The organism is Spirosoma rhododendri, from assembly GCF_012849055.1.
In the GTDB taxonomy this organism is placed as follows: Bacteria; Bacteroidota; Bacteroidia; order Cytophagales; family Spirosomataceae; genus Spirosoma; species Spirosoma rhododendri.
In genome coordinates this window covers 5,685,225-5,742,895 of the sequence record NZ_CP051677.1, presented here as the reverse complement: position 1 = coordinate 5,742,895, position 57,671 = coordinate 5,685,225, and the positions used below count along the sequence as shown (strand labels likewise).

Below are 57,671 nucleotides of genomic sequence, written 5' to 3'. Positions count from 1 at the left end.
GACGGAAAAACCTCGTCGGTGGGGCGGGTTTCAACCGTAAACTCAAAACCGGCGTCGGTCATCAGTTGTCGCCGACGCGGGGAGCCGGACGCCAGTAGCAGTGGGTAACGAAGTGCGTGCATAAGAGTAAGCCGTGAATCGACAAAAATAGAACACTACCCCTGTTTTCAGCGTATCTTACTGTAAACCTCACCGTTTCCATGACTATCAGCGACGCTATTATACCAACTGGCACTGAAGCAGGCCAGCCGACACAACCGGCCAAACGGGTGTTTATTGGCTTGATTTACAGGGCTGACGTACCGGCGGATAGACAAACGGTTACTTCGATTTGCGAACAACAAAACGTATCTGCTATCATTGCCGATTGATACAGGCGCATGACTAAAGCCAGCCAGTCGCCTGCCCACGTATATACCGAGTGAGCCCGGATAAGCCCGGCGTACTGGTTCGGTGTTTGCAGGGCACATTGCTACCGACCAGAACGTAAATTCGTTTGTTATACACTAAACCGGTTCGCCTGATTTGACTCTAACCACCGTTGCTGGTTTGCCATGACTAATTTGTATCCGACTGGAGCTACACGACTCTACCATTGGCTGGTGGGGGTGCTTCTGTTGTGCCTGGTCGGAACGGGAGCATGGGCGCAGGTGACACCCGATACAACGAACCTGCCACCTGTGGGGGTTGATCGGCGCACGGACTCGCTGTCGACCAAACACTCACGCGTTATCGCCGATAGTGTACTCAAACAGCGCGACAGCGTGTTTTACTCCGGTCTGAAACGACGCATGTACAAGCACCGCCTGACGCGCCAGTTGTACGACGCCGTTTTTCACGATGTGTATAACAGTCAGCAGAGCACCGGTGAAGTCAACAAGATCGAAGTAAACCCGTTCAAGGATTTTGAAGGGCGCGTAATCGGCGACATTTATATCCGGCGGCTTGGCGTGTTCGGGAATTCCGTCTACGATACGCTGCGCCAGTCGAACAACTGGCTGGAACGCACGGCCAACCGGCTGCATGTCAACACGCGTGAGAAAGTAATCCGGCGGTATCTGCTGTTTCGGGAAGGCGACGCGCTGAACTCGACTACCCTGCGCGACAACGAACGGCTATTGCGAACGACCTCAATCTTTCACGACGCCCGAATCCTGGTGGTGCCGCGAACGGGAAGCCGTCAGTTTGTCGATGTCTACGTAATTACGCAGGATGTCTGGTCGCTGGAGCCCAACGGGGGCGTTGGCTCGCTGACGCAGTTTAACATTGGTTTCGATCAGCGCAACGTGCGGGGGCTGGGCCATCAGTTGTTCGCCCAGTTTGCCTACACCGGTACCGACCCGCGCCAGCAGGCCGAGTACCAGAGCCGATACACGGTTCCGTTCATCGGTAAAACGTTTCTGACTGCACAGGCCGAATTCCTGTATCTGCGCGATCTGAAGCAGGGGGCGCTGCGGCTTTATCGCCCATTTCTGACGCCCGATACCAAGTACGCCGGGTCGATCGAATTAACGCACACGCAGATCAACAGCCGGGTTGTCATGCGCGACGACAGCGTGGAGTATATTCCGCTGCGGTACAATTTCTCCGATGTGTGGTTTGGGCGATCGTTTCGCTTGTTTTTCCGCGAAGGCGATACCAGTGCCCGTGGCCGCGCCCGGCTGATTCTGGCCGTGCGTAACACCAACTATCAGTACATCTGGCGACCGCCGGTTTCGAGCGACTCTAATCAGCTCTACCAGAACAGCCGGACGACGCTGTTCAGCGTCGGATTCTCCCGGCGCAAATACGTCCGCGACGTGCTGATCTACGGCTTTGGCCGGACAGAGGACGTTCCGGTCGGCCGCACAGTATCGGTTATCTACGGATTTGACAATGCTGAGCTGGGTCGGCGCACGTATGTTGGTATGAACTACTCGCAGGGGGGGTACGTCAAGAATCTGGGGTACCTGTATGGGCTGGCCAGTATCGGCGGCTACGTCAGAGCCTCGACTATTCAGCAGGGGGTGTTCTCGATGGAGTCCAACTATTTCAGTCCACTGCTACCAACCCGCTGGGGCAATACCCGCCAGTTTATCAATGCGCGCTACACCACGGGAATCAACCGGTTCAACAACGAATACCTGTCGCTGAGCAGTTCGGGCAGCGGGATCGGTACCGACGGAATCGGCATTACCAACGATGCCTTGCGTGGTACGCAGCGGCTGGTGCTCAACATAGAAAACATACTGTTTTCCAAACTCAACGTCGTCGGCTTTCGGATAGCCTTCATCACGTTTGCCAATCTTGGAATGGCTAGTTTTCCCGACAGACCCTTACTGCGCAGTACGTTGTATCAGGGCTACGGAATCGGCTTCCGGCTGCGGAACGAAAACCTGACGTTCAACAGCTTTCAGATTCGCCTGTCGTACTACCCCAACATTCCCAACAACGGTGCCCCGTTCCGGCAGGCATTCGAAGGCATACCGGCTCTGCGCTTCCGCGACTTCGATCAGTCGGCACCACAGATCATTCCGTTCCAATAATTTGTTTAGCGCAAGAGACTGACTGGCAGCTGTATACAGTCTATTTTGAGTAGACATGAACGTTTTTCTGTATATGTTGTTGGTACATTATATCCATATGTAGTATCTTTGCAACATGACGATAGAAGAGGATATCAAGCAGACCGTACCGTTTCGAACACCCTATCATCGGGTGATGGTCAATTTGATGTACACCAGCAACTGGGTAAGTGATAGCCAGGCCCGGCTGCTGAAACCGTTCGGTCTGACACTCCAACAGTACAACGTGCTGCGTATTCTTCGTGGTCACTACCCAAGCCCGGCCAAAGTAACCGACATCACCGAGCGGATGCTTGATAAGATGTCTAACGCATCGCGGCTGGTCGACAAGCTGGTGCTGAAGAAACTGGTCGTTCGCACGGAATGCCCCAGCGACCGGCGGGCCGTCGACGTTGTGATTACTGAGAGTGGGCTTGCGCTGCTGAAACGGCTCGACACGTACCAGATCAAATGGGATGAGAGTCAGGAGAAGAAACTGACCGAAGAGGAAGCGATTCTGTTGAGCAAGCTGCTCGACCGGCTGCGCACCGAATAAACTGCATTACCAACCAATTCATATACATATCTATTTTTTGTTCAAACCAATGAAAACACGTCAATTTCTGACTGGCCTGACGGCCGTTGTTCTGCTGGCTGGTGCGTCGGCATTCGTTGCTCCCGGTAAAAAAGCGACCACCTACAAAGTCGATGCACAGAAAAGCATCATGGGCTGGAACGGTAAAAAAGTAACGGGTGAGCACTCGGGTAACGTGAAAGTGAGCGAGGGTACGCTGATGACCGACGGTGGCAAACTGACCGGTGGTACGTTCTCGTTCGACATGAACAGCATCACCTGCACCGACCTGACCGACGCTGGCTACAACGCTAAGTTCATCGGCCACATCAAGTCGGAAGATTTCTTCAACACGGCGAAATTCCCAACGTCGACGTTCAAGATCACGAAAGTGACCCCAAAAGGTGGCAACGCGTACGACATCACCGGCAACATGACCATCAAGGGCATCACCAACGCCGTAACGTTCCCCGCAACGGTAAAAATGAACGGTAACACGATCGAAGCCGACGGTAAAGCAACCCTCGACCGCACGAAGTATGACATCCGGTACGGTTCGAAGTCGTTCTTCGAGAACATCGGTGACAAAGCCATCTACGATGACTTCACTGTCGACATGAAGATCGTCGCGTCGAAGTAAGTTTAAGGTTTAGTGTTTAACGTCTAAGGTTAGCTTATGCGTTAACATAAAACGGCCCCGGTATCGTCTGATACCGGGGCCGTTTCTGTTATCATCCCACCCCGTAAGGCTACTCATAGGGGTGTAAGCCGACTAGCTTTTAAAGAGCGCTGTTTTACCCCTAAATCCCCTGAAGGGGACTTTTCTCACGCCTAGACAAAGTCCCCTTCAGGGGATTTAGGGGTAACAGCCTGGTTGTAAAACCAACCGATATACATCGCTCAAAACTAGCCCATAAGGGCTGAACCAAACCTTAAACATTGAACCGTAAACTCTAAACCAACCAAATTACATCGGCTGATTCAGGAACTGCACGGTAGTTAGCGCGAACAGGGGTTTCTGCCCGGCCGACGGATTGACGAAGAGCAGGTAGAGTTGGTGCGTTCCGGTGACTGGTCCGCTAAACGGCACACTGACGGGGCCGTTCGTACCTGTTTTTACGTTGACACTCCCCAGCAGTGCGCCGGTGGGCGAGTCAAGGCGTGCTTCGAGCGTACCGCCAGCTACCCGGTCGTCAGAGGCAAAGGCAGTTGCTGAAAGCCCCTGAATACCCGTCATGTCCAGGCTATCGAACCTAATGTAGCTGCCGGTTGCGGTTCCGATTGCAGCCATGCCCAGTTTGGGCATGTCGTATTCGAAGATAGACTGCTTTCTGTCGGCGGCTACCGCGCTAAGCATCGGCGACCGCAGAGCGACTGTCTGGCTTTGGGTCAGCGGGCCGATGACGCCATTGCCCCGATCGGTATACGACGCCGTCAGGACGTAGGCGCCGGGCTTCTGCTGCGGAGCCGGTTTGTAATCGCCTGCCAGCGGTTGGCTGTTGGCGGGTTTATCGTTGGCCAACGACAGGATGTAGCGTACCATTTCCGAGGCTTCCCGGTTGGTCAGCTGCGGGTGGGCGCTCATGGGCTGTTCGCCCCAGACACCGGCACCGCCCTTGATAACCTTATCCGCCAGTCGGCCTTCGGCCTGCGACGAACCTTTGTACTTCTTCGCTACGTCGATGTAAGCGGGACCGATTGATTTCTGGTTCAGCGCGTGGCACGATTTGCAGTCACTCAGTTCGATCAGCCGCCGACCGGTTGCGTAGCCCGTGTTGGCCTGATGCCCCTGCGCCAGCATCGTCTTGTCGAAGCCTTCGAGGTAGTTGATCGTCATCGTCACCTCGTCGGGGTTGATGCCTTTCGCCAGCGTACCGTCTTCCTTGTCCGACACCTTCACCGCGTACTTAACCGGCTGATTGGGGAAGTAAAACGTTTTGTTACCAGCTACGGCCAGGTCGACAATCGGCTCGGCATTGCCTACCCGAATCGGCATGGTCTGCGTCGCGACGTTGCCTTTGGCGTCGGTCACGCGTACGGTGGCGTTGTACATACCCGGCTTAGTGAACGTAACGGTGGGCGTTGCGGTCGCCTGCTTCGGCATTCCCGGCCCGAACGACCATTCGTAGCGTAGCGCGTCGCCGTCGTAATCCATTGATTTGGTCGCGTTGAATTTCACCGTCATCGGCGCAGCACCCGTGTTCTTGCTGGCGCTGGCAACGACTACCGGGCGACGGTTGCCGGCGTTGTACGTAATGCGCGACAGGCGGGCGTCGTCGTTGGCGGCAAACCACCGTTGCCCGTATTCGAGCGTGTACAGCGAGCCATCGTTGGCAAACTGCATGTCGATCACGTGCGAGAACTTGGTGCCGGGCATAAACGTCTCCATCTTCACGAAGTCACCGTTTTCCTTCATCGTCACCGGATGAATCCAGTCGCGCATCCAGTCGTAGGCGAAGAATTTGCCATCGTAATAGCGGGGGAACTTCACGTTCGACTCCGCGTAGTCGTCGTAGTAATACACCGGGCCACCCATTGCGTTCCGTCCGCCCTTACCCACGATGTCGCCAAACTCCGGCGACTCGGCGTAGGGGTAGTAGATAAACGCTTTCTGAGCCGGGGGCAACGCTTGCAGACCCGTGTTGTGGGGCGAATCGTTGATGGGTTTCATGGCGTCGGCGAGCGGACCGGAGGTGCTGTCGGTAAAGTTGAAGACGCGGTACGCCCGGTTGTCGGCGACGAACAGCGGCCAGCCATAATAACCAGCCTGCCGGGCCTGGTTCATCTCGTCGTGGCCACGCGGTCCCCGTTTGTCGTCGTTTTTGGCCGCGTCGGGGCCTACTTCACCCCAGTATAGGTAGCCTGTCCGCTGATCGACCGAAATCCGGTACGGGTTACGATTCCCCATTACGTAGATTTCGGGGCGTGCCTTTTCGGTGCCTTTCGGAAACAGGTTGCCGTCGGGGATGGTGTAGGTGCCGTTAGCTTCCGGGTGGATACGCAGAATCTTACCCCGCAAATCGTTGGTATTGCTCGATGTCGAACGGGCGTCCCAACCCTGCCGCTCGGGTCGGCCGTCGGCCGGAGCGAATCCGTTGGAGTTGAACGGGTTGGTATCGTCACCAGTCGACAGGTACAGATTCCCCTTGCGATCCCAGGCGATGGAGCCGCCGGTATGGCAGCAGCCCGTACGCTTGACAGGCACCGTCAGCAGTACTTTTTCGGTGCTCAGCAAAAGCGTATCTTTCACGTCGTCGTAAACGAAGCGCGACAGATGCTGGGCGGTATCAGCGGGGGCGTCGGCCCGCATCACCGGCGAGTAGTACAGATAGACGAATTTGTTCTGCTTGAAATTGGGGTCAACGTTGAGCCCCATCAGCCCATACTCGAACTTCGTGTACACCGGAATGCGGGCCGCGGTCTTTACTGCTTTCGTTTTAGGGTCGTAGAGTTTCAGGTCTCCCTTGCGCTCGGCGAACAGCACTTTCCCGTTGTCCAGCACGGCCAGTTCGGTTGGCTCATCCAGCCCAGCCGTCAGTACCTGCTGATCGAAGCGATTTTCTTCGGGGTAAGGCATCGTCTTGGCCTGGCCAAACTTCAGGTTGCTCGCCATCACCGATTTGATACCGCCCAGCAGATGCTCCAGAAACAACGGTTCCACGTACGACTCGTCGGTATGGCCTCCGCCCGTGTAAAACGATTTGCCACCGTCGAAATCGCGGTACCACATAAACGGGTGATTGTCGCCGTTCTTGCCGCCTTCGTAGCTTTTCTCGTCCAGCTTGCCCAGTACCTTGATTTCCGGGACAATGCTTTTGTAGTTGTACAGTTCGTCGAAGCGTTTCCAGACGTCGGGCAGCATCTTGGTCGACGGGTGGTTTTTATCCACAACCATGATGTCGACGTTCTGCTGTTTGGGGTGGCTCAGGAAGTAAGCGCCGACCAGTTGGTTGTACCACGGCCAATCGTATTCAGTATCGGTGGCTGCGTGGATACCCACAAAACCACCCCCTGCCTGAATGTACCGCTCGAAAGCCGCCTGCTGCGCTTCATCGAGCACGTTGCCGGTGGTACTGAGCCAGATAACGGCACCGTATTTTTTCAGGTTATCTTCCGAGAATTTGCTGGCGTCTTCGGTCGTATCAACGGCAAAGCCGTTTTCCTGCCCTAGTTTCATCAGGGCCCGCTTTCCCGCCGGAATTGATGCATGGCGGAATCCTTTCGTTTTTGAGAAAACCAGTACGCGATTCAGCGCGACCGGCTCGTTGGCGCGCGTCGACCGCACGGAAGCCGTCGCTCGTTTCGACGCCGTCTGCGCCAGGGCGTCATGCCCGGCAACGGTCATTGATAGTAGGCCCGCTGCCAGCAATATATGGGCAGGGAGCATCGAGTTTTTCATAAAATAAGTAATTACAGATTGTAGAAAAAAGGCGATCACAAGCTTGTGTTCAACGCTGGTGAGTGGGTAGCTACTAAACTGAAAGATACGTATTTTCTACTATATGTGTATGCTTGTTTCTGAGTGTCGACAGCGGCCCAGCCTAGAAAAATAGCTATATAAAGTTGGACTGTGTAAAGCTAAAAAGTATACCCAGTTACACGTAAGCAGGTTAAAAAGGATGTAGCGACAAACATTTTGGCCGGTCAAATCTTTGTAGATTAAAATAGCATTAATCAACCTGATGAAAATAGGCTATCACTCGTCGCATGAGCAGTTTAAACCCAGCGATTTACTAACGCTCGTTCAGCGCGCAGAAAAGGCAGGGTTTACCGCCGGAACCTGCTCCGACCACTTCCATCCGTGGAGCGATAATCAGGGCGAAAGCGGCTTTGCCTGGAGCTGGCTGGGTGCTGCTCTGCAAGCTACGTCGCTGTCATTCGGGGTGGTCAACGCGCCCGGTCAGCGTTACAATCCGGCCATTATTGCCCAGGCTGCGGCCACGCTGGCCGATATGTTTCCCGACCGGTTCTGGATCGCCGTCGGGACGGGGCAGTACCTCAACGAGCACATTACCGGTGAACGATGGCCCTCGAAAGCCGACCGCAACACCCGGCTGAAAGAAAGCGTCGACATTATCCGGGCGCTCTGGAACGGCGAAACCGTCACGCACGAAGGGCTGGTTACGGTCGACGAAGCCCGGCTCTACACACGACCTACGATTAAACCGCTGATCGTGGGCGCGGCTGTGACGGCTAAAACGGCCGAATGGGTCGGTAGCTGGGCCGACGCGTTGATAACGACGTCGCGCCCGGCCGAAGAGCTACAGGAAGTCATCGACGCCTTCCGGGCCGGGGGCGGGTCGGGCAAGCCCATGTTCCTGAAAGTGCAGCTGTCCTATTCGCCCGACAAGGAGAAAGCCCGGACCGGGGCGCTTGAACAGTGGCGCGGCAACGTGTACCCTAACAGCGTGATGACTGAACTGCGGATGCCCAGCCACTTTGATGATGCCGGGTCGATGGTCAACGAAAAAGCCTTTGAAGAGCAGGTCCGCATCTCCGCCGACCTGAATCAGCACCTCGACTGGCTATTGGAATACAAGGCAATGGGCTTTGAGCAGATGTCTTTGCACAACGTCAACCGCGAGCAGGAGCAGTTCATCGATGCTTTCGGCGAAAACATACTCCCAAAACTAGTGTAAGACAGTTGTGTAACGTGGCTGATGTTGTGTAGCCTAGACGATGAGTAGCCTGGACGTCTACATCCGGGTGGGCGCGATAGCGACCGGGAAGCTGCCGCTGTAACCAGTTGCCCTGACGGGCACCCGGACCTGGAGGTCCAGGCTACTTTACCCACGCTACATCCCCACACACCGTAAACTGTAAACCGAATACCGTATACCGTTAAACAACCTATGAACGAAAATAAAACCATTGAGCAGCAGCGCCTGCAAAAGCAGTGGAGCGACGAAGAAAACTGGTACAGATGGGGGCCGTATTTGAGCGAGCGGCAGTGGGGTACTGTGCGCGAAGATTACACGGCTGAGGGTGAAGCCTGGGACGCGTTTCCGCACAAACACGCCCGTATGCGCGCGTACCGGTGGGGTGAAGACGGGCTGGGCGGTATTTCCGACGACAAACAGACGTTGTGCTTCGCGCTGGCTCTCTGGAACGGCAAGGATGCCTTTCTGAAAGAGCGGATGTTTGGCCTGTCCAACGAGCAGGGCAACCACGGCGAAGATGTAAAGGAGTTGTATTACTACCTTGACAATACGCCGACGCACTCGTACATGAAAATGCTGTACAAGTACGCGCAGGCGGCTTTCCCCTACGACGAGCTTAAAAAACAGAACGATGAACGTGGCTTGACCGAACTGGAATTTGAACTGCTCGACACCGGCCTGTTCAACGAAAACAAATACTTCGACGTGTCGATCGAATACGCCAAACAGGGGATCGATGATCTGCTGATTCGGCTGACGATCCACAACCGTGCCGACCGGGCGGCTCCGCTGCACCTGCTGCCAACGCTTTGGTTTCGCAACCGCTGGTCGTGGCAGGAGGAGGACGGAAAGCCCTGGATTGAACGAATCGAGTCGACTATCGACGGGGTGCAGCAGGTGCGGGCGCACCACGATAAGCTGGGCGATTACATGCTGAGTTTCCAACTGCCTGACGCGGTGCTGATGACCGAAAACGAAACTAACCGGCAGCGCGTGTTTGGCGAAACCAACGATTCACCGTTTGTGAAAGACGCCTTTCACGACGCGATTACGTCGGGCAACCTATCCCCGTTCGATACGCAGCCCACCGGTACAAAATGTGCGCCGGTGTACGCACTCAATCTGGACGCTGGTCAATCGGTCGAGATTCGGTTGCGGCTCAGTAAGGCGGATGTAGCGGACCCGCTGGGTACGGAATTCGACGCTACTTTTGACGCCCGAAAGCGGGAAGCCAATGAATTCTACAACCACCTGACGGACGGTAACACGCCCGAAGATGCCCAGATCAAACGACAGGCGTGGGCCGGGCTGATGTGGTCGAAGCAGTACTACAAATACAACGTCCGGCGGTGGCTCGAAGGCGACCCCGGTGCGCCACCACCGCCCCCCGAACGCTGGCACGGACGCAATGCCGACTGGCAGCATCTCAACGCCGAGCACATCATGATTATGCCCGACAAATGGGAGTATCCGTGGTTTGCGGCCTGGGATCAGGCGTTTCAGGCCATCGCCGTCGAACCCATCGATCTGGAGTTTGCCAAAGCGCAGCTGTACCTTCACGCCGATCCGCAGTATCAGGCGTCGGACGGGCGACTACCGGCTTACGAATGGGATTTTTCGGCCAACAACCCACCGCTTCGGGCGGCTATCAGCTGGCTCTTCTACGTGCAGGAGCAGGAACTGACCGGTAACCGGGATTACACGTTTCTGTCGACCATGTTCGAGCGGCTACGCCCCAACTACGAGTGGTGGACGACGCAGGTGGGCGGTAAAAACGAAGGCTTGTTTAAAGGCGGTTTTCTGGGACTTGACAACATCAGCCTGTTCGACCGGCAGGAGGAAATACCGGCCGGTGGCGAACTCGATCAGGCCGACGCTACGGCCTGGATGGCCACCTACACGCTGTATATGATGCGGATTGCCGTCGAACTGGCGCAGAACGATGCCGCTATGTTTGAGCCGTTGGCCTGTTATTACCTCGATCATTATTTCCGTATCAGCAGTGCGCTGGAGCGGGTCGCCCACCTGTGGATCGACGAAAACAACCCCGACAGCGACAACGGATTTACGTACGATATTCTGCATATGCCCGATGGCAAACAGATCCCCATCCCGCTGCGGTCGATGGTGGGGCTGGCCAACATTTTCGCGGTGATGACGCTGGATCGGGAGGTGGCGAAAACGCTACCCGAGTTCTACAAAAAAGTAACGGAGTTTGCCAACCATCCGCCCGATGGCGATCTCTGCTATTGCGTCATCAACGACAACCCCGAGCGCGACGATATTCTTTTTGCGTTACTGAATGCCGATCAGCTACGACGCCTGAACACGTTTCTGTTCTGTGAAGCCGAACTGCTGGCACCGGGCGGCATCCGGTCGCTCTCGAAAGTGTACGAAAAGCCGTACGAGATGGAGCTGGCTGGTGAAGTGCACGAGATTCATTACACGCCGGGCGAATCAGACTCAAACATGTACGGGGGGAATTCCAACTGGCGCGGTCCGATCTGGTTTCCGATGAACTTCTTTATCTACAAGGCGTTGCAGGCATTTGGCAACTACTACGGCTCGAAAGTGGAAGTCGCGCTGCCGTTCGGCAGTGACAACACCGGCGACATGGCCGATGCTGCGGGTTATCTCGCTGAGCGGATGTGGTCGATCTTCCGCAAAGGAGAAAACGGCCTGCGCCCGCTGAACGGTCCCGACATGATCTACGCCGACGATCCGAACTTTAAAGACCTGATCCTGTACTACGAGCACTTCGACGGCGACACCTCGCGCGGCCTCGGAGCCAGCCACCAAACCGGCTGGACCGCGCTGATTACGTGTGTGTAGGTTGGTGACCTCACCCCCAGCCCCTCTCCTAAAACAGGAGAGGGGTGACTAACGGTAAATCAGCTTACGGTGACTTGCCATTCTACTAAACCTTATTTCACTAAATAGCGACTGAATGCACCCCTTTCCTGTTTTAGGAGAGGGGCCGGGGGTGAGGTGACTGCTGCCGTGAGGTCAACTAAAATAAACTACCGCGCTACGACCAGCCGCTCATTCACCACGCCCTGCTGGGTGCCGACGTGGACGATGTATTGACCCGTGGGGAGATTGCCTACATTGAACCGTAACGCGCCCGGCGTTGCTGATGCGCTCAGAATTAGAAGCCGCCCCTGCATGTCGGTCATTTGCACCGTCGACAGGGCCTGCGGTAAGGAGTCGGACTGGAGCACTACATCGCCTGACGCCGGGTTGGGGTACAGACGCACGGCGTTCGACGCAACGGGTTCCGTAGCCGTAACGATGCTCTGGAAGATGGGAGCGGCCGTAAAATCGCGGAAAATGGTCGACGTTTCCGCGCCGGTACTCGTACCAAACCAATCTTTCAGGATCGCTGCGTATACCTGCCGGAAGTCGGTCTGCATCTTCAGGTTGTTGCTGCTATCGAGGTCGCTGAGGTTCGGATTCTTGCCGACCATCGTTGTTTTCACCGCCGAGCCGAACACAAACATCGGGGCCGACGTGCCGTGGTCGGTACCGTAGCTGCCGTTGGAAATTGCCCGGCGGCCAAACTCCGAGAATGTCATTCCCACCACCCGGTCATCGACTTTCAGCTGAGTGAGGTCGTTCTGGAAAGCAGCAACGGCGTCTGACAGGTTTTTGAGCAGGTTGGCGTGTGTACCCGTCGTGGTATCAGTTGCGACGACCTGACTGGCGTGGTTGTCGAAGCCGCCCATCGTGACATAGTATACCTTCGTCTGCATGCCCCCGCTGATGAGCCGGGCGATGATTTTCAGCTGATCGGCCAGGGCGTTCGACGTGGGGTAGGTCGCCAGATTCTTGCCTTTCGTAGCCGCCGATTTGATCTGACCCGCGTAACTCACTGAACTGGCCTGCTGCTGCCGGATGAAGTCGATTTGCTGACCTACGTAGCCCGTCAGGCCCGTGCTGGGTGCGTTGGGCTTGTCGCCGACGAGCCGGGCGAAGGTATCGGGGTCCTGCAAGACAATCGCCATCGAATCGGTAGGCCCCAGCAACGAGGTTGAGGTGATGTAGCCAATCTGAATCGCCGGTGGGTCGGGCATGGCCGTTGTGGGGTAAGCCGCCGGGTAGCCGGGAAACCGGTTATCGAGGTACCGACCTGCCCAGCCGGATGTTGCTGTCTGATTGGAGTCAACGGCGGTCATCCAGATATCACTGGCCCGGAAGTGTGAAAAATTGGGCGTCGGGTACGAAACCCCCTGGATAATGCTCATCCGCCCGTCGTTGAACAGTTGCTGCATACCGGTCATGGATGGGTGCAGCCCCGTAGCCTCGTAGTTCTTAAGTTTCAGCGCTTTGGCCGCCGGGATAGCGATGTTCTGCCGGAACGTGGGCGAGGTGTATACACCCATCTGATCGAGCGGAATCACGGTGTTTAGCCCGTCGTTGCCGCCCTGCAACTGAATGATAACCAGCACCCGGTCGGTTTGTGCCGCCAGATCAACCAGCGACTGCACCAGCGACGAGGGCCGTGCATAAGCCCGCGCCCCGAAGCCATCAATCAGCACCGGCAACACCAGCGACGATGCCGCATATTGTAAAAAGTTACGACGTTTCATGGGTTTCAATGGTGAAGGATTGAATGATAGAGTGATAGAATGATTGAACAGGTTGACGCATAACATTCAATCATTCTATCACTCCATCATTCAACATTAAATTACCTGATACTCGGCCATGCGGAAGATGTACTGGAGAAGCGCGGTCAGTTTGAGCTGAACAGCCTGTTTCTTGGCTGAGTCGTTGGGGCTGGCGGTGTAGGCAAGCCATTCGTCGGCCCATTCGTAGCGCGGAATCGAGTTGAGCAGTACCGTGTCGGTCAAAAAATCAGTCTGTGCCTGATTGACCGGAATGCCGATCACCTGTGCGGTCAGATCGCTGACCAGCCTGGCGGGGTCGCTTGGTGCCGACAGGTTTTTGGCGTAAGTCAGCACGTCGACAGCTGGTTTGTTGTTCAGCTTCAGCGCGTTGGTTGTCAGCGCGTCGGCGAAGAAACCGCGCAGGCCGAGCGTCGTGGAGTTGATCCACTGCTGATAGTAGCCCGTCTGGTAATAGGGTGTCCAGCCGAAGACGGTGGGTGGGTTGAGAATGTCCTGTTGCTGCTCTTTGATGCGGGCGTAGACGTACGAGCCAACCTGATAAAAACCGGCCAGATTCTGCATTGGGTCGGGAGCCTGTAACCCCCAGAAACGGAAGGTGCCAACGACGAGGTCGGTGGGCGATTTGATGACCGCACCACGCAGCTTTTCGTCGAAGAAATGCTGGCTTTGCAGCATCGCCGACACAACGGGTTTTATCTCGAATTTACTCTTCTGAAACAGCACCGCCAGCGGCTGAATGAAGTTGGTTTCAACGTCGGTTGTAATGTCGGAGTTGATGAACCAGCGGTAGAGTTTGCGGCAGATATAGCGGGGCGTTTCGGGGTTAGCCAGCAGCATATCGACCAGATCATTCAGTTCGGCCAAACCGCCGGTATCACCCGTACGGCCCTGAATAACGGTTTTCCCGTAAGCCGCCGAAAACGTTTTGCTGGTCGTGTCGTGTTTGTTGGCCCGGTACACTGTGCTGATCGTGGCGTTGTTCACATCGCGGTAGCCAACGTCGGTCCAGCCGGTCAGGGCTTTGGCAACTGCCCGGACATCGTCTTCGGTATAGCCGCCATTACGTCCGGTCGTGAACAATTCCTGCAACTCGCGGGCATAGTTTTCGTTGGCCGTCCCCGCTACGTTCTGGTTGCCGTTGAGGAACCGCAGCATAGCCGGATCCTGCGTGATGGCAACGACAAACGCCTTGAAATTACCCAGCGCATACTCCCGGAGCAGCGCATTGTAGCGGTACATATACCGGTAATCACCAACTGTTGAATCATTAGTAACGAAATGGTTCGACCAGAACAGGGTCATTTTCTCCGGCAGCGACAACGCCTGATTGAGCATCTGATTGGCCCACCAGGCTTTGTTATATGTCTGGAACTTGCCCGCATTAACCATGTCGAACGGTTGATCGACGTAGGTTTTGTTTGTGGCCGGATCAAGCGGTGGGGTGGGGGTGGCGCGATCGGTAAGCATTGCCGACACGATCTGAGCGGCTGTCTGTCCCGTCAGCGTTTTGAGCTGATCGGGCGTAGGACCGAACGTAGCGCGTCGGAGCAGATAGCCGACCTGCGCCGACGTGAGCGGCTGGGTAAACGGATCGAGCAAAGCCATGACGTTTTGGGTTAGTAGCGTGCGTTGGAGCGCATCGTTTCGCAAAAGACACTAAAAAGAGCGTACAGTTTAACAGATTTTAGGTTGGTAATCAGCTATTTAATAGACTTTTAACGGAAAATGTACGGTAGCCGCCGGTGGGAAAAATACGCATAAACAAAAAGCCCCGCTATCGTCTGATAGCGGGGCTTCGAGGAAAGAGAAACGACGTTACAACTGCGGCTGACTAGCGGCAACCATATCGTTGGCGTGGTCGGGCTTGCGGTTGCGCATTACGAAGAACAGTACGCCAAACGCGACGATCAGAATCAGCGGGAAGATGACCATGTGCCCCAGCGTAGCCTGACCGGTAGCCAGGTCAGCCGTTTCGGCCGTCAGGCCCCGCTTGGCCGCTTCCTGATCGAGCCAGCCACCGATAACGGGCTGGAAAATCGACGTGGCAAACATACCCATACCGCCCATGATCGACAGGCCGAACGCGCCCGACTTTGGGATGTATTCAGCGACAAAGCCCAGCATGGTTGGCCAGAAATAACAGACACCAATGGCGAAGACAATGGCCGACAGATAGACCATGCCACCCGTTGCGTTGCCCATCAGGTAGATACCCAGAGCCGCCATCACCGACGATCCCCAGATAACACCCGTCGGGTTCAGGCGGTGAACGATCGGGCCGGCGAAGAACCGACCAACGGCCATCAGACCCGTTACCAGCGCCAGAATAATCATCGGGTCAGCACCGGCGTTTTTCATGATTGGGTCGATCCATTGCTCAGGGCCAAATTCCGAAATGGCCGTCAGGGCCATGCAAACCAGCATAAACAGGTACAGCGGAGACGCCATTGCCTTGAGGTTACCACCTGTCGACGAAGCACCTTCTGCCTTGCTGGCCGGGAACTGCTGACCCAGGAACAGGAACGCGTAAATAACCGCCGGGATCAGGATAGCCCCGATCTGTAATTGCCAGCCGAGGTTAGCCCCGGTCATGAACTTCGACAGCAGGCTACCGATTACGATACCGCCGGGAAACCACATGTGCAGCCGGTTGAGCATCTTGGTGGTTTGGTTGCCGCTGTACATATCAGTTACCATTGGGTTACAGGCCGCTTCGACGGTACCGTTGCCGAAGCCAACGAAGAACGTCGAGATGAGCAGGCTCCAGAAGCCAGTGGCGGTAATCGTCAGCACCAGACCCAGTACGTGTGCGAAAAACGCTACCCAGGCAATGCGCTTTGGCCCAATGACATTGTAGAGCGGCCCGCCGAAAATCATCGCGATGGGGAAGCCCAGGAATGCCATCTGATTCACGTAGCCCAGTTCCTTCGCGGACAGGTTGAACTCTGCACCCAGTTGAGTCAGTACGCCCGCCCGGATAGCGAACGCCATGGCTGTAGTGATGATCGCAAAGCAGCTCGCAATGAACAGCCGTGAGCGATTGATGGATAGATCCATATGAGTGAGGTAAGGGGTTAAATTGTGACGAAAGGGTTTGTCAGACAAAAGAAAAAACGGCCGCTAAACTCATCGGTTCAGGCAGTATTTGTCTAAAATTTCCGAAAAATAAGCTAAAACCGCTAATTTCCGGCCCTCGAAAGGGGTATGTTTTCGTCTCTTTCGGTTTTACTTACCGGCGGCATTCTACCTCGTCTGCTGGTATTTATCAGGCTCTTTTACCGGGGGTAGTACCTAATTCTCTTACAGTCAACGCTACATGGAAATGCACAGGAAATTGCGGATGGGGCAGATCGGGGGTAGCCTCGACGCGTTTATTGGCGCGGTTCACCGCCGGGCCGCTACGCTGGACAACGAAATCGAACTGGTTTGTGGTGTCTTCAGTCAGTCGCCCGAAAAGTCAAAGGCGACCGGCAAGGCCCTCTACCTGCCCGACGATCGGGTGTATACGAGCTTCGAGGAAATGATTCAGCGCGAGAAGGAGCTGCCAGAAGACGTGCGGATGGATTTCGTCAGTATCGTGACGCCGAACCACATGCACTTCCCGCCCGCCAAAATGGCCCTCGAAAACGGCTTTCACGTGATCTGCGACAAGCCGATGACGCTGAATCTGCAACAGGCCAAAGACCTCGCCGAGATTGTCGAAAAAAGCGGACTCGTCTTCGGCCTGACGCACAACTATACGGGCTACCCGATGGTGAAGCAGGCCCGCGCCATGGTGCAGGACGGCGTGTTAGGCAAGCTCCGCAAAGTGGTTGTCGAGTACCCGCAGGGCTGGCTCTCAAAAGACGAAGAACACAACGACTACAAACAGGCGATCTGGCGCACCGACCCGGCGCGTTCGGGGGCGGCCGGTGCCATCGGCGACATCGGTACCCACGCTGAAAACCTGGCCGAATACATTACCGGCATGCACATCAGCGAACTCTGCGCCGACCTGACCGCTTTCGTGCCTGGCCGCCAGCTCGACGACGATGCCAACGTGCTGCTCCGCTTCGACGCGGGGGCGAAGGGTATGTTGCAGGTTAGTCAGGTGGCGAACGGCGAAGAAAACTCGCTCAAGATTTACGTCTGGGGTGAACTGGGCGGTTTGGAATGGCATCAGATGGAACCCAACACGCTGCATCACAAAACCCAGACGAGCCACAATATTATCCGGCCCAACGTCGGCGACCTGTCAGCGTCGGCGAAGGCGCACTGGCGTTTACCGGCGGGTCACCCCGAAGGCTTTTTTGAAGCGTTTGCCAACATCTATCGCAACTTCGCTTTCGCCGTGAAAGCGCACATGGAAGGCCGCCCCGCCGATCCGCTCTACGACTTCCCCGGCGTCCACGATGGCGTTCGCGGCCTCGCTTTCATCGACACCGTCATTGCCTCAAGCAAGGACGAGGAGACGAAGTGGACGAAGTTTGTACAATAATTGAATGATTGAGTGATGGAATGATTGAATAAGCTGACGCATGAACCCATTCAATCATTTCATCACTCAATCATTCAACTACTTAATCATTCACCATTTATTCCCCCACCACACTTGAAAGATGGAAAAAGTTGAGTTTGTGCAGCAGATGCAGAGACGGACTAAAGAATTGGCGTTGCGGGTTATCCGATTATTTCGTTCGTTACCCAAGACCGACGAAGCACGTATAATAGGACGTCAACTTTTACGATCAGCTACTTCTGTAGCGGCTAATTACCGGGCCGTTTGCCGTGCCCGAAGCCAGGCGGAATATTTTGCAAAACTCAGTATCGTCGTTGAAGAAACCGATGAGACTCTGTTCTGGATGGAACTGCTAACCGAGGCAGAGATTGTTCCTGTAGTTAAACTCCAAAATCTGATTACAGAAGCGACGGAGTTACTGTCAGTCTTTTCAACAGCCCGTAAAAATACGTCTACCGACAAACGCAGCTAGTTACAAACATTCAATCACTCAATCACTCAATCATTCGATAATTCAATTCCCCCCATGTCAAAAATAAACATTGCCGTTGTCGGCACTGGATTCATCGGACCTGCGCACATCGAAGCACTGCGTCGACTACCGAATACGAATGTGCTTGCGCTTTGCGAGGTGACTCCCGAGCTGGCTCGGCAGAAGGCCGATCAACTGGGTATTGAGCGGTCGGCTACGTTCGACGAGATGCTCAAGATGGACGACATTCAGGTCGTGCATATCTGTACGCCCAACTTCCTGCACTACGCGCAGTCGAAGGCGGCTCTGCTGGCGGGGAAGCACGTCGTCTGTGAAAAGCCGCTGGCTAAAGACCTGCACGAAGCGGAAGAACTCGTACAGATTGCAAAGGAAACCGGACTGGTCAATGCCGTGCATTTCAACCTGCGCTATTATCCGCTGGTGCGGCAGATGAAAGTGATGCGTGAGCAGGACGACCTCGGTGAAGTCTACTCGGTCATCGGCTCGTATTTGCAGGACTGGCTGTTCTACAACACAGACTACAACTGGCGGCTCGAACCCGACAAATCGGGCGACTCGCGGGCCATTGCCGATATTGGATCGCACCTAATGGACAGTCTGGAGTACATCACCGGACTGAAAACCGTCGCCGTCATGGCCGACTTCAACACCGTACACAAGGTGCGGAAGAAGCCGCTGAAACCCGTCGAAACGTATTCGGGCAAGATGCTGCAACCCGAAGATTACGCCGACGTACCCATCAATACCGAAGACCACGCCAACGTGCTGCTCCGCTTCGACAACGGCAACCGGGGCGTTATCACGGTATCGCAGGTGTCGGCCGGACGCAAAAACCAGATGAAGCTGGAGATTGCCGGCTCGAAGAAAACGTTTGCCTGGAATTCGGAGGCTCCCAACGAAATGTGGATCGGTAACCGCGACGGCTACAACGAGAGCCTGATGCGCGACCCAGCCCTGTTCCACGCTGACGCGCGTTCGCTTATTTCGTTCCCCGGCGGCCACAATGAAGGCTTCCCCGACACCTCGAAGCAGTTGTTCAAGGAAGTGTACGCGGCTGTAGAGGCTGGCAAGATGCCCGAAAACCCGACCTTCCCAACCTTCGCCGACGGCTACCGCGAACTGCTCATATGCGAAAAGATTCTGGAAAGTAATCGCAAGCAGGCATGGGTGGAGGTGTAAATTAGCATTGACTAAATCGTAGCGTATCATGCAATACCAGGCGAAGTATCAACACATTATTACCATCGAACCCGGCAAGCGCGGAGGGAAACCGTGCATCAGGGGAATGCGGATTACAGTCGGCGATATTCTGGGCTGGCTGGGTAGAGGTATGACTACCGAAGAAATTATCGACGACTTCCCGGAGTTGACGCAGGACGATATTCAGGCGGCTTTACTCTTCGCTGCGGATCGTGATAATGGTATAATGCTGATGGCTGCATGATGCGGTTTTTGTTCGACCAGAATATTTCCTACAGGGTAGTAAAGCAGTTAAAAGTTACGCTGCCCGATAGTGTTGGCGTTCGCGAAGTAGGATTGCTTGACGCCGATGATTTTGCTATCTGGGAATATGCTAAACGCGAGGATTATGTGGTCGTGACATTCGATAAAGACATTCCGATGATTGGGGCTGTCAAAGGATTTCCACCCAAGATCATTTGGTTGCGTACCGGCAATATGAGTAATCAGGCATTAATCAGCCTGTTTACAGCCCGACTTAGCGAATTCGTTGATTTCAATACCCGACAAAACAAAGGCTGCCTGCTGGTGTACCTGCGAACAGAAGAACCCTGAAACACATGAAAACAATGAAAGGCCCGGCCATTTTTCTGGCCCAGTTCTTAGGCGATACCGAGCCGTTTAATTCGCTCGAGTCCATCGCAAAATACATGGCCGACCTCGGCTACAAAGGTGTGCAGATCCCGACCTGGGACCCGCGCATGATCGACCTCAAACAGGCGTCAGAAAGTCAGACGTACTGCGACGAGTACAAAGGTAAGCTGGCCGAAATCGGTGTCGAAGTGACCGAACTGGCGACGCACCTGCAAGGGCAGTTGGTAGCCGTTCACCCGGCTTACGGTGCCATGTTCGATGGCTTTGGTCCGGCTGAGCTGGCGGGTAAGCCCAAAGACCAGCAGGCGTGGGCCACCGACCAGTTGCTGATGGTGGCCAAAGCGTCGAAAAACCTTGGTCTGAAAGCTAGTCCGACGTTTTCGGGAGCGCTGCTGTGGCCATTCGTCTATCCGTGGCCGCAGCGCCCGGCCGGTCTGGTCGAGACGGGCTTTACCGAACTCGCCAACCGCTGGACGCCCATTTTGAACGCGTACGAAGATGCCGGCATCGACGTGGCGTATGAGCTGCACCCCGGTGAAGACCTGCACGACGGCATCACGTTCGAGATGTTCCTCGAAAAAGTGGGTAACCACCCCCGCGCCGGGATCAACTACGACCCCAGCCACTTTGTCTTGCAGCAGCTCGACTACCTGCAATTCATCGACTTCTACCACGACCGCATTTTCGCCTACCACGTGAAAGACGCTGAGTTCAACCCGACGGGTAAGCAGGGCGTATACGGCGGGTATCAGGGCTGGGTCGAGCGGGCCGGTCGGTTCCGGTCGCTGGGCGACGGGCAGGTCGATTTCTCGGGTATCTTCTCCAAACTGGCGCAGTACGACTACGACCGTTGGGCGGTGCTGGAGTGGGAGTGTGCCATCAAGCACCCCGAACAGGGCGCTGCCGAAGGGGCCCCCTTCATCGCCGACCATATCATCCGCGTCACCGAACGCGCCTTCGACGACTTCGCCGGTACCGGTGCCGACGAAAGCTTCAATAAGAAGGTGCTGGGATTGTAAAATAACGGGCTAACTGCTGAGTAATTAACCGGCACCGGATCATTTCCGGTGCCGGTTTGCTTTCTGGAATCAAACTGCCAATATATCCGGTTATTGGAGAAACGTTATCTTTACGGAAACACCACCGTCCTGACCATGACCGCCTTAGAACTCAAAGCCTACGAAATTTTTAAGAATAAATTCGGTGAAGACGAAGCTGGTACTGTGCTTCAGTTCATCGATGAGAAAGCGCAGGAAAAAATTTCGGCGCAGAAAGAAAGCTTTGCTTCGAAAGATGATTTCCGTAAACTGGAACGCGAAGACTCCCGTCTGGAGCAAACGTTGAAGACGGAAACGTCGCGACTGGAAGCGTTGATCAAGACGGAAGTATCTCGTCTGGAAACAAGTGTTGAACGTGGTTTTAAAGATCAGCTTAAATGGTTGATCGTGTTGCTGTTTGGCTTTGCATCGCTAATTATCACCGTGATCAAGCTACTTTGATGACGTAGTAATCTTGGTCAACCGTTACTGTACCCAGCTAAATAGTCTGGGTTTCTTTTTGCATTAAAGCCATGCCCACCCGCATCTTCGGTGACATACCCGGCATACCGGAAGGCAGCGAGTTCGAGAGTCGCGTGATGCTTTCTCATTACGGCGTACACAGACCTTTACAAGCGGGCATCAGCGGGTCGCAGTTGGAAGGAGCCGATTCGATTGTGCTGTCGGGTGGGTATGAGGACGACGAAGATCTGGGTGACGAGATCATCTATACCGGCCACGGTGGGCGCAGTCTGGACACGGGACAACAGGTGACTGATCAGCAGCTGGCGCGGCAGAATCTGGCGCTGGCGCTCAATTGTCAGCGTGGGCTGCCGGTGCGGGTCATTCGGGGGTATAACCATCGGTCGCCGTTTTCGCCAACGGAAGGGTACCGCTATGATGGCCTGTACCGAATCGATTCGTACTGGCGGGAACGGGGTCGGTCGGGGTTTTACGTGTGGCGATTTCGGTTGGTAAAACTGGTTACGGTTGGCGCGCCAAATCAGGTTGACGAAGAGCGACAGACATACGGAGAAACCAGACGTGTTGACGTAACGATTCAGCGCATCGTACGGAATACTGAAATAGCTCTGCACGTCAAAGAACTGTATGAATATCAGTGTCAGGTGTGCCGTACGCTGGTCTTCACTAGCGCGGGCCCATATGCCGAAGCAGCACATATTCAGCCGCTGGGCCGCCCGCACAACGGACCGGACACGCTGACGAATCTGCTCTGTCTGTGCCCAAACCACCACGTTATGTTCGACTTCGGTGGTTTCGGTATCGCCAATGATATGGGCTTGATTGGGTTGGATGGGCAACTGCATCAGAAAGCAAACCACCGTATTGATCGGCAATTTCTGGCTTACCACCGAGAACATTTTCTGATGAATCCGTAAACGACTATGCGTGTTTTTATTCTCGGTGCTACGGGCCGAACTGGTAAACAATTGCTTACTGTAGCGTTGGCGCAAGGTTATCAGGTGACCGTGTTGGTGCGTGATCGGCAGAAAATTGGTATTTCGTCGGGTAGATTGACCGTCATCGAAAGTCCGGCGCTTGATGCTGACTCGTTGCAACGGGCTGTGGTGGGCTGTGACGCCGTAATCAGCACGCTCAACATCTCGCGAACGTCAGATTTTCCGTGGGCACCGCTGCGAACCCCGCCAACGTTTCTATCAGATCTGCTGACCCGGCTGCTACCCATCTGCGAGGAACAAAACGTTCGTCGGCTGATTGTCGTGACGGCCTGGGGAACGAACGAAACCAAAAAAGACATACCGTTCTGGTTTCGCTGGCTGATTGATTACAGCAACATCGGCGTAGCATATCGTGACCACGAACGGCAGGAAAAACTACTCCGGCAAAGTAATCTCGACTGGACCATTATCCGGCCCGTTGGCCTTACCAACGGCGAATCACTCAAACCGGTCATCGAAACTATCGACAATCAGCCGAAGCCCAACCTGACGATCAGTCGGCGCAACGTTGCCCGGTTCATGCTTGATGTGTTGCGCAACAACCAATACGTTCGGCAGGCAGTGACGATCTCAGAACCGTGATAGCGTGCGGAATCTGTGAGGAGCTCAACCCGTATTCCGTGCGTTCAACGCATGAATTCACCATTGGTGTAGTTGCGGCCCGACGGCTGTAACATGGGGTCGGTCACTGGTGTTCTGACCACAAACAAGCACAACTATGCAAATGGCAGGACAAGGGTCGGGCGGCAACGTGTTAGCCGCGTTATGCAGCTTTTTCATCCCCGGTTTAGGGCAGCTCTTGCAGGGGCGGCTGCTAATGGCAATCGTGCAGTTTGTGCTGGCAGCTGTCCTGTGGTTTATCCTGATGGGCTGGATCATTCATCTGTGGTCGATTATCGACGCGGCCCGGTTTACGCCGAAGTCGTAACGCGCGCAGGGCCAGTTTGCCGTACCTTTGTGGCATCCGTAAACCTTGCTCTGCTGTGCCAACGTCTATCCCCGCTTCTTCGGCTATCCTGTCGGCCGCTCATCTGGCCCCGTTCGTACAGCAGCAGTACGCGCTGGGTCACGAAACGACCTGCCAGCTCATCAAGGCGGGGGTGAATCACACCTATCTGGTTACGGCGGGGGATAAAAGATTTGTCTTTCGCATCTACAGCCTCAACTGGCGAACCCGTACTGATATTACTGAGGAGATTCGGTTGCTGAAGCACGTCAGAAAGGGAGGAATACCAGTTTCGTATGCGCTGCCCGACGCGTCGGGGCAGTATGTTCAGGAAATTGATGCGCCGGAAGGGCTACGCTACGGAGTGCTGTTTTCTTTCGCCGAAGGGCAGAAAATACTGACGTTTTCGGAAGAGAGACACGAAGAAATGGGCCGGATTATGGCGCGGCTTCACCAGCTTACCGAAGGCTTCGCGCTCGACCGGGCCACTTACACACCTACGTATCTGCTGGTCGATTCGCTCCCCAAAATAGCCCCGTTTCTGCCAGCTGACTCGCCCGAAATGCAGTTCCTGCAAACGGCACAAGCCTCGTTACTGACTGAGCTGACCAACGCCGATCAGACGCAGCTTCGGCAGGGGGCACTACACCTCGACATCTGGTTCGATAACCTGAACATTGACCCGGCGGGTACTATCACGTTGTTCGATTTCGATTTTTGCGGCAATGGCCCACTGGCGACAGACGTTGGGTATTACCTGATGCAGCTTCATAGCACGGAAGCCGATGAAGCGGAGTTCCGACGCAAGAAAGACCGATTTCTGGCGGGTTACGAGTCGGTACGGCCGTTGAGTGCGGAGGAAAAACGATTGCTGCCTGCCCTGAGCATGGGCGTTTATTTCTTTTTCCTCGGCGTTCAGTGCGAACGTTTCGACAACTGGTCGAACGTCTTCCTGAACGAGCTACACCTGACGCGCCTGATTAATCTGCGCGTCAAACGTTGGTACGATTTCAACGGGTTGGGCGTTGATCGCTGCCTGCCAATTGCCTTACCATAATTATTTCACGTTTTTCTGAGAATAGCGCGACGGACAGCTAACACTATAGCTGATTGAGCGGTTATATAGTCTCTCAAATTAAATTAATTCTATAAAAATTATAATTAAAAGAATTTTTTGATTAACGCGGAATGGTCGAAAGTTGGTCACTTAGCCTACTGAACAGTAGGTAATTAGCGCGTATAGAAAACCCGATAAGTAGCTGTACCGTGATTTAAGCCGACAAAATCAAACCGTACGACGCGGGTATCCGGCAAATTATAGATGGTGTTCACTGTAAATTAATTGCTCACGTATGAAAAAACTAGGCTACTTTTTTGTGCTGGTATGGCTGGCTACGTTTACTGTGACGTATGCTCAGAACCAGACTGTTACGGGGAAGGTTGTCAGCAAAAACGACAGACAGGGCCTGCCCGGTGTTAGTGTTCTCGTGAAGGGCACGACTACCGGTACCGCTACGGATGCCAATGGTGCCTACCAAATCACGGCACCGAGCGGGGCGGTGCTGCAATTCAGTATGATTGGCATGACCAGTCAGGAAGTGCCCGTGGGGAATCAATCGACCATCAATGTCGAACTGGCCGACGATGCCCGTGCGCTACAGGAAGTGGTTGTCGTCGGGTACGGTACGCAGCGGAAGATCGACGTGACGGGCTCGGTGGCGCAGGTGAAAGGTGAGGAGCTCGTGCGGCAACCGGTGCTATCGGCTACGCAGGCGCTGCAAAGCAAGGTGGCGGGGGTGCAGATTATCAACTCCGGTGCGCCGGGTCAGGCACCGACCGTACGTATTCGGGGTACCGGTACGCTGCTGGGTGGTGCCGATCCGCTGTACGTTGTCGACGGAATCATCACCGAAGACATTCGTAATATCAACACGTCTGATATTACGTCGGTCGACATTCTGAAAGACGCATCGGCAACGGCTATCTACGGGGTTCGGGCGGCCAACGGCGTTGTGCTAATCACCACAAGGCGGGGTAAGACGGGCGCTCCCAGCGTGAGCTACGATGCGTATGTTGGTGTTCGGACGCCCGCTTTCCGGGTGAAAATGGCGGATGCGCAGTTGTTCGCGCAGTACAACAACGAAGCGCTTCGCTACACCAATCCGACGGCGGCCCTGCCATTCGATCCGTCGACGATTGGTAACACGAACACCAACTGGTTCGACGCCATCACCCGAACTGGTTTTCAGCAAAATCACGCGCTGTCGGTCAGTGGGGGTACGGAAAAGACGACCTACCTCTTCAGCGCTGGCTACTTTACCGAAAAAGGTATTTTGCAGGGTACTGATTATGAGCGGTTGACACTGCGCCTGAACAACGAATACACGCTGACGCCGGTGTTCAAACTAGGCCATAACCTGAGTCTGGCCAACGACAACTCGAACCTGAGCGGAACGAGCGATCCGGCCCTGCCCAGCACGGCCGCTTACTCCGCGTTTACAAATGCCTACAAGCAGGCGCCGACGGTGCCGGTGCGTAACGCGGATGGATCGTATGGCTACACGGCACAAAACAACGTCGCTAACCCCGTTGCCCAGCTCAATTATACCAACTATAAGTCGCGCGGGTTGCGGTTGCAGGGGTCTTTCTATGGAAATCTGACCGTACTGAAAAAAATTACGTTGCTTTCTAATTTCGGTATTTAAAGCAACATCAACCGGGCTTACAACTACAACCCGGTCTATCAGGTATCGGCCAATCAGCGTAATCTGACGAGCGAATTATCGACAGGCCGGTCGAGCAGCACACGCTGGCTCTGGACCAATACGGCCGAGTATAGCAACACCTTTGCGGAGAAGCATACGGTGAAAGTGCTGGCGGGTTACGTGGCCGAACGGTTCCAGAATAATCTGCTGACAGCCGGTCGGCAGGATGTGCCGCCCCAGTCGAACTATTTTTACCTGAACACGGGTAACGCATCGACGGCAACCAACAGCGAATCGGGCAGTATTCAAACGCGTCAGTCGTACATCGGTCGGGTCAACTATAACTTCTCCGACCGCTATCTGCTGACGGCAACGGCCCGGTACGACGGTTCGTCCAAGTTTCCGACCAACAATCGGTGGGGCTTCTTTCCGTCGATCGGGGCGGGCTGGGTAATCAGCGAAGAACCTTTTCTGCGCGGTAAAACACCGTTCGATCAGTTGAAAGCACGCGTAAGCTGGGGAAAAACGGGTAACGACCGTATCGACCCCAACGCGTTTTTGTACACTATCGCCAGCGGTCTCGACTATGCGTTCGGGACCAACCAGACCTTGCAGCAGGGCCGTACGATTACCAATCTGATCGACCCGAATCTGCGCTGGGAAATCACGACCGGAACGGACATCGGGCTGGAGTTTGCCCTGGCCAGAAACCGGCTGACGGGGGAATTCACCTATTACAACAAACACACGACCGACGCGCTGTTTACCCGGCCTATCGACGCGATTTTCGGGGATGTCGACGGCTCCTACCTGACCAATGCCGCCAGCGTGCGGAACCAGGGGTTCGAATTCGCGCTCAACTGGCGGAACGGATCAACCGGCGGCTTCCAGTATAATGTCGGGGCCAACGTGACGATCAATAAAAACCGGCTGGAAGACGTGCAGGGCGGTCTACCGATCAACGAAGGGGGTATCGGCAACGGGCAGTACACAACCCGTACGGCCGTGGGGCAACCCATCGGCAGTTTCTGGGTGTGGCAAACCAACGGTATTTTCCAGACGCAGGAGCAAGTCAATAACACGGCCGCTAAAATTGAAGGAACGCTGCCCGGCGACTTCCGCTACGTCGATCAGAACGGCGACGGCGTAATCGACGACAACGACCGCGTGTTTGTCGGGTCGTACCAGCCCAAGCTGTATTTCGGCGTCAACGGCGGGTTTTCGGTAGCCAATTTCGACTTCTCGACCGACTGGTACGCCAACCTCGGTAACAAGGTTTACAACGGGAAGAAAGCGCAGCGGTTTGGCAACGAAAACATCGAAGCGTCGCGCGCTGATCGCTGGACCACGACCAACCCCAGCAATACCGAGCCCCGCGCGAGCAATGCCGTCCCGATTTCATCGACGTACTACGTCGAGTCGGGTTCATTCTTCCGTGTCAATAATATCACGCTTGGTTATACGCTGCCGAAGTCGCTGGTGTCGAGCCTGAAAGTGAGCCGGGTACGGTTCTACGTGACGGCGCAAAACGCCCTGACGATCAAAGCGTTCTCGGGTTACACGCCCGAACTGCCCGGCAGCAACCCGCTCAACGCTGGTATCGAACTGAGTACCTACCCGGTAACGTCGGCATACATGGCTGGCCTGAACATTGGTTTCTAAGCTGACAACAACGATGAACACGATACAAAAAACAATTGCGTACGGCCTCCTGAGCGGGCTGGTACTGACCAGTGGCTGTTCCAAAACGTTTCTGGACGTGCCACCCCAGGGGCAGCAAACGCCCACTGATTTCTTTTCGAGTAATGCCGATGCCGCTACCAGTCTGGTCAATGCCATCTACTCAAAAATGCTTGACTGGAACTTCCACTCGTTTTCGTGGAATGGCATAACCAGCATCGTCTCCGACGACGCCGACAAAGGCAGCTCGCCGGGCGACACCGGTACCGACAAAGATCAGCTCGACAACTTTACGTTTACGCCGTCGAGCATTTCGTTCAACGAGGTGTGGGGTGGGCAATACGAAGCGATTGCGCGGGCCAATCAGGCGCTTGATAATCTGCCCGCCCTGAGCATCAACGACACGCTGAAGAACCGGCTCATTGGCGAAGCCAGCTTCCTGCGGGCCTACTGTTATTTCAACCTCGTGCGCTCGTTTGGCGGGGTGCCGCTCATCACGAAAGTGGCCGACCCAACCAACGCCAGCGACATTCAGAACGGACGCGTCCGGGCAACGGCGGCACAGGTCTACACGCAGATCGAAAGCGACCTGACCCGGGCCGTAAGCAGCCTGCCCGAAAAGTCGCAGTATAACGCGGCAGACCTGGGCCGGGCTACGAAAGGAGCGGCCAAAGCCCTGCTGGCAAAGGTGTCGATGTACGAGAAAAAATGGAGCGTGGTACAGCAGCTAACCGATGAGATCATCGCATCGGGGCAGTATTCGCTGCTGCCCAACTACGGCGAACTGTGGCGCGAATCGTCGGAGAACGGCGTCGAGTCGATTTTCGAGATTCAGGGCCGGGGCGTAACGCCAAACAAAGGGGTTCAGGGATATTTCGAGTCGCAGGGCGCACGGGGCGAAAACGGCTGGGGATGGGGCTTCAATACGCCCTCGCAGAGCCTGTTTAACGCCTACGAAACCGGCGACACCCGGCGCGACGGCACGATTATTCAAAAGGGAATGACCCTTTGGGACGGTCGGGTGGTCAGCGCCAACGCCGAAAACCCGTACTACAACTACAAGGCCTACGTCAGCCTGAGCCGCGAGACCAACAACGGTGACACCTGGGAAACCAACAAAAACCTGCGTATGCTGCGCTACGGCGAGGTGCTGCTGATGAACGCCGAAGCGGCTAACGAGCTCGGTCAGTCGGCAAAGGCACTTACGTCGCTGAATCTGGTTCGGGCGCGGGCGCGGGGTGGTGCAACGGGCGTACTGCCCAACGTAACGACCACCGCGCAGGCCGATTTGCGGCAGGCGATCTGGAAAGAGCGTCGGGTCGAGATGGCGTTCGAGCACGATCGTTATTTCGATCTGGTACGGCAGGGGCGGGCAGCAACTGTGTTTCAGGCGCTGGGCAAGAACTTCGTTGCTGGCAAGCACGAACTGTTTCCCATTCCGCAGCCGCAGATTCAGCTCAGCGGTGGCCAGCTGACCCAGAATCCGGGGTACTAAGTCAATCAAAAATAGGATCAACACAAAGGCACGGAGAACACAACGCATTAACCGGGTTTGCGTAGTGCTCTCTGCGTTCTCCGTGCCTTTGTGTTGATTGTTAATTTTCAGCCTATGAGGTATCTATTGACCATAGCACTGTTGTGCGCGAGCCTGACGATCGGCGGTTGTCAGTCCAGACAACAGGCTGTCGCACCAGCACAAGCCGGGTTTACGCTGTCGGCGACGGATCAGACGTTCCTGGATAGCCTGCAACGTGATACCTTCCGGTATTTCTGGGAAACGACCAACCCGGCTAACGGCCTGGTTCCCGACCGGGCACCGTCGAGCTCGTTCGCTAGTATTGCGGCCGTGGGCTTCGGCCTGACCTCGTATCTGGTGGGCGTCGAGCGGGGCTATATCACACGGGCACAGGCGGCCGAACGGACCTTGAATACGCTCCGCTTTTTCGCCACTGCACCCCAGTCCGACAAGGCGACGGGCGTGGCGGGGTACAAAGGCTTTTTCTACCACTTCCTGGATATGAAAACTGGTGAGCGCTTCAAAACCGTCGAACTGTCGACGATTGATACGGCGCTACTGCTGGGTGGTATCCTGAGTGCACAGAGCTATTTCGACCAGACCAACGCGACAGAAACCGAAATCCGCCAACTGGCCGATCAGATCTACGGCCGCGTCGACTGGACGTGGATTCAGAACAACAAACCATTTGTGTCGATGGGCTGGCACCCGGAGTCGGGCTTCATCAAAAGTGACTGGACGGGCTATAACGAAGCGATGCTGCTCTACGTGCTGGCGCTGGGTTCGCCTACCCACGCCGTCGGTACGGACGTGTGGCCCGCCTGGACAAAGTCGTACCCGTGGGCTACGTTTTACGAGCAAACGCACGTGAATTTCGACCCGCTGTTTGGCCACCAGTATTCGCACGTCTGGATCGATTTCCGGGGGATCAAAGACGAATACATGCGCGGCAAAGGCATTGATTATTTTGAGAATTCGCGCCGGGCCACCTACGCCAACCGCGCTTACTGCATGGCCAATCCGGGCAAATGGCAGGACTACGGCCCGACGATCTGGGGCCTGACCGCCTGCGACGGACCGAGCGATACGCTGGTTAACGGGCGTCAGTTTTTCTCGTACCGGGCGCGGGGTGCTGCCAGTACACAGATTGTGGACGACGGCACGATTGCACCGACGGCGGCTGGCGGTTCGATGGCGTTTGCCCCCGAAATCTGTGTACCTGCCCTGCGAGCTATGAAAACGAAATACGGCCCAAAACTCTACGGTGAGTACGGTTTTCGTGATGCGTTCAACCCAACATACCGCTACCCGGCCCGCGTTGCCAACGGCCCGACCACATTGGGCTGGTTCGATGTCGATTACCTGGGTATCGATCAGGGGCCGATTCTGTTGATGGCTGAAAACCTGCGGTCGGGCTTCGTCTGGAAACTGATGCAGAAGAATCCGCACATCCGGCGGGGACTAGTCAAGGCTGGCTTTACGGGGGGCTGGCTGGCGCAATAAATCAATTCGTTAATCAAAATTGCCCGACGACTGGTTTTGTATCAGTCATAGGGCAATTTGCGTTTACAAGCTGATGTGCCGAGGTCGGTTAGTACGCCACACGCTACTGTTGAGCAGGTGAGGGCCGACGCACGCAGGGTAGATTAACGTTACTTTGCGCCCCCGATTTCGTTACTTTGGCAATCGAATACAATTAACTCCATTCATGCGCTTTCTCGTTCTCATACTTACTTTATCAATACTGGTTGCCTGCAAACTTGAGATACCGGGCGTCGATCAGGTCCAGTTTGCTGACCCAACGTCCGTACCGATTACGCCCGGTCAGATCGACGAAGCGTCGGGGATCGCCGACAGCCGTAGTCTGCCCGGTAACTTGTGGGTGGAGGAAGACGGTGGCAATGCAGCTGCGATGACCCTGCTGGGTTACGATGGTAAGATCAAAGGGAAAGTCGCCATTAGCGCCACAAACCGCGACTGGGAAGAAATGACCATTGGCCCCGGCCCAACGGCGGGCGTCAACTACATCTACATGGGCGATATTGGCGATAACAACGGCAACACGCCTATTCTTCAGATTTACCGTTTCCCCGAACCGACGGCGCTCAATACAACGGTTACGCAGGTCGAGCGGATCAATTTCCGCTACCCCGACGGCCCGCGTGATGCCGAAGCCATGTTCGTTGACCCGGCCACGCGGGACATCTACATTATCTCGAAACGGGAACCAAACGTGCATCTGTACCGCATTGCTTATCCGCAAAACATCAACGAAGTTGCCGTTGCTGAGTTACTCGGGACGATGAACATGACGTTCGTTACCGGAGCGGCCATCTCACCCGACGGCAGCGAAATTATGGTCCGGACGTACACCGAGATTCGCTACTGGAAACGCGACAGTGGGCAATCGATTGCCGATGCGCTACAGCGGGGCAGTAGCCGTTCGCTGCCGTACCGCGTTGAACCACAGGGGGAAGCCGTCTGCTTCAACCGCGACGCATCCGGTTATTTTACCCTCAGCGAACGCGCCAATGCGTCGTCGGTGAATCTCTATTACTACGCCCGAAAATAGGTTTACAGTAAACGGTCTTCGGTTCGCGGCATTCATCCGGGAGGGGATTTCTTCGCTGGAACGCACTGCAAACCGTAAACCGTAAGCCGGAAACTGCCTATGGATTCCTCTACCCTGATTATTGTACTGAGTCTGTCGGTGCTGATTTCGTACGGCTTCGACCTGTTCAGTAGTCGTTTCCAGATTCCGTCGGTACTGTTGCTGTTACTAATGGGCGTACTGGCCCGGCAAGTGACGACCTACATCGGTGTCACGGTGCCGTACGTCGATACGATTTTGCCGACGCTGGGCACGCTGGGCCTGATTCTGATCGTGCTGGAGGGCGCGCTCGATCTGGAACTGGAATCCGACAAGTTTGATATCGTACGCCGGACGCTACTGGCGTCGCTGCTGTCGGTGGCGGGGGCGACGGTGTTGATCGCGGGGATGTTCTACCTGCTACTCAACGATTCGTTTTTCCACTGCCTGGTTACCGCCCTGCCGTTTTCGATTCTGAGCAGTTCGGTGGTTGTGTCGACAACGATGAACCTAACCGGGAATCAGCGGGAGTTCATGGTCTACGAGTCGGCCTTTGCGGCAACGCTGGGTGTACTGGCGTATAACTTCCTGTTGCTGGGTCAGGAGTCGGTGCTGGGGGCTATCTGGTCGTTTCTGCGCGACACGCTGATCATGGCCCTGCTGTCGCTGATCTGCTGTTTCCTGCTGCTGTATCTGATCGGACGGATCAACCACCGCATCAAGTTCCTGCCCATTATTTCGGTGCTGTTTCTGGTCTACGCTATCGCCGAAATGAATCAGCTATCGTCACTGCTGCTGATTCTGGTGTTTGGCCTGTTTCTGAATAATACAGAGCTATTTATCCGGGGACGGCTCAGCCTGATTCTGAAAAACGATCTGTTCGAGAAAGAGCTTGACCAGCTAAAGAATCTGGCGGCTGAAGGGTCGTTCGTCGTCCGTACGTTCTTCTTTTTGATTTTCGGCTATGCCGCCGTACCCGCCCAACTGATCGACATCGACGCCACGATTGTCAGCGTGCTGATTATGCTGGTCGTGATTGGCTGGCGGTGGGTGACGCTCCGGCTAACCTATCGGGGCCGCTCAAACCCGATGCTCTGGATTGCCCCGCGCGGTCTGATTACGATTCTGCTATACCTCAATATCCCGCCCAGTCTACGCCTGCTCGGTTTCCGCGAAGGCATCCCCATGCTGGTCGTCGTCCTGTCATCCCTGATCATGACCGTTGGGTTGCTGGGCTACAAGGGGAGGAGTGGTTCGTAGTTTAACGTTTAATGTTCAAGGTTTAACGTTGCTGGCGCGTCACTGTAGCCTGGACCGCACCGGCGGACCGGTCCACGTCCGGGTGGACGCGTAGCGACCAACAAAGCTGCCGCCTGGCGTAGTTGCCCTGACGGGCACCCGGACGTGGGCGTCCAGGCTATGCAACCAGTCTAGGCCACGCGCGCCAGCCAACTTTAAACATTAAACCTCAAACGTTAAACGTAATATAAAAACTTCCACCAGCGCCGGGTGCGGAGGTAGGTGAGGTTGGTTTCGTTGGCGAAGGCTTCGCGTTCGAAGCTGATATTCCGGTAGGCTTCGTAATGGTCGCGGTACTGAACCCGGCGGATAACGTACTCGGTCAGGTACCACAGATAGAAGGGGAGTACACCCATTTCGGCCTGTTGCCGCAAATGAATCCGCTCGTGGTTGACCAGAATCGGGCCGGGGTTTGGCTGACGAACCAGAATGAACGGGAACAGCGCCATCCCATCGGGACCAAGTTTCGATATCTGGACAATGAAGCGGGAGCGGGCCATTGGGTTTAAGGTTTAACGTTTGGAGTTTAACGTTAAAGGCTCTTCACACAAAACCCGGTTGAGGCAAAATTCGTCCCCACCGGCCTCAACATTGAACGTTGAACCTGAACCCTTGAACATACAGTCAGGTTCGCTATACATGACCCTTGCGTTACTGCTTGTTTTCGGGATTGGCTACGGACTGATCGCGCTGGAACACACTATCAACCTGAATAAAACGGCCACGGCCCTTATCACGGGCGTTGTCTGCTGGGCGATTTACGCGCTTATGGCCCCGCAGATCGAACCCGTTGTCGAGCACCTGCGCGACCATCTGGCCGACATCGCCGAGATACTATTCTTTCTGATGGCGGCTATGACTGTCGTTGAACTGATCGACGCGCATGACGGCTTCTCGCTCATCACCGACCGCATCGCCAGCCGCAACACGCGTACGCTGCTCTGGATTATATGCCTGCTCACATTCTTCCTATCGGCCCTGCTCGACAACCTGACCACCGCGATTGTGATGGTGTCGGTGCTGCGCAAACTGGTCAGTAACGCCGAACAGCGACTGACGATGGCCGGGATGGTGATCGTCGCAGCCAACGCGGGCGGTGCCTGGTCGCCCATCGGTGACGTCACAACGACCATGCTCTGGATCGGCGGTCAAATCAGTTCGCTGTCGATCATTAAATCGTTGCTGTTGCCGAGTCTGGCCGCCCTGCTCGTCCCGCTGACGGTCCTGACCTACCAATACAAAGCCGATGAGCAGTCGGTGCAGACCCGCGCCAACCGGGGCGTCAGCCGACCATACATCACACCTATCGCCCGGCGCGACCGCCGTACCATGCTGGCGATTGGCCTGGGCGGGATGCTCTACGTACCGATTTTCAAGACGTTTACCCACCTGCCGCCGTACATGGGCATGATGCTCGTGCTGGGCGCGATCTGGGTGGCGTCGGAGGTTATTCATAAGGACAAAGACGAAGCCGAACGCCGGAAACTGACGGCTTCCTACGCCCTCAGCCGCATCGACACGCCGAGCATCCTGTTCTTTCTGGGTATCCTGCTGGCCGTCGGTTCGCTCGAATCGACGGGGTTTCTGCGGGGTCTGGCCGGGTCGCTGGACAGAGCCGTCGGTAACACCAGTCTGATCGTGCTGCTGATCGGCGTCGCGTCGGCCGTCGTCGACAATGTGCCCATCGTAGCCGCAGCCATGGGCATGTACGACCTGACGACTTTTCCTGCCGACAGTCCGCTCTGGTCGTTTCTGGCTTATTGCGCCGGTACGGGTGGAAGTCTGTTGGTGATTGGCTCAGCCGCCGGTGTCGCCGTGATGGGGCTGGAAAAGATCGCGTTCGGCTGGTACCTGCGTCGTATCAGTTGGCTTGCCCTCCTCGGCTACCTCGCCGGTGCGGGCGTGTACCTGGCCCAGACCGCGCTACTGGGGTAATTTGGTTTAGACTAGATTATCGGTGTAAAAGAGCCGCCGTTGCGCTACAAAAAGTATGGGCATTGTCTGGTTTTTGATATACTTACGAAAAATCCGAGACATATGCTCAATTCAATTTTATCGGATAAACTACCTGCGGTTACCCAAATTCTGCGTTAAAACGGTGTGACACGAGCATACGCGTTTGGCTCAGTTTGTACAGAACGATTCAGCGAAGTAAGCGACGTTGATATATTGATCGCCTTCGACGAGTCGCTGGACCCGGTACAGTACGGAGAGAATTATTTTGCGATTGCCGATGCGCTGGAAGAGATACTGCAACGCCCGGTCGATTTGGTTACTGAACGGTCGTTGCACAACCCTCATTTCGTTGCTGCATTAGAGCGTACCAAAACGCCAATTTATGAGTGAAGAAGTGCGCAAATGGCTGGTTGACATACGCGAAGCGGTTGACAACATCGACATTCACTTGAGCGCGTGATTTTGCGGTGTATCAGACGAACATCACCATCCGGCGGGCTGTCTGTCGAACGGGAACTCGAAATCATTGGAGAGGCCATGAGCCGGATTCTAAAGACTGATAGCACTGTGTCAATTACCAATGCCCGGCGAATTGTTGACCTGCGTAATCGGGTAATCCATGCCTACGATGCGGTTGATGATGTTCTTGTCTAGAGCGTAATTATCGAAAATCTGCCCGCGCTAAAAACCGAAATCGATCAATTGATCAAATAGCAACATATTCAACGTATTTGCCGAATCAAGAGCACGCTCGATGTAGTCGAGGTGTGTCTGAATCGATTCGTTCATACGTGAATACCCTCACGGCGCGCGGCCTGATAAACTGGCATGAGTGAATTCCTGTACCGTTGCGCTGATACAGGCAACACAGAAATAGCCTTACCATACTGTAGGATAAGATCGCTCAGGATAAAGACTTCGTTGATTGTGTCGACTTTGTTGTCATCTGGCACGTGATTGATGAACCACGACCGCTTCTGGCAGGCCAACCGGGTTTCGCATAAAAACAGCGAGTTGCTCTCCTCGGCTACCTCGCCGGTGCGGGGGTGTATCTGGTGCAGATGGCACTACTGGGGTGAGTACCGATTACCCGGTAAATGTCGTATCTTCGATATTGTCAGTTCAACCGCATACCGCTATGATTGCCACGCTAGTCAGTCCTGAATTACCAACCCACCTGCAAACTGTCGATGAGTTTGACGCCTGGGAACGGGAGCATCCCCACGAGGGAAGCTATGAATTTGTGCGCGGGCGTATCATCCCCAAACCCGCCATGAAACAGAACGAAATTTTTATCGCTGATTATCTAATCCGGCAATTTGTCAAAACCAGCGCCTTTCAGCAGGGAGACGCATTATTACCCGAAGCTGACTCGTATGTGGATGGCTCCCGCAAACGAATTCCCGACCTAACATACATCACGGTTGAGCAAAAACAGGCGATTCGGCGGGGTGAGCGTGTCAACACCCTGTTCGCTATCGAGATTCTCTCCGATTCGGAATCGTATGAGGACGTGCTGGATAAGCTTCAGGACTACTTCGACGGCGGCACTCAACTCGTCTGGTACATTGTTCCAAAGCGGCAGAAAATTTTTGCCTACACCTCGCCCGATGAATCGAAAGCCTACAAAGAGCAGTACGTTATTTCGGCCGCCCCCGTCGTACCGGATTTGCAATTTGCGGTGGTGGAAATGTTTGCATAATAAAACAAATACTGACTTTAACACAATAATAAATCATATTTTGTGCTCTCAACAAGGGCACAAATTCTAAACATGTTAGGTATGGCTGCGGCTTATCAAATTGTACTGCTGGGCGATGGTAAAAAGGAAGAATTGCGCTATGATATAGTCGAAAAAATTAGAGATATAGGATTAGATTTAGATGATCACGTCGCTTTTCTTGACGCTAGTAATGTAAAATCTCGGTCGAGAAAATATCCTACTGTCTGTGTATTTTTCGGCTCTGATAATTTATCCGACGAAGATATAGAGACTGTAAATTGCCTAGTAAAAGACGAAGTTATTGTTATTCCAGTTGTAATGGATTTAACTCTATACTCTCAACTTACTCCTCCATCTTTACATCCTATAAATGGAAGTCTACTAAGTGAAAGAAATGGAGGGATCAGTGCAGTATCAAATGCTGTTCTTGAAACGTTGAATCTTCTCAGGAGGACTCGTAAGCTGTTTATAAGTTACAGGCGTCAAGAGTCATCTGCAGTAGCTATTCAGTTGTATGAGTATCTACACCGTAACGGCTTTGACGTATTTATTGATACAATTAGTATCAGACCTGGCGAACCTTTTCAGGAAGTATTGTGGCATCGTTTGAGCGATACCGACGTCGTTGTTCTGCTAGATACGCCAGGCTTTCTAGAGAGCAGATGGACGAGGGATGAACTGGCTAATACGTCAGCTATGTCAATCGGTATTTTACAGCTGATATGGCCAGGACATACTCCCGATCCTAAATCATCGCTTTGTGAAAAATATTATTTAGAAGACAGCGATTTTGCTGTATCAAATAATGGTGAAAAGAATATATTGACCGATAGTTGTATTCAGGTAATCGGTAAAAATGTGGAAAATTTGAGGGCTAGGTCATTAGCCTCGCGTTATACAAAATTAGTAGGTACTGTTGGGAAAATAGCGGAAGATTTAGGCATAGAGTTAACCGTACAGCCTGAGCGGTATGCCATAATAAAGAAAAATGGTAAATACGTGGCAGTTATTCCGACAGTTGGAATTCCCGAAGCACTACGGTATCAAGAGATAGCAGAGCTTTTCGAAGCAATACGCGACAAATCTATCTCGGACGCCTACTTGTTGTACGACCATGTCATGCTTCGTGATAAATGGCGTAAACATTTGGATTGGCTGGATAACCACCTTCCTGTAAAATCGGTAAAAGTCTTCAACGCAGAATTATGGCTGAATACACTATGAAAGACGCTATATTCTTATCAGCAAGCGTTCCCGATCCTAAACAAAATGCTGTCTATCATCAAACAGCTGACGTTACGGCTATTCGTGAAGCCGTAATAGCTTTGGCGACATATATACTTCCTCAAACAACTCTGATTTGGGGAGGGCATCCCGCAATCACACCGATGATTAGGGTAGTTGCAGAAAGTATTGGTGTGAGTGTGCAAGAAAAAATTATTTTGTATCAGTCCAGTTTTTTCGAAAAGGATTTTCCAATAGACAATAAAGTATTTGAGCAAATTAATCTGATTCAAAAAAGGGATACTCGAGATGAGAGCTTGGAAATAATGCGAGGTGAAATGCTTTCAAACCATTCATATAAAGCGGCTGTTTTTATTGGAGGTATGAAAGGGGTAGAAGATGAATTTTATTTGTTCAAAAAATATCACCCTGATACTTCAGCTTTTCCGATAGCATCCACAGGGGCCGCAGCGCGGGTTTTGTATGAAAGAAACAGAGAAAGTTTGCCTGAAAGTCTGAATGATGAATATTCTTACTTCTCATTATTCAGACGTCTGATCTCATTTAAATAATTTTTTAGCTGAACGTTTAATCCGCACAACTATGACGTTGAACGAGTATCAAGAAAAGACAAGTGATACGATACAAGAATACAAGTCGACAGATCAGAAAAACTTTTTTATGGGATATTTGGGCTTGGCTGGTGAAGCAGGGTCTGTGTTAACGACGCTTAAGAAGCTAATTCGAGATGGGGATGGATTTGGCAGTTTTGAGACACGTCTTAAAGAAGAGTTAGGCGATGTGTTGTGGTATGTTTCCTCAATTGCATCTCACTATGGTTTCTCTCTTGAAGAAGTAGCTGTACAAAATTTACTAAAAACAAATGATCGATATAGAAAACTCGATCTACTTGAAATACCAAGATATGATGAGAAATATGATGAGCAATTTCCAGACTCATTCATTATCAATTTTATTGAAGAGCTTGGAGAACACTTTCTGACTGTTAAAATGGTTTGGGAGAATGAAGTCAATGGACAACAGATTGAACTGGGTGATCCATTGACAGACAACTCTCGTGAACCCAATGATTATAGATACCACGATGTTTTTCATCTAGGGCATGTTGCATTCTTAGGATGGTCTCCTGTGCTTAGGCATTTGATGAAGCTGAAGCGTAAAAGTGATCCCATCGCTCTAGACGCAGAAGACAGAGGAAGGCCACAAGTAGCCGAAGAGGCAGTAACTTTAATTGTTTACAATTATGCTAAAGGCAATAAAATGCTTCGTTCAAGTGATCGATTGGATACCGAGTTACTCAATAGTATAAAACAGTTAGTGGTTGATCTTGAGGTGTCTACTGTGACGTCATATCAATGGGAGAGAACAATTGTCGATTCATATAAAGTCTTTCATCAAGTTGTTGAGAATAAAGGAGGAAGAGTTTTAGTATCTCCCAAAGAAAGACAGTTACAGTACATTGGCAAGTGTCAGCCTGCATAATTACCCAACCATTGTTTAAGTATTTTATGATTACACATTTCACAAAAATACCGGAACCAAAAAAATCTGTTGCATATAGCTGCTATTGGCATTTTGCTGCTAAACGTTACGATGTTTTTACGAAACGGCTAAACAATACTCATGGTCCTTGGACCGACGAGCCAGCTATAAGAGACAATCGATTTACAAATGTCTTTAGGGCTTCTGATAGAGTAAGTCAATTTTTAATCAATTTGCAGTATGGAGAGGATAGGATAGAGCAAATTTTTTTTAAAACGATTTTGTTTAAAATTTTCAATAAAATTGAAACCTATCAATACTTAGAAAAAGAACTTGGTAAAATATCTCTTTCAACTTTTGATTTGTCAAAATACAATGATTTATTAACATTTAGGATGGCAAGTGGTAAAACGATATATTCAGCTGCCTATATTATGCCATCAGCTGGTAGAGTATTTGGGTATAAGTTTAAGCATACAAACCATCTTGCTCTCATAGAAAAAATGATCAAAGACAAGGTGTATGATATTATAAGCGATGCTAGAAGTTTGCAAAAAGTGTATGAAATTTTGCTTTCTTATCCTTCTCTTGGTAGTTTTTTAGCATTTCAATATGCAATAGATTTAAATTACAGTACCATGACCAACTTCTCAGAAATGGATTTTGTTGTAGCTGGACCGGGTGCAAAAAGTGGGATAATGAAATGTTTTGAACATCTCGGTGGTTATTCCTATGAAGATGTTATTAAATTAATGGCTGATACGCAAGAGGAGGAGTGTATTCGTCTAAATATAGATCTCCCCAACCTCTGGGGACGGAAATTGCAACTCATTGATTGCCAAAATCTATTTTGCGAAGTTGATAAGTATTTAAGAATTACTCGTCCCGAATTAAATGGTCCCTCTGGGCGAACCAGAATTAAGCAGAAATACGTCCTTTCTAGAGGATCTATTTCTCTCTTTTTTCCTCCCAAATGGAACATTAACGATAAACTTAAAGAGTCATGGCAAGCGAAGGTAAACGTAGGCATGTTTTCATAAGCCATCATCATAAAGATGACGTGCATGTTGACAATATTTCGTCTCTTCTTAACAAACGGGGGGATGACATAAGGAACAGTTCGTGGCGTCAACTGAAATCTGAGAATCAAAAACGTTTGAAGGAGAAGAGAGTGAGTGATGAAGTTATCAGGCGTTATCTTCGTAGAAAAATTTCCTGGTCAGGAAAAGTTGTTGTGTTGATTGGAAAAGATACTCACAGTAGGCCATGGGTCAATTGGGAAATTGAAGAGGCTAAAAGTCAAGGCAAAAGGATAGTAGGAGTTTATCTGCGTGGAGGCACGGAAGCTGATATTCCTGCTGCTTTGAAGAAGCATGCTTCTGCAATCGTTGGCTGGAACACTGATAGTATCCAAAATGCTTTAGATGGGGCTAATACATTTCAATCTCCAGATGGATCGCAAAGTCCTCGAATGTACACTCCTAAATCGTCGGATTGTTAAAGCACGATGTATGGCAAAGGTCTATATGTATGTAGTAGCTCGTGATTTAGGATTTGCTCCAAACCCATTTCATGGGTACTGTACTTTAGCAACTTGTAAACCTAAGATTAGAAATGTGGCAACTACAGGAGATTGGGTAATTGGCTTTGGTGGAAGTACACTCAAAGCTACGGGCAAATGTATATTTGCAATGCGTGTTACTCAGAAATTGACCTTTAACCAATACTGGAATGACCCTGTTTTTAATGACAAAAAACCTGTTCAAAATGGGAGTCAACAAATGTTAGTTGGAGACAATATATATCACCAGAACCACAATAATATATGGGAGCAATCGTACTCTCATCATAGTTATGAAGATGGCTCAACTAACAAGTATAATTTGAATAGAGATACAGGATCTGATAAAGTCCTTATTTCTGAACATTTCTATTATTTTGGAAATTCTGCTCCCTTGGTGCCAAACCATCTACTTTCCGAAATTGGTTACAAAAACAAAATAGGTCACAGAACGTTCCCTTTAGATGAGGTATCTTGCATGATTCATTGGCTTGAAAAACATTATTCACAGTCGTTGAATCGGGTAGATGCTGATCCATACGATTTCGATAAAAGCCACTCTCATTATTCAGTTGAAACCAATAAAATCAATACTTAAAAATGAGAGACATGAAATTTTAAATATCTTATATATTTGATTCAAAATTATAGTCAACCATATCCTTGAGAGAATTATTATAAATACGCGATAGTGTAGCATATCCAGTTATTCGAACGTGTTCGTTTAGGCACAGTAGAACTCTCAGTATTACTAAGCACTACTCTGTTGGGGCTAATAGCGAGGTACCTCGAATAGTATCATTTTGAAAAAAACAGGACAAAAGTGGCGGTTAGTACGTTATGGGGGTAGAGCACTACAGCGGTTTGGCGGCATTATTGCCAAGACTGTTGTAATCCTTTTACCTAAACCACCGTCATGGAAGTCAAACAAACCAACACGAGTTTATCGTCGAGCCGACCCGATACCGGCGGCTATGCTGAACCAATCAATCAACTGCCCCGCGCTGTACTGAGACCCAACAACTATCTGTTGCTCGACGGCGACTGGCAATTCTCACTCGACCCCGACGACCGGGGTTTGTCTGAGCAGTGGAACAACCAACATACATTCGACGGCACCGTGCAGTGGCCGGGGTCGATCGAAGAACACATGGCGCAGGCACGGGGTGCTCAGTCGCCCGAGGGCTGGCGCGATAAAGTGGTGGCCTGGTACGAGCGGACGTTTACGTTGCCGGACCGGAGCGCGTCTGTGGCCCAGTCGATTATCCAGCTTACGTTTGGGGCCTGTGGCTACGAAACCCGCGTGTGGCTTAACGGTCAGTTGCTCAGTACAATCGAAGACGAAGACGTTCACCTGGGCGAATACACGTCGTTTTCCTATGAGTTGCCCGATGAACTGCTGGAGGCCGAAAACCGGCTGACGGTACGCATCGCCGACACGATGGACGCAGCTATTCCGCGCGGTAAGCAGGAGTCGCACGTGTACAAGCGGGGTGGTATCTGGTACCAGACCTACACCGGTGCGGTTCGTAGCGTGTGGCTCGAAAGTGTAGAGCGCAACCGGCTGCGGTCGCGGGTGGGGGTGGTGAGTTCGGTCGAAGATCGGCTCGTTCGATTTACCCTGACAACCCGCGTACACGATGCCGGAGACTACACGATCCGGCTGACAGTTGTAGCGCCCAAAACCGGGGAGATAATGGCTACGTCGGATTATCCGTTGCACCTGAACGTCGGGCAGAAACGGCAGCGGGTCTCGCTCGACATTCCCGATGCGCAGCTGTGGTCGCCCGAAACGCCGGTGCGCTACAAACTGGTCGCGCAGCTCATCGACAATACGGGTTATGCCGCTCAGATCGAAACCCACTTCGGGCTGCGGAAGATCGAGTCGCGGGGACGGCACATCTACCTCAACAACGAGTCGATTTACCTGGACGGTATTCTGTATCAGCCCGGTACAGCAACGTTTGAGGAAATGCAACTGCACATGCGGGCCATGAAGGAGCTGGGCTGCAACATGGTACGGGTGCATATCGCCGGGGTCGATCCGCGTATCTATAACTTGGCCGACCAGCTGGGGATGCTCTTATGGGTGGAAGTGCCGAGCCCGCACGTGTCGAACGCGCTGAGCCGGCAAAACCACAAGGCGGAATTGCTCCGTATGCTGGCGCTGATCGGTTCGCACCCGTCGGTTATCATCTGGAGTCTGTACAATGAAGACTGGGGTGCCGAGGATATTGCTGTGAGCGAAGAAACGCGGCAGTACATCACCGACATGTACCATTTCATGCAGCTATCGTACCCGCAGTTTCTGGTTGTCGACAACGACGGCTGGCGGCATATTTCGGTCGAAGGACGCCTGAAATCAGACCTACTGACGGCCCACCTTTATACGCCTGACCTGAACCGCTGGCGCGATTTGCTGAACCGGCTGGAAGCGGGTCAGCTGGAAGGAGTGGCTGCGTTTTCGCTCGTGGTTGGCGATCCCTTCTTCTACCGCAAGCAGGTGCCGCTTATCGTCAGCGAGTGGGGTGGCTTCGGCTTTGCCGATTACGGCGGTCCCAACGAGTCGGAAGACAGGACCGAACGTATCGCTCAATTCAAGCAGGAGTTGCGCCGACATGCCATCGCGGGCGACATCTATACGCAGGCAACCAACATCGAAGACGAACGCAACGGCCTGATCGACCCGCACACGGGTGAATTGAGCGTACCGGCCGGGCTGCTGAATTCGCGCGAGCCGCAGCCCGTTGAACTCACTTAACTTGTCCAGGCCCTGTCAGTCGGTTTCATATGTGTCTCTGCTCAGTGGTTATCCGTTCTGGTTACCTTGTGAAAACAGAACGGATAACTCGCTATGGAACAGACAGTCATGAAACAGATGCGATGGTTGAAAGTGTACGTCGTACTCGCCACCGTAACCATCGTGGTTCTGCTGATTGTGTTGATTGGCAGAACGTACGGTGTGCAAAAGTTTGACGAAATCACTGTCGAACGGCTCAATATTGTTGAAGCAGATGGACAGTTAAAAATGGTGATCAGCAATCAGGCCCGGCAACATCCGGGCCTGATGCATAATAAGCCGTTACCCACTCGCGACCGCCCGGCCGGGCTTGTCTTTTTCAATTCTGCCGGTGACGAATGCGGTGGACTTATTTACGACAGCGACAAGAAGGAGGCTAGTCTGACATTCTCCGTCGATCAGTTCCGGAGCGACCAGATTATGCAGCTGCAATACAGTCAGGAACTTGCCAGGCGGTCGGCAACGAAGCACTACGGGCTAAAACTTTGGGAGCGGCCCGACACGGTTACGCTGGAACAGCTCATGCAGCGGATCGATTCGCTCAAAAATCTCAACAATCCAACGGCTTATCAGCAGGGAATCGACCAGATGCAGCGACAGCAGTTGCTGGGGCAGGAGCGATTATTTGTGGGTCGAAATCAGCAGGAAGAGTTCGGGGTGTTTATTCGGGATCAGGCTGGCAAGCCGCGCATTCGATTGTATGTCGATAAGCAGGGAGAAACGCGACTGGAGCTGCGCAAAGCATCTGGGAAAGTAGTGACCTTCTGATGTTTGCGGGTTCAGCGTGCCTACGCCAGGATACTCCTGAGAACGCTCGTGCGGTTGCGGAAGAAACCGACGCTTTTCTCGGCGAACCGGCTACGGTCGGCGCTGACGTCATAGGCGTGCCGGAGCGGGTTCGACACTGCCACATACCGATCCAATAACTCATACCAAACCGGGTGGTGCTGAAACTGCGTGAGCAGCAGGCGCCCCCGGTTTAGCAGTTTACGCTGCCGGGGTGTCCAGTCGGTTTGGTCAGCTACGGAAGCGCACTGACTAAGCAGCACGGGCAGGGTATCGGGCGACGCCGACGGCTGCAACTGCGACAGCAGAAACAGGCCCAGTTCAACGTCGAGCAACTGCCGCGCCGACAGGCAACCTGGTCGGCGGCTGGCGGTTGCTGAGGGGTGGGTAGACGGGAAAGCGGGGGCGGTGGTGAATGGGGTCGTATTCATGAGGTTTGTTGTTTAGTTGTTCAACAGGGGGTTCAAGGTTTAAGGTCTAAGGTTTAATGTTCAACGTTTAATGATCCCGGATATAACCTTAAACGTTGAACATCAAACCTTGAACTACCGTCAGGCCAACGCCCAGCCGTAGAGCTGGATGCGTTCGCGCCGGTCGTAGGAGCTGGCGTCGGGGTTCTGTCCACCGCGTCCGGTGGTTGTAAACAGGCGCAGGCTTTTGTCCATGGTGGCGTATTTGCCCAGCGCGCTATACCACACAGCCCGATCCTGGTAGGGAGCCAGCAGAATCCGCGCCCGGCTCAGCATTTTGTGCTGATGGGGTGTCCAGACGGGCCGTTCGCGATACACGATACCTTGTCCGTTGAGCAGATTTGGCAATGCCTCGGCCGGGGCCATCGGCAGCAGTTCGGCCAGTAGGAACAGGCCCAGTTCGATATTCAGCAAACGGTTGGCTACTCGTCCCGGCAGGCTGTGGCGGAAGCGCAGCCGCGTCGCCAGCGGTTCCTGCCAGCGCATCAGGTGCGTTACCGATGCACTAACCTGCGCCGACGCTTTCGAACGAACAACCGGTGGAAAACCAGCGGAAAGCAGCGGGGATGGAGTGTGATAAGCCGTCATCATTTTTAGTGTTATTTAAAATTGACAGAACAAAGTTCTACCCGGCAAAACGTAACCTTTTTACGTTCTTCTTTTTTGGTAAAAATATTTTCTGAATTTTTGTGGCTGGTCCATCTGTCATCCTGACCGGGACGCGGACCACCGTATGACGGGCCGCGTCATGGCGGCCACAGAAAACCGTAAGCCGAATACTGTAAACCGACCCTTATGCCCATAACCCGCTCAGCGTTTCAACGCTACCGCATCATCGACGAGATCATCAGCCGGTATCCGCGTCAGTTTTCCAAGCAGCGGCTGTTTGAGGTGTGTCAGGATAAGTGCGGTATCCGGTCGATGTCGTCGCTGGAGAAAGACATTCAGCGTCTGCGCGAAGACCACGACGCACCCATCGCCTACGATAAACGGCGTAACGGCTACTACTACACCGACCCGCAGTTTCGGCTCCTCCGGCTCATGCTTTCCCCCGACGATATGGAAGCTCTCGACTACGCCCGCGAGGTGCTGACGGCCACGCAGGGCGCATCGGTAGCGGGCGAACTGGCGAACGCGTTGCAGCGGGTGCGGCAGAGCCTTGACATTATCCGGGAGGTAAAATCGGAGCCGATGGCCCGACGGGTGGTGTACGTGGAGGAGCGGGTGCTGGGCGGTAATCGGCAGTACGTGCCGGTGCTGATTCGGGCGATCAATCAGAATCGGCAGATTACGTTTCGGTACCGAAAACACGAAACCACAGCAGACCAGCCCGCGACGCCCGAAAAATTACGGACGCTGCACCCGATTCTGCTGCGCGAAGTGGCCGATAGCTGGTACGTAATCGGTTACGACGAAGCGACGGGTAAGGAACGCACCTTCGCCCTCGACCGCATGAGCGATCTGGATATTTCGCTGGACCTGTGCAATGTGCCGCCCGTTGTACTGGAAAACGTCAGCGAACTGTTCGAGCACATCTATGGCATTACCGATAGTAGCGGACCGGTCGAGGAGATTCTGCTCTCGTTCAGTCCGCTGTTTGGGCGGTATGTGAAGGCTAAACCCATTCACCAAACGCAGGAGGTTGTGCGCGATACCGACAATGAATGTGTTGTCCGCTTGCGGCTGGCACCCAACCGCGATTTGCTCATGCACCTGCGTTCTTACGGCGAACACCTGACTGTCTTGCAGCCGCCCACGCTGGTGCAGGCCATTCAGGAATCGTTGCAGACTACGCTGAACCGATACATCCAACCCGCCCACTAGGATGATTTCGTTTACAGCAACGCTCCGCAAATTCGGCGCGAAAGGAGAAAAGACCGGCTGGACGTTTATCGACATCCCACCTGAGCAAACCGACGTACTCAGTCAGGGACGGAAAACAGCGTTTCGGGTAAAGGGTCGGCTGGACTCGTTTGGTATTCAGCAGGTCGCGCTGGTACCGATGGGTGATTCCGCCAACGAAGAGCCTGACGAACCAACCGCGCCATTTATCATGGCTGTCAACGCGACGATGCGTCAGGGAATCGGCAAAGAAGCGGGCGACACCGTGCAGGTCGAACTGGAACGCGACGACGAGCCGCCACGCCTGTCGCCCGATCTGCTCACCTGCCTGACCGACGCACCCGAATCGCTGGCCTTTTTCGAGACGCTGACGCCGGGCCATCAACTGTATTTCAGCAACTGGATCGAAAGCGCCAAAACGTTGCCTACGAAAACAAAACGGCTGCATCAGGCCGTCGTGGGTCTGTCGATGAAGCTAAGCTACAGCGAGATGATCCGGCATTTTAGAAACTTGTAGAGACGCGACCCTTCGCGTCTCAGCCCCCGGATGGTCTCAGCCCCGGGATGATTGTGTGCTGGCAGGCTTCTGCACTTAGTTGAATAGGAGATCGATAATTTTCGCGGGATTGGCGGGCGCGTGCTGAGACGCGAAGGATCTCGTCTCTACATTTATACCATGAATGAGAAAGTTATCATCATCTCCGGCGCATCGCGCGGGATTGGCCGGGCAACGGCCTTGCTACTGGCACAAAACGGGGCCAACGTCGTGATTACAGCCCGCAACGTGATCGAACTGAAAGAGGTCGAAGCCGAGGGGCAGGGCCGCATCGTCGCTGTGCCCGGCGACGTGTCGAGTGAAGTCGATATGCAGCGCGTGGTGCAAACTGCCCTTGACCGCTTCGGCCGGATCGACGCGGTTGTCAACAACGCGGGTTACGGCGTTTTCAAAAACGTGGAGGATATCACCGTCGATGAGTGGGACGAGCTGATGAATACCAACGTGAAAGGCACGTTCCTGCTGACCAAAGCTGCCCTGCCCACGCTGAAAGCGCAGCAGTCGGGGCATATCGTTGTGGTGGCGTCGGACGTGGCGAAGCGGACGTTTGCGGGGGGCGCGCTGTATACGGCGAGCAAGTACGCGCAGGAAGCGTTTATGGGTGCGTTACGGAAGGAGGTTCGGCCGTTCCGTATCAAAGTAACGGGCGTCTACTCCGGCCTTGTCGACTCGCATTTCCACGCTAAAGGTCACGGTCACGCCACGTCAAGTCATTACCTGCAAAGCGAAGACATGGCCGAGTCGATGCTGTTCATCCTGAGCCGCCCCGCCCACGTCGTCATCGACGAGTTCATGGTACACCCCATTCAGCAGGAATATTGATTGGTGAGTTTGATGGTTAAGGTTCAATGTTTAACGTTTTAGCCTTGCCGACCAACCTTGAACCTTAACCATTAAACCTTGAACCCGCCCTCACAGCGTGTACTTCAAAGCCGCGTTCACAATGATACCTTCCAACGGTGCCCAGACGGGGCGGAACGTGGGCTGAACGGTCGGGTTGGTACCCGTCACGACGGTTTCGTAATTGGCCTGCTTGACGTTCAATGCGTTTTCTGTGTTCAGTACCAGCCGCCAGTGTTCGTTGTAATGATACTCGGCAGCACCGGCCACAATCCAGTAATTCCGCACCCGCTCATTGTTGTAGAGGTACTGTCGCCCGACAAAACTGCTCTCGACGCCGAAGCGGAAATGCTCGTTCTCCCAGGCCAGCGTAGTCGAAAATTTGTCCTGTGGGGCCAGTGGTAAGTAGCTGTTGTTAGCCACGTCGGTGCTGTTTTTGTCGGCGCGTTTGGCGAGGGTATGGTTGTAACCCAGGTACAGTTCAAACGACTTGTATTCGAGCCGCACATACGTATCCGTTCCCACGCTGAACACGTTATAGGGCGCATTAACGAGGTTTGTATACGCACCCAACGTACCCGACAGGCTGGCAAACTGCGCGACAACCGGCGTATTGATATAGGTGTAATAAAACGCCTGATCGACCTGAATCGAGAAGCCGTTTTCAAACGTCTTGCTGTAGGCAATGTCCATGTTCGTACCAACCGACCGTTCGGCTTTGACAGTGGCAACGTCGATAGGTAGTAGACGCGGAAAAATCAAACTGACGTTCAGGGCACCGGGCGTCTGGTTGACGAACAGATTCGGTGTTTTGTAGCCCGTCCCGACGCTCAGCCGTACTGTCCACGGGTCCGATGGTTTGAGTTTCAGCGACAGCCGGGGCAGCACGAAATTACCGAACGTGTTGTGGTGGTCGACGCGCAGCCCGGCCTGTAGGCTGACTTTCTCGCCCACCTGCCAGTCGTCCTGCACGAACCCGCCGATGGTGCTGTACGTGTAATCGACCAACCGGGTGCTATCGGCGTTTTTGCGGAACGCTTCAACGGTCAGGTTTGCTCCGACGATGAGCTGCTGTTTGCCGAAACGCTTTAAATCGTTGGCTTCCAGATACACCGACGACTGCCGCCCGTCCGACAGTTTCTGGTAGTCGGTATTTTTCCGGTGAAACGTACTCAGCGCACCTTTGAGTGTGAAACTGTTGGTTTCGGAGGTGTTATGATTTGCGTCGAAATCGACGGTATGACGTTGCAGGTCGGTGATGTTCTGGTAGGTGTTGGCGGCTGCCGTGCCTTCCAGCCGGGGCAGGTAGCCACCTTCGCGGTGTTCGGTTGTATACGAGTAGCCGATGTTAAACCGGCTGTCGTTAGACGGGTTCCAGAAAAAGCGGGGGTGAACCGTCACCTGTTTTATCTGTGGGCTGTCCGTGAATCCGTCACCCGTTACGTCGACGGCCTGCTGATTGGTATAGCCCGTAAACAGCGTCAGGCCGGTTTTGCCATATTTCTGTGAATAGTAAGCGTTGCCGTTGCTCTCTTTCAGCCCCGACCGGTTGAGCAGGGCCGTAAATTCGGGCTTCTCCGACGTGGGCGATTTCGAGACAATATTGATAAGTCCGCCGATAGCCCCACCGCCGTACAGCGTCGATACCGAGCCTTTGATGACTTCAATCTGCTTGAGGTCGAGGGGCGGAATCTGCAACACGCCGAGGTTGCCCGAAAAGCCTTCGTAGAGCGGTAGCCCGTCGCGCAGAATCTGCGTGTATTTCGGGTCAAGGCCCTGCATCCGAATGGCCTGGTTACCGTTGACGGCCGACGTTCGCTGCACGTGGATAATCGAAATGTCGCCGAGAATACTGCTGATGTTACCCGGCACCACGGCGCTTTCCTCGTTCATGTCTTCCTGACCGAGCACCTCTACTTTGATGGGTAAATCCTCGATCCGCGAGTTGGTCCGCGTAGCCGACACCGTCACTTCATCGAGCGACTCATCGACGCTTTTCAATAGGAAAACAAGCGTATCGCTGCCAGCGGTTAGAGGAAACGAACCGGTTTCGTATCCCACCGCGCTGGCAACGAGGCCGGTAACGCTGGTGGGTAAGCCGGAGATTGTAGCCAAACCGTTGGCATCTGTAACGGCACCAATAAGCGGTTTTACCGAGTTGGGCGTGCGGACGGTTGCACCGATAACCGGCTCGCGGGTAAGGCTGTCCTGCACCCGAACGACGCGGCTCGACTGGGCAAACGTGGGCAGTACGAACAGAAGAAACAGGCAGGCAGCAAGTACAGATTTTAACATCAGCGTATGAATCAGACGGCAAGTTTCGGGCGCAAATCTGAAGCAACTTTGAAGCGGCAGACTCGTATGAATTCTAGTGATTATTTTGTTGTTTCGTACATAGAACGTACCCAACACACCATGCAGTCCGAAAAAATAGACGATCAGCGTCCCTTCTTCAAGAAATTCAAAACGTACTCCGCCGACGAAATCATCGCGGCCGGGGGCGCTACTGCTTTCGCTAGATTGACGGGCCACGACCCGAAAAAGCTTTACAATCTGGGTGGTGAACCGATTACTGACGAAGAACTTGACGCGGCACTGGAGGACCTAAAGCGCAAATGAACCTTCTTTTCGATACTAATATCCTCCTTTACCTTGCCCGCGACACATCTGGTTACAAAATACTTCAAGCCATTAATCCTGATAATCGGAACATACACGTTTCGTTCGCTAGTATAGCTGAAGTAGAGTCGATTGCTTTTCAGCAAAATTGGTCTCAAGATAGACGCCATCGTCTGGAGATGGCCCTCGACGAAGCGCAGATTGTCGAAATGAGTCAGACGTTTCTCAAAACGTACATTCATATCGACGCTTACAGTCAGCGGAAGCACCTGAATTTCCCAAAGGTCCCGTTCATTACTCCGCGCAATATGGGTAAGCATGATCTGTGGATTGCGGCTACGGCGTCGCTACTTGGGCTGACGCTGGTAACGACCGATGCCGATTTCGATCACCTGCACGGCCCATTTCTCGACCTCCGTTTTGTGGCCCCTGCTTCGTTGCGGTCGCTGATGAACTAGCGAAATCCCGACTTGCTCCGAATTCGTTTGTTTACTAAACCAACAAACGATGCCATGAACATTGAGAAACTGGCAAGCTGGATTGCGCCCCTGGTGTTTGGGGTAGTGCTGGGTTTGTACTGGACATTCCACGGTCTGTATTTTACGCTGTACGGAACCCCCGACCAACAGCGCGACTACCCGCTCGAAATTATCCTTGGCCTACCATTAGCGGCTTTCTGCGTGGCGATTCACCTGCTCGTCCGGCGGCTGACTAACGATAATCCGCTTTATATCTGGATCGTCGAGGGTGTGCTCATCGCACCCGTTTTTTACTTTTTCCTGCGCTCATCGTAGCCCCAGCCGGAACGTGTGCATCCGGTCGGTGGGGTCGTATTGGTAAGCCAGCGGCAACTGATACCGGTCGGCGATTTGCCTGATAAGGGCCAGGCCAAGACCCGTCGAGTCGGGGCGGGCGGGGTTACGGACGAAGCGGGTAAACAGCAGCGAATCGGCGAAGGGCAGGGGCGCACCCGTATTGCTGATCGTCAGCAAATCCGGCGTCAGTGCGAGTTGAACGCGCCCGTCTGATTCACCGTGCCGAACGGCATTTTTCAGCAGGTTGGTCAACAGAATGGTCGCCAGTTGCCGATTGATCGACAGCAGTACGCCCGGACTAATGCACGATGTCAGAGCAATGTTTTTGTGGGTGAAAAACGGCTCGTATTCGCCAAGAAACTGATGCAGCAGCGCGCTCAGATCGACCGTGTCGGCGTCGGCAAACTGATTGTTCTCCACCTGCGTCAGCAACAGCAGCGACCGGCTTAGCTGACTCATGCGGTTCAGTGCCGACGAAACCTGTTGCAGATGCCGGTGATCGGTCGCATTCAGGTGCTCCGACTGCATGAGGTGGTCGAGTTCGGCAGCCGCCACGGCGAGGGGTGTCTGCAACTCGTGCGATGCGTTTTCGGTGAATTGTTTTTGCAGTAGAAATTGCCGGCGCAGCTTGCGGGTCAGGTCGGTTAGTGACCGGCTCAGCAGGTTGAACTCGCGCACCGAACTGATCGGGAACACGGGTTGGATTCCCGTATCGAACTGCACGGCGGGTAGCTGATCGACGGTTGCGTGAAAGGGACGCCACAGCCGACGCGCCAGCCCCAGCCCGACCCCCACCGACAAGCCCATCAGCAGCAGAAACGCCAGTATCACAACCCCCGACAGTTCGCGGGTCAGCTCATTGAATTCGAAGTACGGTTCGTACGTCGTAACGCGGTAGTGTTGGCCGTCGACCGTAACGGTCTTTTCCAGTTGGCGGATGTCGATACGCCGGTTACCGTCGAGCGAGTCGATCTGCACGGCGTCGCTGAACCGGGTTTTTTCGGGCAAAGCAACTCGCTCTGTGCGTGGGTTGCTGGTTGGCGCAGTCAGTTGGCGGGTCGCTGCCGAATCGGTCGGTCGGCCAAGCTGCAACCGGACGTGCTCGACCCGGTTTGCCAGAATCTCATCAACTTCGTGCTGAATCTGCCGATGGATAAGCACGTAAAAACCCACTGACCCCAGCGCGGCTATGACCAGTGCCGATAGCAGCAGGTAGCGGGCCGTCTGACCAAGCAGGCTCATGCGTCGGTGCGGGTTGAGAAGACGTAGCCGGCTCCGTAGCGCGTCTGCACGTAGTCGGGGCAACCGGCCGCGATGAGTTTTCGGCGCAGGTTCTTGACGTGCGTGTACAGGAAATCGTGGGAGTCGGCCATGTCCATCGCGTCGCCCCAGACGTGTTCGGCAATGGCTGATTTCGATAAAACCCGCTCGGCGTTCGTTACGAAGAACAGCAGCAGTTCGTACTCTTTGGCGGTCAGTTTTACGTCGGTAGTACCTACGCTGACGCGCTGCTGCTCGGGCCACAGTGTCAGCTCGCCCACCTGCATCTTGGCCTGCCCGCCAAACAGCCGCCGGCGCAGCACCGACCGGATGCGGGCGTTGAGTTCGGGCAGGTGGAACGGCTTGGTCAGGTAATCGTCGGCACCGGCGTCGAGACCCGTCAGTTTGTCGGCGAGGGCGTCTTTAGCTGTTATAACGATAATTCCCGCGCTCGACTGCCGCTGTTTCAGTTCACGCACCAAGTCCAGCCCGTTGCCGTCGGGCAGCATCAGGTCGACCACCACGCAATCATAGTCGTAGTCGTTGGCTCGTTCGGTGGCCTGCCGGTAGGTGTCTGCCGTCGTCACGGTATACCCTTCACCCGTCAGGTACTGCCGCACCGACTGCTGCAACGCTGGTTCGTCTTCAACGAGGAGGAGTTTCATGTGTGAGTTTAATGGTCAAAGTTCAAGGTTTAACGTTTAGGGTCAATGACCTTAAACATTAAACCTTGACCCTTAAACCCAAAAAACTACTGGCTCCATTCCGTCGGAGTGCGGTCCCAGCGGTGGCCTTTCAGCTCGTGCAGGAGTTCGGGTGTTAGGCCCTTCCCGTCGCTGACGGCGGTGTTGGCTTCGACGTTGCGGAGTTGGCGCATACCGGGGATGGTCGTGTGGACGTCGGGGTTGCTCAGGATGAACCGCAGCGCCATTTCGGGCATCGTCATTCCGGCCGGAATTAGTGGCTTCAGCGCATCGGCATGGTCGACGCTGCTGTTGAGGTTTTCCGGTACGAAGTACGTCGAGCGCCAGTCGTCGGCGGGGAAAGTGGTTTCCTTCGTGAACGTCCCCGTCAATGTTCCTTCGTCGAATGGCACGCGGGCGATGATGCCCAGGTTCAGCTTTTTGCAGAGCGGAAACAGGTTGTCTTCCGGGTTTTGGTCGAAGATGTTATAGATGACCTGCACCGCGTCGATCAGCCCGGTTTTCAGTGTGTTGAGCGAATTGTCTGGTTCCCAGCGGTTCAGGCTGATGCCCCACGCCTGCACTTTGCCCTGTTCGCTTAGTTTGGTGATAGCGTCTTTCCACTCGTCGCGGTCGGCCCAGCTGTCTTCCCAAACGTGAAACTGCATCAGGTCAATCGTCTCGACGCCCAGATTTTGCAAACTTTTGTCGACGTATTCCACGATGTAATCCGACGGGAACACGTCGTTCAACTGGAACTCTGGTTTTGAGGGCCAGATGCGGTTCTTTGGTGGAATCTTCGTTGCGACGTACAGCTTTTTGTCCGGATTGCGCTTGAGCAGTTCGCCGAGGATGCGCTCGCTCAGTCCTTCGCCGTAGCCCCAGGCTGTGTCGAAGAAGTTGCAGCCGCGCTCGACGGCGAGGTCGAGGGCTTTGTCGGTGGTTTCGCGTTCGGAGCCGGTCCAGCCCGCCAGGCCCCACATACCGTAGCCAATTTCAGAGATGTTCCAGCCCGTGCGGCCAAATGTGCGATAATTCATTGGGTTTAGGAGTTAATTTTCAATGCAGGATTTTAACAAAGGATTTTCAACACAGAGACACAGAGAACACAGAAACAAGAGATGGTTACGTTGTGTGCTCAATGCGCCTTTGCTAGAGATAACCATTGATTTTGCGAATGATCCCATCGCGCATCAGTTCGACGTTGAAATTAATCAACAAACCAAGCTTAAGGCGGGCCATGCGGAGGTAAGTTAGTAACTGTACTTCGCGGACGGGTAGCAGGGTTTGAACGGCTTTCAACTCCACAACGATCAGGCCGTTGACAATCAAGTCCATAACGAACGTTTTACTCAGTACCTGATCTTTATAGACGACGGGAAGTTCGTACTGTCGTTCGACAAACAACCCCCGACTCTGCAATTCAAACGCAAGGCACTCTTCGTAAACGCTTTCCAGTAAACCGGGGCCAAGTTCGCGATGCACGTCAATACAGCCGCCAATGATTGCCCGGCTCAGATCATTATATTCAATTTTTGACATGGTATGCGGTGGGATTTTGCTGCAAAGCAACGCATAATTGCGGTGTGGTAAGGCGGTTCGATACCGATTAGTTTGTTGATTAGCACTGTGTTCTCCGTGTCTCTGTGTTAAAAAGAATATGCTTGTTAGAATCGTTCGCATGACCTTCCAGCCGGATAAGCTGGCTGACTTCCATGCAATCTTCGACCGGTCGAAAGCCCACATTCGCGCCTTTCCCGGCAACCACCATCTCGAACTCCTGCGCGATCCCGAAAACCCCGCCGTGCGCATGACGTACAGCTTGTGGGAATCCGCCGATGCGCTGGAAGCCTACCGGCAAAGTGAGCTGTTCCGCACGACCTGGGCCGCGACAAAAGTGCTGTTTGCTGAGAAAGCAGTGGCGTTTTCGGGGGAGAAACTAGAAGAGGTTTCGTGACGTGTTTCGCGATGCTGACGCTGGAGACGAAATGACGACCGAGTACGAAACAACGCATCATTTTTTTGCGGACTCTACGTTATGTCACTATCGACAACCCCTGGTCTACTTACCTCATGAAAACTGTTTTTACGCTTCTGTCTGTTGTGGTTAGTACGCTGATTGGCTTCGCACAGGATGCGCGGCCCGGCATGAAGGAATACGAGTATTTGCAGGGCGAACGTCGGCGGGCCGATAAAATCGTCGGTGACGCGCCTAATCCGCCAGTCGATAGCCTGAAAAAGGCCGAACAGATTCTGCTCGATGCGATGGCCTATTACCACCGCCCGGAGGTGCAGGAACTGGCCAAAGTCAACCAATACCTGATGGCCCGGAAGGGGGATATGTCGTTTGACCTGGCGGTGGTTCAGGCTAAGATGGGGCAGACAGAAAAGGCGGCTACTGTACTGACCTATCTGCTGTCTGGCAAACGGGCTCAATACTACGTGAAATGGGTTAATGAGGAACCCGCGTTCGCGGACGTACGTAAACAACCAGTCATCGCCGATCTGATAACGAAAGCTATGATTGGTGATCGGCTGTTTAACTCCGAAGCCCTCAAAACGCCTTATCAGGTCAATATCAGCGACGACGAGAAAGTGGCTGATCTGTCGAAATTGTGGTCGGAAGCCAAGTACAACTTTGCGTATTTCGATCACGTTCCCACTATCGATTGGGACAAGCTGTATCTGGATTACCTGCCCAACGTTCGTGCGACGCGCTCCACGGCCGACTATTACCGCGTGTTGAAACGCTTCGTCGCGCAGCTTCACGACGGCCATACCGGGGTTTGGGCCGGCGACAATCAACTGGCTGATTCCGTATCGCGTCGTCCACCCGTCGGTGCTGTGCTTGTTGAGAATAAAGTGCTGGTGCAGACTGTCATGAGTGATAGCCTGCAACGCACGGGTATTCGGCCCGGGCTGGAAATCGTCACCATCGACGGCATGCCTGCCAAGGCGTACGCCGATCAATATGTGCGACCCTATCAGGCCGGTTCGACAACGCAAAACCTGGATGTGCAAACGTACCTGTACAACCTGTTACGCGGCCCAAAAGATAAGCCGGTAACGGTTAGTTTCCGCGACGCTAAAGGGCAGACGTTCACCCGTGTTTTACCGCGCTTCGGCTATGGTAAACTCAATCCCGAACCGGCCTTTGCGTTTCGTATTCTGCCGGGTAATGTAGCTTACGTGCAGCTCAATAGCTTCGATGACGATCAGGCGCTTACCCGTTTTAAAGCCGCTTACGATTCCATCGCGCCAACAAGTGCGCTGATTCTCGACGTTCGCCGAAATGGGGGCGGCAGCAGCGACTACGGGTGGAACATCCTGAGCTACCTGACCGATAAGCCTATGAAAACCGGCTCGTATGAATCGCGGCTTTACAGTCCGCTGCGTCGGGCGCGGGGTGAAGGTGTCGTGCTGGAGTCGGTTGAAAGCGGTAACAGCTGGCAACCCAACGGTAAGCACCTGTATACCAAACCTGTCGTTGTGCTGACGAGTGGCGAAACCTTCTCTGCCGCCGAAGATTTCGCCGTGGTATTCGATG

General features: G+C 53.8%; 54 protein-coding genes and 1 pseudogene (2 of these 55 cut by a window edge). 42 read left to right on the top strand and 13 right to left on the bottom strand.

What is annotated here, in order from left to right; all coding sequences use genetic code 11:
* Positions 1 to 122, bottom strand: the 5' portion of a protein-coding gene (locus tag HH216_RS24195) for a Maf family protein (protein WP_169553196.1). The gene continues 475 nt to the left of window position 1, outside the view; only the first 122 of its 597 coding nucleotides appear in the window; its start codon is at positions 120 to 122; the stop codon falls past the left edge of the window.
* Positions 123 to 200: 78 nt separating this feature from the next.
* On the opposite strand from HH216_RS24195, the gene HH216_RS24190 reads away from it, so the two are divergent.
* From HH216_RS24190 to HH216_RS24175, 4 genes are all read left to right on the top strand, one after another.
* Positions 201 to 371, top strand: coding sequence for a hypothetical protein (locus HH216_RS24190; RefSeq protein ID WP_169553195.1), 171 nt, complete (start codon positions 201 to 203; stop codon positions 369 to 371).
* Positions 372 to 554: 183 nt separating this feature from the next.
* On the top strand, positions 555 to 2,525 hold the full coding sequence (locus HH216_RS24185) for a BamA/TamA family outer membrane protein (RefSeq protein WP_169553194.1): 1,971 nt from the start codon (positions 555 to 557) through the stop codon (positions 2,523 to 2,525).
* A 115-nt stretch (positions 2,526 to 2,640) separates the two neighbouring features.
* Positions 2,641 to 3,099 (top strand): MarR family winged helix-turn-helix transcriptional regulator, encoded by a 459-nt coding sequence (locus HH216_RS24180; protein WP_169553193.1) that lies wholly within the window; start codon positions 2,641 to 2,643, stop codon positions 3,097 to 3,099.
* Between the two features lie 49 nt (positions 3,100 to 3,148).
* A complete protein-coding gene (locus HH216_RS24175) occupies positions 3,149 to 3,757 on the top strand; it encodes a YceI family protein (protein ID WP_169553192.1) in 609 nt (202 codons plus the stop codon).
* A gap of 327 nt (positions 3,758 to 4,084) precedes the next feature.
* Here the strand turns inward: HH216_RS24175 and HH216_RS24170 are convergent, their stop codons facing one another.
* Positions 4,085 to 7,516 carry a ThuA domain-containing protein gene (locus tag HH216_RS24170; protein WP_169553191.1) on the bottom strand — a complete coding sequence of 1,144 codons (3,432 nt, stop codon included), beginning with the start codon at positions 7,514 to 7,516 and terminating at the stop codon, positions 4,085 to 4,087.
* Positions 7,517 to 7,799: 283 nt separating this feature from the next.
* Between HH216_RS24170 and HH216_RS24165 the strand changes: the two genes are divergently transcribed.
* Together HH216_RS24165 and HH216_RS24160 are read left to right on the top strand one after the other, a co-directional pair.
* Complete coding sequence (locus HH216_RS24165) at positions 7,800 to 8,756, top strand: TIGR03885 family FMN-dependent LLM class oxidoreductase (protein WP_332871439.1); 957 nt, start codon at positions 7,800 to 7,802, stop codon at positions 8,754 to 8,756.
* Between the two features lie 213 nt (positions 8,757 to 8,969).
* Positions 8,970 to 11,609, top strand: a complete 2,640-nt coding sequence (locus HH216_RS24160; RefSeq protein ID WP_169553190.1) for an MGH1-like glycoside hydrolase domain-containing protein — start codon at positions 8,970 to 8,972, stop codon at positions 11,607 to 11,609.
* A 188-nt stretch (positions 11,610 to 11,797) separates the two neighbouring features.
* On the opposite strand, the gene HH216_RS24155 is transcribed toward HH216_RS24160, so the two are convergent.
* The 3 genes from HH216_RS24155 to HH216_RS24145 all read right to left on the bottom strand — a co-directional run bounded on the left by HH216_RS24155 (position 11,798) and on the right by HH216_RS24145 (position 16,465).
* The gene (locus HH216_RS24155; protein WP_169553189.1) at positions 11,798 to 13,366 is read right to left on the bottom strand and encodes a DUF1501 domain-containing protein; all 1,569 of its coding nucleotides are present in this window, start codon (positions 13,364 to 13,366) and stop codon (positions 11,798 to 11,800) included.
* A gap of 96 nt (positions 13,367 to 13,462) precedes the next feature.
* On the bottom strand, positions 13,463 to 15,013 hold the full coding sequence (locus HH216_RS24150; protein WP_169553188.1) for a DUF1800 domain-containing protein: 1,551 nt from the start codon (positions 15,011 to 15,013) through the stop codon (positions 13,463 to 13,465).
* A 210-nt stretch (positions 15,014 to 15,223) separates the two neighbouring features.
* Positions 15,224 to 16,465 (bottom strand): MFS transporter, encoded by a 1,242-nt coding sequence (locus HH216_RS24145; protein ID WP_169553187.1) that lies wholly within the window; start codon positions 16,463 to 16,465, stop codon positions 15,224 to 15,226.
* Between the two features lie 283 nt (positions 16,466 to 16,748).
* Here HH216_RS24145 and HH216_RS24140 point away from each other — a divergent pair, with 283 nt between their 5' ends.
* The 16 genes and pseudogenes from HH216_RS24140 (at position 16,749) to HH216_RS24065 (ending at position 33,447) form a co-directional block, all read left to right on the top strand.
* Positions 16,749 to 17,885 carry a Gfo/Idh/MocA family protein gene (locus HH216_RS24140; RefSeq protein WP_169553508.1) on the top strand — a complete coding sequence of 379 codons (1,137 nt, stop codon included), beginning with the start codon at positions 16,749 to 16,751 and terminating at the stop codon, positions 17,883 to 17,885.
* 121 nt (positions 17,886 to 18,006) lie between these two features.
* Positions 18,007 to 18,378: a four helix bundle protein gene (locus HH216_RS24135; protein ID WP_169553186.1), complete on the top strand. Its 372-nt coding sequence runs from the start codon at positions 18,007 to 18,009 to the stop codon at positions 18,376 to 18,378.
* A 54-nt stretch (positions 18,379 to 18,432) separates the two neighbouring features.
* Positions 18,433 to 19,578 (top strand): Gfo/Idh/MocA family protein, encoded by a 1,146-nt coding sequence (locus HH216_RS24130; RefSeq protein ID WP_169553185.1) that lies wholly within the window; start codon positions 18,433 to 18,435, stop codon positions 19,576 to 19,578.
* A gap of 28 nt (positions 19,579 to 19,606) precedes the next feature.
* Positions 19,607 to 19,843, top strand: a complete 237-nt coding sequence (locus tag HH216_RS24125; protein ID WP_169553184.1) for a DUF433 domain-containing protein — start codon at positions 19,607 to 19,609, stop codon at positions 19,841 to 19,843.
* Positions 19,840 to 20,193, top strand: a complete 354-nt coding sequence (locus HH216_RS24120) for a DUF5615 family PIN-like protein (protein ID WP_254448607.1) — start codon at positions 19,840 to 19,842, stop codon at positions 20,191 to 20,193. Before HH216_RS24125 ends, HH216_RS24120 begins: the two co-directional genes overlap by 4 nt.
* Before the next feature lie 5 nt (positions 20,194 to 20,198).
* Positions 20,199 to 21,251 (top strand): sugar phosphate isomerase/epimerase family protein, encoded by a 1,053-nt coding sequence (locus tag HH216_RS24115; protein ID WP_169553183.1) that lies wholly within the window; start codon positions 20,199 to 20,201, stop codon positions 21,249 to 21,251.
* Positions 21,252 to 21,386: 135 nt separating this feature from the next.
* Complete coding sequence (locus HH216_RS24110) at positions 21,387 to 21,731, top strand: hypothetical protein (RefSeq protein WP_169553182.1); 345 nt, start codon at positions 21,387 to 21,389, stop codon at positions 21,729 to 21,731.
* 71 nt (positions 21,732 to 21,802) lie between these two features.
* Positions 21,803 to 22,669: a YDG/SRA domain-containing protein gene (locus HH216_RS24105; RefSeq protein WP_169553181.1), complete on the top strand. Its 867-nt coding sequence runs from the start codon at positions 21,803 to 21,805 to the stop codon at positions 22,667 to 22,669.
* 6 nt (positions 22,670 to 22,675) lie between these two features.
* On the top strand, positions 22,676 to 23,332 hold the full coding sequence (locus HH216_RS24100) for an NAD(P)-dependent oxidoreductase (protein ID WP_169553180.1): 657 nt from the start codon (positions 22,676 to 22,678) through the stop codon (positions 23,330 to 23,332).
* 136 nt (positions 23,333 to 23,468) lie between these two features.
* Positions 23,469 to 23,678: a hypothetical protein gene (locus HH216_RS24095; protein ID WP_254448606.1), complete on the top strand. Its 210-nt coding sequence runs from the start codon at positions 23,469 to 23,471 to the stop codon at positions 23,676 to 23,678.
* Between the two features lie 55 nt (positions 23,679 to 23,733).
* Positions 23,734 to 24,753 carry a phosphotransferase gene (locus tag HH216_RS24090; protein WP_254448605.1) on the top strand — a complete coding sequence of 340 codons (1,020 nt, stop codon included), beginning with the start codon at positions 23,734 to 23,736 and terminating at the stop codon, positions 24,751 to 24,753.
* A 295-nt stretch (positions 24,754 to 25,048) separates the two neighbouring features.
* Positions 25,049 to 28,063 (top strand): annotated as a pseudogene (locus HH216_RS24085) (SusC/RagA family TonB-linked outer membrane protein).
* Between the two features lie 13 nt (positions 28,064 to 28,076).
* The gene (locus tag HH216_RS24080) at positions 28,077 to 29,576 is read left to right on the top strand and encodes a RagB/SusD family nutrient uptake outer membrane protein (protein WP_169553179.1); all 1,500 of its coding nucleotides are present in this window, start codon (positions 28,077 to 28,079) and stop codon (positions 29,574 to 29,576) included.
* 114 nt (positions 29,577 to 29,690) lie between these two features.
* Positions 29,691 to 31,100: a glucoamylase family protein gene (locus tag HH216_RS24075; RefSeq protein WP_169553178.1), complete on the top strand. Its 1,410-nt coding sequence runs from the start codon at positions 29,691 to 29,693 to the stop codon at positions 31,098 to 31,100.
* 205 nt (positions 31,101 to 31,305) lie between these two features.
* On the top strand, positions 31,306 to 32,169 hold the full coding sequence (locus HH216_RS24070) for a PE-PGRS family protein (RefSeq protein ID WP_169553177.1): 864 nt from the start codon (positions 31,306 to 31,308) through the stop codon (positions 32,167 to 32,169).
* Between the two features lie 99 nt (positions 32,170 to 32,268).
* Positions 32,269 to 33,447: a cation:proton antiporter gene (locus tag HH216_RS24065; protein ID WP_169553176.1), complete on the top strand. Its 1,179-nt coding sequence runs from the start codon at positions 32,269 to 32,271 to the stop codon at positions 33,445 to 33,447.
* Between the two features lie 215 nt (positions 33,448 to 33,662).
* Here the strand turns inward: HH216_RS24065 and HH216_RS24060 are convergent, their stop codons facing one another.
* Complete coding sequence (locus HH216_RS24060) at positions 33,663 to 33,986, bottom strand: hypothetical protein (RefSeq protein WP_169553175.1); 324 nt, start codon at positions 33,984 to 33,986, stop codon at positions 33,663 to 33,665.
* A gap of 139 nt (positions 33,987 to 34,125) precedes the next feature.
* On the opposite strand from HH216_RS24060, the gene nhaD reads away from it, so the two are divergent.
* The 12 genes from nhaD (at position 34,126) to HH216_RS24000 (ending at position 45,021) form a co-directional block, all read left to right on the top strand.
* Entirely contained in the window at positions 34,126 to 35,421 is a 1,296-nt protein-coding gene (gene nhaD, locus HH216_RS24055) for a sodium:proton antiporter NhaD (RefSeq protein ID WP_169553174.1), read from the top strand.
* 165 nt (positions 35,422 to 35,586) lie between these two features.
* A complete protein-coding gene (locus HH216_RS26980) occupies positions 35,587 to 35,832 on the top strand; it encodes a nucleotidyltransferase family protein (protein WP_169553173.1) in 246 nt (81 codons plus the stop codon).
* 147 nt (positions 35,833 to 35,979) lie between these two features.
* Positions 35,980 to 36,096, top strand: coding sequence for a DUF86 domain-containing protein (locus HH216_RS26355; RefSeq protein ID WP_254448602.1), 117 nt, complete (start codon positions 35,980 to 35,982; stop codon positions 36,094 to 36,096).
* Positions 36,097 to 36,580: 484 nt separating this feature from the next.
* Positions 36,581 to 37,144 carry a Uma2 family endonuclease gene (locus tag HH216_RS24040; protein WP_169553172.1) on the top strand — a complete coding sequence of 188 codons (564 nt, stop codon included), beginning with the start codon at positions 36,581 to 36,583 and terminating at the stop codon, positions 37,142 to 37,144.
* A gap of 81 nt (positions 37,145 to 37,225) precedes the next feature.
* The gene (locus HH216_RS24035) at positions 37,226 to 38,389 is read left to right on the top strand and encodes a toll/interleukin-1 receptor domain-containing protein (RefSeq protein ID WP_169553171.1); all 1,164 of its coding nucleotides are present in this window, start codon (positions 37,226 to 37,228) and stop codon (positions 38,387 to 38,389) included.
* Complete coding sequence (locus HH216_RS24030) at positions 38,386 to 38,961, top strand: SLOG domain-containing protein (protein WP_217371884.1); 576 nt, start codon at positions 38,386 to 38,388, stop codon at positions 38,959 to 38,961. Before HH216_RS24035 ends, HH216_RS24030 begins: the two co-directional genes overlap by 4 nt.
* A 31-nt stretch (positions 38,962 to 38,992) precedes the next feature.
* On the top strand, positions 38,993 to 39,892 hold the full coding sequence (locus HH216_RS24025) for a nucleoside triphosphate pyrophosphohydrolase family protein (RefSeq protein ID WP_169553169.1): 900 nt from the start codon (positions 38,993 to 38,995) through the stop codon (positions 39,890 to 39,892).
* Positions 39,893 to 39,918: 26 nt separating this feature from the next.
* Complete coding sequence (locus tag HH216_RS24020; RefSeq protein WP_169553168.1) at positions 39,919 to 40,932, top strand: nucleotide kinase domain-containing protein; 1,014 nt, start codon at positions 39,919 to 39,921, stop codon at positions 40,930 to 40,932.
* A complete protein-coding gene (locus tag HH216_RS24015) occupies positions 40,896 to 41,393 on the top strand; it encodes a TIR domain-containing protein (protein WP_169553167.1) in 498 nt (165 codons plus the stop codon). The genes HH216_RS24020 and HH216_RS24015 overlap by 37 nt, the downstream gene beginning before the upstream one ends.
* Before the next feature lie 10 nt (positions 41,394 to 41,403).
* Positions 41,404 to 42,051 carry an Nmad2 family putative nucleotide modification protein gene (locus tag HH216_RS24010; RefSeq protein ID WP_169553166.1) on the top strand — a complete coding sequence of 216 codons (648 nt, stop codon included), beginning with the start codon at positions 41,404 to 41,406 and terminating at the stop codon, positions 42,049 to 42,051.
* 318 nt (positions 42,052 to 42,369) lie between these two features.
* A complete protein-coding gene (locus tag HH216_RS24005; protein ID WP_169553165.1) occupies positions 42,370 to 44,214 on the top strand; it encodes a glycoside hydrolase family 2 protein in 1,845 nt (614 codons plus the stop codon).
* Positions 44,215 to 44,307: 93 nt separating this feature from the next.
* On the top strand, positions 44,308 to 45,021 hold the full coding sequence (locus tag HH216_RS24000) for a hypothetical protein (RefSeq protein ID WP_169553164.1): 714 nt from the start codon (positions 44,308 to 44,310) through the stop codon (positions 45,019 to 45,021).
* Between the two features lie 20 nt (positions 45,022 to 45,041).
* Here the strand turns inward: HH216_RS24000 and HH216_RS23995 are convergent, their stop codons facing one another.
* Positions 45,042 to 45,470, bottom strand: coding sequence for a pPIWI_RE_Z domain-containing protein (locus tag HH216_RS23995; protein ID WP_169553163.1), 429 nt, complete (start codon positions 45,468 to 45,470; stop codon positions 45,042 to 45,044).
* 120 nt (positions 45,471 to 45,590) lie between these two features.
* Complete coding sequence (locus HH216_RS23990) at positions 45,591 to 46,100, bottom strand: pPIWI_RE_Z domain-containing protein (protein ID WP_332871438.1); 510 nt, start codon at positions 46,098 to 46,100, stop codon at positions 45,591 to 45,593.
* A 204-nt stretch (positions 46,101 to 46,304) separates the two neighbouring features.
* Here HH216_RS23990 and HH216_RS23985 point away from each other — a divergent pair, with 204 nt between their 5' ends.
* From HH216_RS23985 to HH216_RS23975, 3 genes are all read left to right on the top strand, one after another.
* Positions 46,305 to 47,333 (top strand): helix-turn-helix transcriptional regulator, encoded by a 1,029-nt coding sequence (locus tag HH216_RS23985; protein WP_169553162.1) that lies wholly within the window; start codon positions 46,305 to 46,307, stop codon positions 47,331 to 47,333.
* 1 nt (position 47,334) lies between these two features.
* The gene (locus HH216_RS23980; protein WP_169553161.1) at positions 47,335 to 47,868 is read left to right on the top strand and encodes a YdeI/OmpD-associated family protein; all 534 of its coding nucleotides are present in this window, start codon (positions 47,335 to 47,337) and stop codon (positions 47,866 to 47,868) included.
* A 159-nt stretch (positions 47,869 to 48,027) separates the two neighbouring features.
* The gene (locus tag HH216_RS23975) at positions 48,028 to 48,729 is read left to right on the top strand and encodes an SDR family oxidoreductase (protein ID WP_169553160.1); all 702 of its coding nucleotides are present in this window, start codon (positions 48,028 to 48,030) and stop codon (positions 48,727 to 48,729) included.
* Positions 48,730 to 48,819: 90 nt separating this feature from the next.
* On the opposite strand, the gene HH216_RS23970 is transcribed toward HH216_RS23975, so the two are convergent.
* Complete coding sequence (locus HH216_RS23970; RefSeq protein ID WP_169553159.1) at positions 48,820 to 51,042, bottom strand: TonB-dependent receptor; 2,223 nt, start codon at positions 51,040 to 51,042, stop codon at positions 48,820 to 48,822.
* 120 nt (positions 51,043 to 51,162) lie between these two features.
* On the opposite strand from HH216_RS23970, the gene HH216_RS23965 reads away from it, so the two are divergent.
* Genes HH216_RS23965 through HH216_RS23955 form a run of 3 tightly spaced genes read left to right on the top strand, consistent with a single transcriptional unit; the run spans position 51,163 to position 52,160 of the window.
* Positions 51,163 to 51,366, top strand: coding sequence for a hypothetical protein (locus HH216_RS23965; protein WP_169553158.1), 204 nt, complete (start codon positions 51,163 to 51,165; stop codon positions 51,364 to 51,366).
* Positions 51,363 to 51,824, top strand: coding sequence for a type II toxin-antitoxin system VapC family toxin (locus HH216_RS23960; protein WP_169553157.1), 462 nt, complete (start codon positions 51,363 to 51,365; stop codon positions 51,822 to 51,824). The genes HH216_RS23965 and HH216_RS23960 overlap by 4 nt, the downstream gene beginning before the upstream one ends.
* A 54-nt stretch (positions 51,825 to 51,878) precedes the next feature.
* On the top strand, positions 51,879 to 52,160 hold the full coding sequence (locus HH216_RS23955; RefSeq protein WP_169553156.1) for a hypothetical protein: 282 nt from the start codon (positions 51,879 to 51,881) through the stop codon (positions 52,158 to 52,160).
* On the opposite strand, the gene HH216_RS23950 is transcribed toward HH216_RS23955, so the two are convergent.
* The 4 genes from HH216_RS23950 to HH216_RS23935 form a co-directional block, all read right to left on the bottom strand.
* Positions 52,152 to 53,423, bottom strand: a complete 1,272-nt coding sequence (locus HH216_RS23950; protein WP_169553155.1) for a sensor histidine kinase — start codon at positions 53,421 to 53,423, stop codon at positions 52,152 to 52,154. The genes HH216_RS23955 and HH216_RS23950 overlap by 9 nt on opposite strands.
* The gene (locus HH216_RS23945; RefSeq protein ID WP_169553154.1) at positions 53,420 to 54,106 is read right to left on the bottom strand and encodes a response regulator transcription factor; all 687 of its coding nucleotides are present in this window, start codon (positions 54,104 to 54,106) and stop codon (positions 53,420 to 53,422) included. The genes HH216_RS23950 and HH216_RS23945 overlap by 4 nt, the downstream gene beginning before the upstream one ends.
* An 86-nt stretch (positions 54,107 to 54,192) precedes the next feature.
* Positions 54,193 to 55,164, bottom strand: coding sequence for an aldo/keto reductase (locus HH216_RS23940; RefSeq protein ID WP_169553153.1), 972 nt, complete (start codon positions 55,162 to 55,164; stop codon positions 54,193 to 54,195).
* 112 nt (positions 55,165 to 55,276) lie between these two features.
* Positions 55,277 to 55,666, bottom strand: a complete 390-nt coding sequence (locus HH216_RS23935) for a GxxExxY protein (protein ID WP_169553152.1) — start codon at positions 55,664 to 55,666, stop codon at positions 55,277 to 55,279.
* A gap of 118 nt (positions 55,667 to 55,784) precedes the next feature.
* Between HH216_RS23935 and HH216_RS23930 the strand changes: the two genes are divergently transcribed.
* Positions 55,785 to 56,081 carry a putative quinol monooxygenase gene (locus HH216_RS23930; RefSeq protein WP_169553151.1) on the top strand — a complete coding sequence of 99 codons (297 nt, stop codon included), beginning with the start codon at positions 55,785 to 55,787 and terminating at the stop codon, positions 56,079 to 56,081.
* Positions 56,082 to 56,197: 116 nt separating this feature from the next.
* Positions 56,198 to 57,671, top strand: partial view of a S41 family peptidase gene (locus HH216_RS23925; protein WP_169553150.1) — the 5' portion only. Its footprint extends 281 nt past the window's final position; only the first 1,474 of its 1,755 coding nucleotides appear in the window; the start codon lies at positions 56,198 to 56,200; the stop codon falls past the right edge of the window.

Coding starts and splice junctions, on each gene's coding strand:
- HH216_RS24190 (WP_169553195.1), top strand. CDS start 201: ATGACTATCAGCGACGCTATTATACCAACTGGCACTGAAGCAGGCCAG.
- HH216_RS24185 (WP_169553194.1), top strand. CDS start 555: ATGACTAATTTGTATCCGACTGGAGCTACACGACTCTACCATTGGCTG.
- HH216_RS24180 (WP_169553193.1), top strand. CDS start 2,641: ATGACGATAGAAGAGGATATCAAGCAGACCGTACCGTTTCGAACACCC.
- HH216_RS24175 (WP_169553192.1), top strand. CDS start 3,149: ATGAAAACACGTCAATTTCTGACTGGCCTGACGGCCGTTGTTCTGCTG.
- HH216_RS24170 (WP_169553191.1), bottom strand. CDS start 7,516: ATGAAAAACTCGATGCTCCCTGCCCATATATTGCTGGCAGCGGGCCTA.
- HH216_RS24165 (WP_332871439.1), top strand. CDS start 7,800: ATGAAAATAGGCTATCACTCGTCGCATGAGCAGTTTAAACCCAGCGAT.
- HH216_RS24160 (WP_169553190.1), top strand. CDS start 8,970: ATGAACGAAAATAAAACCATTGAGCAGCAGCGCCTGCAAAAGCAGTGG.
- HH216_RS24155 (WP_169553189.1), bottom strand. CDS start 13,366: ATGAAACGTCGTAACTTTTTACAATATGCGGCATCGTCGCTGGTGTTG.
- HH216_RS24150 (WP_169553188.1), bottom strand. CDS start 15,013: ATGGCTTTGCTCGATCCGTTTACCCAGCCGCTCACGTCGGCGCAGGTC.
- HH216_RS24145 (WP_169553187.1), bottom strand. CDS start 16,465: ATGGATCTATCCATCAATCGCTCACGGCTGTTCATTGCGAGCTGCTTT.
- HH216_RS24140 (WP_169553508.1), top strand. CDS start 16,749: ATGGGGCAGATCGGGGGTAGCCTCGACGCGTTTATTGGCGCGGTTCAC.
- HH216_RS24135 (WP_169553186.1), top strand. CDS start 18,007: ATGGAAAAAGTTGAGTTTGTGCAGCAGATGCAGAGACGGACTAAAGAA.
- HH216_RS24130 (WP_169553185.1), top strand. CDS start 18,433: ATGTCAAAAATAAACATTGCCGTTGTCGGCACTGGATTCATCGGACCT.
- HH216_RS24125 (WP_169553184.1), top strand. CDS start 19,607: ATGCAATACCAGGCGAAGTATCAACACATTATTACCATCGAACCCGGC.
- HH216_RS24120 (WP_254448607.1), top strand. CDS start 19,840: ATGATGCGGTTTTTGTTCGACCAGAATATTTCCTACAGGGTAGTAAAG.
- HH216_RS24115 (WP_169553183.1), top strand. CDS start 20,199: ATGAAAACAATGAAAGGCCCGGCCATTTTTCTGGCCCAGTTCTTAGGC.
- HH216_RS24110 (WP_169553182.1), top strand. CDS start 21,387: ATGACCGCCTTAGAACTCAAAGCCTACGAAATTTTTAAGAATAAATTC.
- HH216_RS24105 (WP_169553181.1), top strand. CDS start 21,803: ATGCCCACCCGCATCTTCGGTGACATACCCGGCATACCGGAAGGCAGC.
- HH216_RS24100 (WP_169553180.1), top strand. CDS start 22,676: ATGCGTGTTTTTATTCTCGGTGCTACGGGCCGAACTGGTAAACAATTG.
- HH216_RS24095 (WP_254448606.1), top strand. CDS start 23,469: ATGCAAATGGCAGGACAAGGGTCGGGCGGCAACGTGTTAGCCGCGTTA.
- HH216_RS24080 (WP_169553179.1), top strand. CDS start 28,077: ATGAACACGATACAAAAAACAATTGCGTACGGCCTCCTGAGCGGGCTG.
- HH216_RS24075 (WP_169553178.1), top strand. CDS start 29,691: ATGAGGTATCTATTGACCATAGCACTGTTGTGCGCGAGCCTGACGATC.
- HH216_RS24070 (WP_169553177.1), top strand. CDS start 31,306: ATGCGCTTTCTCGTTCTCATACTTACTTTATCAATACTGGTTGCCTGC.
- HH216_RS24065 (WP_169553176.1), top strand. CDS start 32,269: ATGGATTCCTCTACCCTGATTATTGTACTGAGTCTGTCGGTGCTGATT.
- HH216_RS24060 (WP_169553175.1), bottom strand. CDS start 33,986: ATGGCCCGCTCCCGCTTCATTGTCCAGATATCGAAACTTGGTCCCGAT.
- nhaD (WP_169553174.1), top strand. CDS start 34,126: ATGACCCTTGCGTTACTGCTTGTTTTCGGGATTGGCTACGGACTGATC.
- HH216_RS26355 (WP_254448602.1), top strand. CDS start 35,980: ATGAGCCGGATTCTAAAGACTGATAGCACTGTGTCAATTACCAATGCC.
- HH216_RS24040 (WP_169553172.1), top strand. CDS start 36,581: ATGATTGCCACGCTAGTCAGTCCTGAATTACCAACCCACCTGCAAACT.
- HH216_RS24035 (WP_169553171.1), top strand. CDS start 37,226: ATGGCTGCGGCTTATCAAATTGTACTGCTGGGCGATGGTAAAAAGGAA.
- HH216_RS24030 (WP_217371884.1), top strand. CDS start 38,386: ATGAAAGACGCTATATTCTTATCAGCAAGCGTTCCCGATCCTAAACAA.
- HH216_RS24025 (WP_169553169.1), top strand. CDS start 38,993: ATGACGTTGAACGAGTATCAAGAAAAGACAAGTGATACGATACAAGAA.
- HH216_RS24020 (WP_169553168.1), top strand. CDS start 39,919: ATGATTACACATTTCACAAAAATACCGGAACCAAAAAAATCTGTTGCA.
- HH216_RS24015 (WP_169553167.1), top strand. CDS start 40,896: ATGGCAAGCGAAGGTAAACGTAGGCATGTTTTCATAAGCCATCATCAT.
- HH216_RS24010 (WP_169553166.1), top strand. CDS start 41,404: ATGGCAAAGGTCTATATGTATGTAGTAGCTCGTGATTTAGGATTTGCT.
- HH216_RS24005 (WP_169553165.1), top strand. CDS start 42,370: ATGGAAGTCAAACAAACCAACACGAGTTTATCGTCGAGCCGACCCGAT.
- HH216_RS24000 (WP_169553164.1), top strand. CDS start 44,308: ATGGAACAGACAGTCATGAAACAGATGCGATGGTTGAAAGTGTACGTC.
- HH216_RS23995 (WP_169553163.1), bottom strand. CDS start 45,470: ATGAATACGACCCCATTCACCACCGCCCCCGCTTTCCCGTCTACCCAC.
- HH216_RS23990 (WP_332871438.1), bottom strand. CDS start 46,100: ATGATGACGGCTTATCACACTCCATCCCCGCTGCTTTCCGCTGGTTTT.
- HH216_RS23985 (WP_169553162.1), top strand. CDS start 46,305: ATGCCCATAACCCGCTCAGCGTTTCAACGCTACCGCATCATCGACGAG.
- HH216_RS23980 (WP_169553161.1), top strand. CDS start 47,335: ATGATTTCGTTTACAGCAACGCTCCGCAAATTCGGCGCGAAAGGAGAA.
- HH216_RS23975 (WP_169553160.1), top strand. CDS start 48,028: ATGAATGAGAAAGTTATCATCATCTCCGGCGCATCGCGCGGGATTGGC.
- HH216_RS23970 (WP_169553159.1), bottom strand. CDS start 51,042: ATGTTAAAATCTGTACTTGCTGCCTGCCTGTTTCTTCTGTTCGTACTG.
- HH216_RS23965 (WP_169553158.1), top strand. CDS start 51,163: ATGCAGTCCGAAAAAATAGACGATCAGCGTCCCTTCTTCAAGAAATTC.
- HH216_RS23960 (WP_169553157.1), top strand. CDS start 51,363: ATGAACCTTCTTTTCGATACTAATATCCTCCTTTACCTTGCCCGCGAC.
- HH216_RS23955 (WP_169553156.1), top strand. CDS start 51,879: ATGAACATTGAGAAACTGGCAAGCTGGATTGCGCCCCTGGTGTTTGGG.
- HH216_RS23950 (WP_169553155.1), bottom strand. CDS start 53,423: ATGAGCCTGCTTGGTCAGACGGCCCGCTACCTGCTGCTATCGGCACTG.
- HH216_RS23945 (WP_169553154.1), bottom strand. CDS start 54,106: ATGAAACTCCTCCTCGTTGAAGACGAACCAGCGTTGCAGCAGTCGGTG.
- HH216_RS23940 (WP_169553153.1), bottom strand. CDS start 55,164: ATGAATTATCGCACATTTGGCCGCACGGGCTGGAACATCTCTGAAATT.
- HH216_RS23935 (WP_169553152.1), bottom strand. CDS start 55,666: ATGTCAAAAATTGAATATAATGATCTGAGCCGGGCAATCATTGGCGGC.
- HH216_RS23930 (WP_169553151.1), top strand. CDS start 55,785: ATGCTTGTTAGAATCGTTCGCATGACCTTCCAGCCGGATAAGCTGGCT.